The sequence below is a fragment of the Thioalkalivibrio sp. AKL7 genome, assembly GCF_000381705.1.
GTDB lineage: Bacteria > Pseudomonadota > Gammaproteobacteria > Ectothiorhodospirales > Ectothiorhodospiraceae > Thioalkalivibrio > Thioalkalivibrio versutus.
Window position 1 is genome coordinate 1 of record NZ_KB906956.1, and the last position, 56,034, is coordinate 56,034.

Here is a 56,034-nt window from a genome sequence, read left to right on the forward strand (position 1 = left end):
GCGGGCCGGGGTCGCGGCAGTCGGGCGTGTTTCTTGGGTACTTCTTTGCACGAGCAAAGAAGTACCTCGCGGTGCGCTCGCGAGAGAGCGCCTGGCAGTATGCGGACCGAAGCCACTGTAAACACCCAACGACGAACCGGGACCAGCCACAACAAGGCAGGCGGCAGCCCGGAGCCACCGTAAACACCGGATGACGAACCAGGGCCAGCCTGCACGGCAGACAGCCGGCCAACGGCATATCCCCCGGGCGGCCAGCGCGCCGCGCCGTTATAATGCGCGGCTTTCCCCACATTCCGACCCGAGCGCGCGCGCGATCATGGACAAGAGCTTCGACCCGAAAAGCATCGAACAGACCCAGTACGACCGCTGGGAGGGCGCGAACGTCTTCGCGCCGCCGGCGACGGGCGAGGCCAACTACTGCATCCTGCTGCCGCCACCGAACGTGACCGGCACCCTGCACATGGGGCATGCCTTCCAGCACACCCTGATGGACACACTCATCCGCTACCGGCGGATGCACGGCGACCGCACGCTGTGGCAGGGCGGCACCGACCACGCCGGGATCGCCACCCAGATGGTCGTCGAACGCCAGCTGGCCGCCGACGGCAAGGGCCGCCACGACCTCGGGCGCGAGAAATTCCTCGAGGCAGTCTGGGACTGGAAGGCCGAATCTGGCGGCACCATCACCCGCCAGATGCGCCGCCTGGGCGATTCCATGGACTGGTCGCGCGAGCGCTTCACCATGGACGACGGGCTGTCCGACGCGGTGCGCGAGGTCTTCGTGCGCCTGCATGAGGAGGGCCTGATCTATCGCGGCAAGCGCCTGGTCAACTGGGACCCGGTGCTGCACACCGCGCTGTCCGATCTCGAGGTGCTGTCGGAGGAAGAGGCCGGCCACCTGTGGCACTTCCGCTACCCGCTGGCCGACGGCTCCGGGCACCTGACCGTCGCGACCACCCGCCCGGAGACCATGCTCGGCGACACCGCCGTCGCGGTGCATCCGGAGGACGAGCGCTACCAGCACCTGATCGGCAAGACCATCCGGCTGCCGCTGGTCGGGCGCGAGATCCCGATCATCGCCGACGATTACGTCGAGGCCGAGTTCGGCTCCGGCTGCGTGAAGATCACCCCGGCGCACGACTTCAACGACTACGCGATGGGACAGCGCCACGACCTGCCGGTGATCAACATCCTGACCATCGACGCCTGCCTGAACGACAACGTGCCCGAGGCCTACCGGGGCCTTGACCGCTATGAGGCACGGCAAAAGGTCCTCGACGACCTGGATACGGAAGGACTGCTCGAAAAGATTGACGACCACAAGCTGATGGTCCCGCGCGGGGACCGTTCCGGCACCGTGGTCGAGCCCTACCTGACCGACCAGTGGTACGTGAAGGCCAGCCCGCTGGCCGAACCGGCGATCAAGGCGGTGGAAGACGGCCGCATCCGCTTCGTGCCGGAAAACTGGTCGAAGACCTACTTCGAATGGATGCGCAACATCGAGGACTGGTGCATCTCACGCCAGATCTGGTGGGGTCACCGCATCCCGGCCTGGTACGACGCGGATGGCAACGTGTATGTGGGCCGCGACGAGGCCGAAGTGCGCGAGAAGCACGGCCTGGGCACGGACGTGACCCTGGAACAGGACGAGGACGTTCTCGACACCTGGTTCAGCTCCGCGCTATGGCCGTTCTCCACGCTCGGCTGGCCGGAGCAGACGCAGGAACTGAAGGATTTCTACCCGACCAGCGTGCTGGTCACCGGCTTCGACATCATCTTTTTCTGGGTCGCCCGCATGATCATGATGGGCGAGCACTTCATGGGGGATGTGCCCTTCCGCGAGGTCTACGTCACCGGCCTGATCCGCGACTCGGAAGGCCAGAAGATGTCCAAGTCCAAGGGCAACGTGATCGACCCGATCGATCTCATTGACGGCATCAGCGCCGACGACCTGGTGGCCAAGCGCACGCGCGGCCTGATGCAGCCGCAGATGGCGAAGAAGATCGAGAAGGCCACGCGCAAGGCCTTCCCCGACGGCTTCCCCGCCTTCGGCACCGATGCCCTGCGCTTTACCCTGGCGGCACTCGCCACCACCGGGCGCGACATCAAGTTCGACCTCGGCCGCATCGAGGGCTACCGCAACTTCTGCAACAAGCTGTGGAACGCCTCGCGCTTCGTGCTGATGAACGTCGAGGGCCACGACTGCTCGGCCGCGGCCGATACCGCGGAGCACCGCACGCTGGCAGATCGCTGGATCCTCGACCGCCTGGCCGCCACCGCCGCGACCGCCACGCAGCAGCTCGATGCCTACCGCTTCGACCTCGCCGCGCAGACGCTCTACGAGTTCACCTGGCACGACTACTGCGACTGGTACCTGGAGCTGACCAAGCCGGTGCTGAACGACGACGCCACGCCGGAGGCGGTCAAGCGCGCCACGCGCAATACCCTGGTCACCGTGCTGGAGGCCCTGCTGCGCCTGCTGCACCCGGTGACCCCGTTCATCACCGAGGCCATCTGGACCAACGTGAAACCGCATGCCGGCATCACGGATGACATCGAATTCCTGGTGCAGCGCCCCTGGCCCGGCCGCGACGGCTTCCCGCGTGACGCGACCGCCACGGCCGAGCTCGACTGGGTGAAGGACTTCATCACCGGGCTGCGCCGCATCCGCGCGGAGATGGACATCGCCCCCGCCAAGCCGCTGCCGGTGCTGGTAAAGAACTGGACCAACGCCGACCAAGAGCGCTACACCCGCCACCGCGGCCTGCTGGAGTTCCTCGCCAAGCCCGAGAGCGTCACCTGGCTGGACACGGCCGACGAGGCCCCGGAATCGGCGATGGCCCTGGTCGACGACATGCAGCTGCTGATTCCGCTGGCCGGGCTGATCGACAAGGACGCCGAGCTCGCGCGCCTGGACAAGGAGATCGGCAAGCTCGACAAGAACCTCGAACAGAGCGAGCAGCGGCTTTCCAACGCGAGCTTCGTCGACCGCGCCCCAGCCGACGTGGTGCAGAAGGAGCGCGACCGCGTCGCCGAGATGCACGCCACCCGCGACCAGCTGGCCGCCCAGCGCGAACGGATCCGCACGATGTGAGGGCGCTGTTCACCACAAAGCACACGCAGAAGACCGGAAAAGCATTTACGGGAGACGGGAAGGGTCTTGGCTCGCGGGTCTAACAAGACGCTGATCGCTCTTGCCCGCCTTCGTGTCTTCGTGCGCTTCGCGCTTGAAGAACATCAGCTGATCCGTTCGAGCATGCCCCGGTGGCGGATCAGGCGCGCCAGGGTGCGGCCGGTGTGGTACCAGTGCAGCATCCAGCATTCGCGCGCCAGTCGCGCCGCCGATACGGTGGAGCCCGGCTCCGCCGGACAGGGGCAGACGCGCAATCCCATGCCGCGCGCGATGGCAACCGCCCGGGCGAGATGAAAGCGACTGGTCACCAGCACCAGGGGCGCATCACCGGCCGCCGGCGTCGCCGTCAGCAGATCGCGCGCATTGCGCAGATTCTCCAGCGTATGCCGCGAGGCGTCTTCGGTACGGATGCGCGTCGCCGCAATCCCGTGGTGTTGCAGAAAGGCCGCGCCCGCGGCGGCCTCGCTGGGAGCCCCGACGGAGGTCTGCCCGCCCAGCACCAGGATCCGGGCATCGGGGTTCCGGCGCGCCAGACGCACGGCGCGCAGCAGGCGCAGGCGGTAGCCCGGACTGGGCGCCCCCGACTCCAGCTGCTGCCCCAGCACCAGGATGCAGTCCCCGCGCCCGGGGCAGCGCCGCCGCCGCGACCAATGCACGGTGTAGAGCCACAGCGCCAGCCAGGACAAGCCGCCGGTGGCCAGGATGATCAGATTCGACAGCGCAAAGGTCGCCAGGCCGTCCGGCCCGATGCGACCCAGTCCGACGCGCACCTCGCCCACGGGAGCCTTCTCAGGCCTCGTCTTCGGGCGTGGTGCCGCCGGTGAAGTGCAGCCGCGCGTTGCGCCGGCGCCGCGCCCAGAAGGCCAGCGCCCGCGGCAGGTTCAGCGCCATCTGCACGTAGTACACCGTCTTGAAGGCACGCAGGGACCACTGCACACGGGTGTTGCGGTAGACATCGCCGGCCAGCAGCGAGATCACCGCCTGCTCCATGCCGAAGGTATTGCGCGGCCCCATGAACAGCTTGCGCATCACCGGGCTGTTGAAACGATAGATCAACCAGGAGAAACGGCGGACGCCACGGCGCACGTCGCGCTCAAAGGCACGCAGATAGCGTGCGGAGCGCGCCGGATGCTCCAGGCAGCGATCCACCGCATCGGCGGCGCGGAAGCCCCCCGACATCGCGATATAGACCCCGCTGGAGAACACCGGGTCGACAAAGGTGAACGCATCGCCGACCAGCAGATAACCCGGGCCGTGGGCCTGACTGGAGCGGTAGGAGAAATTGCCGGTGGCGTTGACCGGGCCGGCCAGCTCCGCGCCCTGCATGCGTTCGAAGGCCGGCGGGCAGAGCTTCAGCGTGTCCCACAGGAACGTCTCGGGCTTGGTCTTGCGCGTCTTCAGGTATTCGGGAAAACAAACCGCGCCCACGCTCATCGCCCCGTCGCGCAACGGGATCATCCAGATCCAGCCGTGCTGGAACCAGTAGATACTGATGTTGCCGGCATCGCGCCCGGCACGCCGCGGCACGTTGTTGAAGTGCCCGAAGATCGCGGCGCTGTTGTGTTCCGGGTTGCGCGCCTTCAGGTCCAGACGGCGCGCCAGGAAGGTATCGCGACCGGAGGCGTCGACCACGAAATCGGCCTCGAATTCCAGCGTGTTGCCGGATGCATCGCGCGCGGTGACCTGCTGGGTCCCGCCCTTGGCGGGATCGGCCAGGGCGACATCGAAGACGGTGACCTCTTCCAGCACCCGCACACCCAGGCGGGCGCTGTTTTCCAGCAGCAGGTGGTCGAACTCCGAACGCCGCACCTCGCATGCCGACGCGGGTGTGTCGTCATTCAGGGCACGCTCGAAGTAATAGGTTCGCGGCGCGTCGGGCGCCTCGGGGATGGTGAACTCGGCCCCGTGCTTGGGGATGCCGATTGCCGCGATGGCCTCGGCCACGCCCAGTTCCTCGAACAACGGCACATTCATCGGCAGCAGGGATTCGCCGATGTGGAAGCGTGGATGCCGGGCCTTTTCCAGCAGCACCACGTCGCGCCCCTTCTGCGCCAGTCGGGAGGCCACCGTGGAGCCGGCGGGGCCTCCTCCGATCACCACCACCTGGCAGCGCCCGTCGGTTACGGCTTCCTGTCCCGGTTGTCTCAAATCACGTCTCCGCTTGCCCGCCCGCAACCCCAGAAAGGCGACCCGGTCTGGTCGCGAGGGTACCACGGCCCCTCGGGTGTGGGTATCATCGGCGCCCACAGCAGGGTGACCCTCGCGCGAACGGCAAGTTCGGAGGCGATCACAAAATGCGCATAACACTGCACCGGGGGAACACGTGCCATCACAAACAGCGTTCGAACAGGAAGTCGCCCAACTGATCGTGGACAGCCTTAATCTGGAGGAGGTCGCGCCGGAGGAAATCGAGCCGGAAGATGCGCTGTTCCGTGAAGGACTGGGGCTGGATTCCATCGATGCCCTGGAGCTGGCCCTGGCCATCTCCCGCGCCTACGGCGTCCAGATCCGCTCGGACGACGAAAACAACCGCGAGATCTTCGCGTCCTTGCGGGCGCTGAGCGCCCATATCGAGGCCAACCGAGCCACGTCGTGAACACCCCACTCGCCGCCTGCGTGGCCCTGAGTTATCCGGTCGCGGTCGTCCTCGGCGTGACCCTCGAGATCCCGCTAGTGCCGCTGGCGATCCTGGCCACCCTGATCCTGGTGGCTGCATGGGCCTCGCTGGCCACCACCGGACGTGGCGTGCTGGCCGCGAGCCTGGCCGTGGGCATAAGCCTGTTGCTCCTCGGCGGGATGGCCACCTGGCTGCTGTATGCTTTGCCGGTGCTAATCATGGGGCTCTTGTCGCTTCTGTTCGCGCGTTCGCTACGCAGCGACTCCACCCCGCTGATCACGCGCTATGCCCTGGCCATGGGGGCCTCCGACACCCCCGCGGTGCACCGCTACACGCGCAACCTCACCATTACCTGGGCCCTGCTGTGTGCCGGACTGGCAATCGTGTCCGCCTGGCTGGCGCTGTTCGCCACCGCCACCACCTGGGCCCTGTTTGCCAACGGGATCAACTACCTTTTGCTGGCCGGCCTGTTCCTGCTGGAGTATCCGCTGCGCCGCTGGCTCCTGCGCGACGAGCCGCACAACGGCTTCCTGGCCTATCTGATGGAGCTGGCGCGGGTCGATCACCACCGGATGCTGAGGCACCCGTGACAGATACCCCGCAGGTCACTCGACCACTGATCGCCGACACGCCCGCCCCGCTGGCGCGCATCGGCGATCGGGCGATCTCGCGCGCCGCCTTCCTCGCCGACGCGCAGGCGCTGGCCGCACGCCTGCCGCAGGCGCAGGCGGCCTTCAACCTGTGCCAGGACCGCTACCACTTCGCGGTCGCCTTTGCCGCCATTCTGCTGCGCGGCCAGGTCAATCTGCTGCCCCCGAACCGCGGGAGCACCACCCTGGCCGAGATCGCTAGCCAATACCCGGACGCGCCTGCCCTGGTCGACGGCCCGGATGCCGAGATCGCAATCCCGATCCTGCGGGTGTCCGCCCGCGGCGAAGCAGGCGAGGCCACCGGGGCGATCCCCGAGATCCCCGCCGACCAGACCGCCGTTCTGGCCTTCTCCTCCGGCAGCACCGGCACCCCCACGGCCCATGCGCGGAGCTGGGAGGCCCTGCATGCTGTCACCTGGCAGGCGCTGGAATGCTTCGATCTGGTGGATGGCTCCGGACCGACCCTGATCGGCACGGTCCCACCGCAGCACATGTACGGCCTGGAGTCCACGCTCCTGTACGCCCTGCTGGGGCACGCCACCCTGCTCGCCGGACGCCCGTTCTACCCCGAGGACATCCGTGCCGCACTGGCGGACTGCACCCCGGCCGTTCTGGTCACCACACCTTTTCATCTGAGCGCCTGCCTGCGTGCGGGGCTGGAGTGGCCGACCCCGGAACGCATCCTCTGCGCGACCGCGCCCCTGGACCCGGAAACGGCCGGCCAGGCCGAACGGGTGTTCGGCTGCCGCCTGGACGAGATCTACGGTTGCACCGAGGCCGGCGCCATTGCGACCCGCCGCACCACCCGTGAATCCGACTGGACGGCCTACCCCGGGGTGCAACTGCACCGCAATGACGACGGCCTCGCGCGCGTCCAGGGACCCCAGCACCCCGAAGCGGTCCCGCTTCCGGACCACATCGAGGTCCGGGACGTCAGCCACTTCCGCATGGAGGGGCGCCTGGCCGATCAACTGAACATCGCCGGCAAACGCGCCTCCCTGGCCGATCTCAACCGCCGACTCAACGCAATCCCCGGGGTGCTCGACGGGGTGTTCATTCCGCCGGGCATCGATCAGGACACGCACGGCGTGACCCGGCTGGCCGCCCTGGTCGTGGCACCGGATCGCAGCGCGGCCGAAATCCAGGCCGCACTGGCCGAGTGCATGGACCCGCTGTTCCTGCCGCGCCCGCTGGTCCGCGTGGAGCACCTGCCGCGTTCGGCCACCGGCAAGCTGCCGCGCCAGATCCTGCTGGACCTGCTCGCCCACCACGGCCAGTGCGCCTGAGCCGCCCGCCCTGATGCAGACCCTCATCCAGTCCACCATTCGCCGCATCGGGGCCGGTCACCCATCCCTTCCCGGGCACTTCCCCGGTCACCCGGTGGTGCCCGGCGTGGTCATCCTCGACCAGGTCGCGGCGGTGGCCCACGCCCACGGTCTCGGGCCGGTAGAGGCCCTCCCCCAGGTCAAGTTCCTTGCACCCCTGGGACCCGAGACGGCATTCCGGGTCGAGATCGATCCGCCCGGACACGGCGGCCGTCAGGCCTTCCGCGTACTCGCGGCGGATGGCGAGGCCCCCGTCACCTTCTGTGCCGGCCAACTGATCACGACTCACGACACCGCGGACGCATGAGCCGCGGCTGGTTTCAGCAGGCGGAACGGGGCTCGCCCCTGGCCCTGCGCATCATCCTCTGGGTGGCCCTGAATCTCGGGCGCCGCGCCAGCCGCACCCTGCTCTACCCGATCACGGCCTACTTCCTGCTGTTCGCACCGCAGTCGCGCCGCCACAGTCGCAACTACCTGCGCCGCGTCCTGGGGCGCGAACCGCGCCTGGGCGATTTGGCACGACACCTGCACAGCTTTGCCGCAGTGATCCTGGACCGCGTCTTCCTGCTCGCCGGCAAGGACGCCTGCCTGGACATCCACGTACACAACCGCGAGACCTTCCTGGAACACGTGGACAGCGGCCAAGGCGCGATCCTGCTGGGCGCGCACCTGGGCAGCTTCGAGGCCCTGCGCGCACTGGCGGTGGGCAAGTACGATTTCCCGGTCAAGGTCCTGATGTACAACGACCACAACCAGAGCATCACCCAGGTCCTGGAGGCGCTGAATCCCGAGGTCGCCGCGTCGGTGATCCCGCTGGGGCGCACCGAGACCCTGATCCAGGCCCGCGAGTGCCTGGATCGCGGCGAGCTGATCGCGACGCTGGGCGACCGCGTCGCCGAGAGCGACAAGATGGTCGCCTGCAACTTCCTCGGCGACACTGCGCTGTTCCCGCAAGGCCCGCTGCTGCTGGCCGCGGTGCTCAAGGTCCCGGTGATCCTGTGCTTCGGGCTCTATCGCGGGGGCAACCGCTACGATATCTTCTTTGAACCCTTCGCCGAGACCATCGAGGCCCCGCGCGGGCAGCGCGATGCAGCCCTGGCACACTGGGTACAGCGCTACGCCGACCGCCTCGAGGCGCGGGTGCGCGAGGCCCCCTACAACTGGTTCAACTTCTATGATTTCTGGGACGATGCATCCAAATAGGCGAGCCCATGGCTTTGGCCCGCGTATCCGCCAGTCCGGCATTACGCTGATCCTGGCCTTGGGCCTGCTCGTCCCTGTTTCGGCCCTGGCCAACGACACCCTCGGCGCCTTGCTCGAAGCCCTGACCACCGAGCGCGCGGCGACCCTCGCGTTCGAGGAGCGCCGCGACGACCCGATGCTGGAATTCCCGGAGACCCGCTCGGGCTCCCTGGCCTTCGATCCCCCCGACACCCTCGTCCGGCAGGTCGACGGCCCGCGTGGCGAGACCGTGCACATCGAGGGCGACACCCTAACCCTGGAACGCCGCGGCACCAGCCGCGAGATCGACCTGAACGAACAGCCTGCCCTGGCCACCCTGGCCGGACTGTTCCGCGCCCTGCTGACCGGCGACCGCGAGACCCTGGAGAGCGACTTCGAGATCGACGTCACGGGGGACATCGACGCCTGGACCCTGGAGCTGGTCCCGCAGGATCGCGCCCTGCGCCGCATGGTCCCCGAACTGACCCTGAAAGGCGCCGACGGCGAACTGCACGAACTGGTCACCATCGAGGCTGGCGGCCACCACAGCCGCATGCGTTTCGAACCGCCACAGTACGCGGACTAGTCCTTGCTGCGCCGCCACCCCTCCCGCGTTGCCCTGACGCTCTGGCTGGCCGCCCTGCTCCTGGCCACGCTGACGCTGACCCTGCGCGGCGAACTGGTCACCGACCTGCAGGGCTTTGCCCCGGACCCGGTCAGCGCGGACGGGATCGCCCTGGACCCCGGGGCCGGCCCCGCCGGACGCATGCTGCTGCTGGCCATCGCCGGTGGCGAGGCCCGCGAGCGGGCGGCAGCCAGCGATGCACTGGTCGCGGCCCTGGAGGGTGCCCCCGATGTTGCCGGCATCCACAACGGCCGCCTCGACCCCGACGACCCAGCGCTGGATTTCCTGATCGAGCATCGCTACCTGCTAAGCCCCCGGGTCGATGCCGAACACTTCAGCCAGGACCGCCTGCGTGAACACCTGGAGGCCCGCCGCGACGACCTCGCCAGCGCCGTCCCGGAACTGCCGCGGGAACTGATCCCGCGTGACCCCACCGCACAGGCCCGGGTCGTCCTGGAGCAGCTCGCCGCCAGCGGTGGCCGGGCGACGACCGGCGCCGAAGGCGTCTGGGTCACCCCCGACCGGGGACGGGCCCTGCTGGTGCTGCGCAGCGCGGCCGACGGCATGGACCTGGATGCCCAGGCCGCCCTGATCGAACGCACGCACGCGGCCTTCAGCGACCTCGCCGAACCGAATCTGCAGCTGCAGATTGCCGGCCCGGCGGTGATCGCGGTGGACTCCCGCGCCACCATCCGCGGCGAGGTGACCTGGATCACCGCGGGGGCCAGCGTCGCGCTGGCCCTCCTGCTGCTGGCGGTGTTCCGCCATCCGCACCCGGTCTGGCTGGCGGCCGTGCCACTGGCCAGCGGCATCCTGATCGCCGCGGCCGTGGTTACGCTGGTCTTCGGACACCTGCACGGGATCGCGCTGGCCTTCGGCATCACCGTGCTGGGCATTGCCCTCGACTACCCGCTGCACCTGTTCGCCCATGCGCAACGAGGCGATGGTGAACCGTCCGGCGGCGAACGGGCCGACGGCGGGCGCCTCCCGCTGGTCGCGCGCGAGCTGTGGCCCGCCATTGCCCTGGGAGCCGGCAGCACGGTACTGGTGTATGCCCTGATGGCAATGACCGGGTTCTCCGGCATGGCCCAGCTCGGGCTGTTCGTATTGACTGGCGTGGCCGTGGCCGCCGTGGTCACCCGCTGGATCCTGCCCACGCTGGTCCCCGCCCGATTGCAGCGCGAGGGCCTGCCGCCGCTGCGCCTGCCCCTGCCCCTGCCCACGGGTCTCGCCCAGCCCCCCGCCATCGCGCGCTGGGGCCTCGCCCTGCTGGCCCTGGCCGCGATCGCCGTGGTCGCGAGTGCCGACCCCTTCCCCTGGGAGGATCGCCTGTCCGCCCTGCACCCGGTACCGGAGGACCAGGTTGCGCTCGACCAGGACCTGCGCAGCGCCCTGGGGCTGCCGGACGTCCGCCATGCCCTGCTGGTCAGCGGCGACACGCCGGAACAGACCCTGCGCGGCAGCGAGGCGCTGACGCCGGGCCTGGAGGCCCTGCGCGAGACCGGGGCCCTGGACGGCTTCAGCCATGCCGCGAACGTCCTGCCCAGCCGGGCACTGCAGCGCGAACGCCAGGCGGCGTTACCGGAACCCGATACCCTGCGCGAACGCCTGGAGGTGGCGAGCGCAGGGCTGGGGTTTCGCGACGGGGCCTTCGAGCCATTCGTGAACGACATCCAGACGGCCCGCCAGCAAGACCTGCTGGAACCCGAGGGCCTTCCCGACGGGCCTTTGCGCAATGCCCTGGAACCCCTGCTCCAGCCCCGCGATGACGGCACTGACTGGATCGCCTGGGTGCGCCTGCAGGGCGTCCATGACCCCGATGCCCTGACCCGCTGGGCCGAAGACGCGCCTCTGGCCAGCGTGCCGGAACTGGACGGGGTGGGCATCCGCCACATCGACTTCTTCCGCGCCTCCGAAGAACTGGTGATCGGCTTTCGCGTCGAGGCCCTGCAACGGCTCGCGCTGGGAATGGTCGCGGTGGCCCTCCTGCTGCTGGTCGTCACCCGGGCGCCGGGACGCAGCCTGCGTATCCTGACCGCGGTCGGCACCGGGTTGCTGCTGACCCTGGCCACACTGATCCTGCTGGGCATCCAGCTGTCGCTGTTCCACCTGATCGCGATGCTGCTGATCACCGGGCTGTGCCTGGATTACGCCGTGTTCTTCAGCCGCCCGCTGCGGGATGCCGCGGCGCGCCTGCGCAACCTGCGCTCGGTCAGCGTATGCGCACTGTCCACGCTGGTGGTGTTCGGTCTGTTGGCCCTTTCCAGTCTTCCGGTCTTGCAGGCCATGGGCCTCACGGTAGTGCTGGGCGTGGTATTTTCCTTCCTCGCAGCGGCCCTGCTGGCCCCCGAGGCCAGCCGCCGACAAACTGCCTGAAGCAACGCCGAACTGGCCCAATCCACCCGGAACGCCCTCCGGCCACAACCCGCAGATACGCCCGTCCATGGACCCCCTGGTCATCACTGCCCACACCCTGACGAGTGCCGCCGGCACCGGGATCGCCGCCAACGCCGAGGCCCTGCGCAGCGGCACCAGCGGACTGCGTGCCTGCGACCTGGAGCGCGTCAACCTGGACACCTACGTCGGCCGCGTGCCGGGTGTGGAAGCCATCGCCCTCGATGGCGCCCTGGCCCCGTTCCTGTGTCGCAACAACCAGCTGGCCGAACTGGGATTACGCCAGGACGGCTTCGCCGAGGCGGTGGCGGCTGCAGTGGAGCGCCACGGGGCCGATCGGGTGGCCGTACTGCTGGGCACCAGCACTTCCGGGATCGCCGCCACCGAGGCTGCATACCACCGGCGTGACCCGCAGACCGGGGCCCTGCCACCGGACTACGACTACCAGCACACCCAGAACATGTTCTCGCTGGCCGACTTCGTGGCCACCCGCCTCGGCCTGTCCGGCCCCGCCATGGTGGTCTCCACGGCCTGCTCGTCCAGCGCCAAGGTCTTTGCCGATGCCCGGCGCCACATCGCGGCGGGACTGTGCGACGCCGCCGTGGTCGGCGGCGTCGACAGCCTGTGCGGCATGACGCTGTACGGCTTCGACGCCCTGCAGCTGGTCGCCGCGCAGCCCTGCACCCCACTGGATCGCGACCGGGCCGGGATCTCCATCGGCGAGGCCGCCGGCTTCTTCCTGCTGGAGCGCCTCTCCGCGAATGCCCACGGCGCGCGGCTGACCGGTTACGGCGAATCCAGCGATGCCCACCACATGTCCGCCCCGCACCCGCAAGGCCTGGGGGCCGCGACCGCACTACAGCAGGCCCTGGACCGTGCGGGGCGGCAAGGCGACGAGATCGACTACGTGCTGATGCATGCCACTGCGACCCCGGCCAACGACCGTTCCGAGGCCCGCGCCCTGATCCACCGCCTGGGCCGCAACCCGCGCGCGGTGGGCAGCAAGGGCCTGACCGGGCACACCCTCGGGGCCGCGGGCGCGGTGGGGGTCGCGCAGGCGCTGGCCAGCCTGGCCGGCGGCTTCGTACCGGCCACCGCCGGGCTGCGACACCCGGACCCGGAACTGGGCCTGGATGCACGGGCAGAGACCGAGGAACGCCCGGTTCGGCGGGTCCTGGTCAACGCCTTCGGGTTCGGCGGAAACAACTGCAGCCTGCTGCTGGAGGCACCGCAATGAACACCATCGGTCTGCATGCGGTCGGACTGCTGGGCCCGGGACTGGACGACTTCGAGACCGCCCGCGCCATCCTCGCCGGCACGGCGCCTCTGACGGGTGATGCGATCAATATCCCACCCGTGCGGCTGCTCCCCGCCAACGAGCGTCGACGCACCACGACCACGATTCGCCTGGCCCTGAAGGTGGCGGAAGAGGCCACGACCGACAGCGATCGCAGCCAACTGCGCAGCGTGTTCGCCTCGTCCTCCGGCGACATGGACATCATCGATCGCATCTGCGACGCGCTCACCCAGCCGGAGCCGGTGGTCTCGCCGGTCCAGTTCCACAATTCGGTGCACAACGCCCCGGCCGGTAACTGGTCGATCGCCACCCGCAACCCCGCCCCGGCGACCGCCGTATCCGGCTACAACGCCACGGTGGCCGCCGGCTTGCTGGAGGCCGCGACGCTGCAACAGTGCGAGGGTGGCGAGGTGCTGCTCACCTGCTACGACGTACCGTCGATGGAGACATTCATCCGCGTGCGCCCGATCCACCATGCGTTCGCGGTCGCCCTGCGCCTGGGGCCGGTGGAGGGCGCCACCTGGCGGCTGCAGATGGACCTCAAGGGACCCGCCACCGCAGATCGCTGCGTGGCTGACGAGCTGGAGGCCCTGCGCGAGAGCAACCCGGCTGCACGTGCCCTGCCGCTGCTGGAGCAACTGGCCCGGGGCACGGCCGGCCATGTTACGCTTGCCGCCCCGTTGGGCCGGTCGCTGAGCATCCGCATCGAGCCCTGAACAATCGCCCGGATCAGGAAGATCCCGCGCATGCCATCGCGACCCGAAACCCTGGATCATGACGCCATCTGCCGGCTGCTGCCGCACGCCGGGGCGATGTGCCTGCTGGATTCGGTAGAGGCCTGGTCCGACGACGCCATCCACTGTCGTGCCGACAGCCACCGGGATACGGCCAACCCGCTGCGCGGGGAAGGCGGCCTGCATGCCCTGGGGGCACTGGAATACGGCGCCCAGGGCATGGCCGTGCACGGGGCGCTGCTGGCGGATGGCGGCCCGCCCCGGGCCGGCTACCTGGCGGCCGTGCGCAACCTGCAACTACGGGTCCAACGTCTCGACGGCCTCGACGACCCGCTCGAGATCCACGCCGAACGCATCCTGTCGGATACCCACAGCTCGATCTACGACCTGCGGGTCACCGCCGGTGACCGGCCGGTGCTGAGCGCCCGCGCGACGGTGATCCTGCAACCCGCCGACGAGGAAACGACCCCGTGACTGCACGCGCCCTGATTACCGGAGCCAGCGGAGCCATCGGCGCCGCCATCGTACAAGCCCTGGCCGCAGCTGGCCATGAGGTGGTCCTGCACGCCCATCGCAATGCCGACGCGGCCGAAGCAACAGCCGCGGCCATCCGCGCCGACGGCGGCCAGGCCCGCGTGCTGGTGTTCGACATCACCGACGAGGGGGCCTGCCGCGAGGCCCTGGAGCCCCTGGCGGCCGAACAACCGGTGCAGATCCTGGTGCATAACGCGGGCATCCACGACGATGCGCCGCTGGCCGGAATGCGCCGCGAGCAGTGGGACCGACCGATCGACGTCGGACTGAACGGGTTCTACAACGTCACCCAGCCACTGCTGCTGCCGATGATCACCACCCGCTGGGGCCGGGTCGTGGCGATCTCCTCCGTCGCCGGGCAGATCGGCAATCGCGGCCAGACCAACTATGCAGCGGCCAAGGCCGGGCTCCATGGCGCCATTCGCTCGCTGGCCCAGGAGGTCGCCTCGCGCGGGATTACCGCCAACGCGGTCGCCCCCGGCATCATCGAAAGCCCGATGAGCGATTCGAGCTTCGATGCCGACCGTATCCGCACCGTCGTACCCATGCGCCGCGCCGGCCAGCCCGCGGAGGTCGCGAGTGTGGTCGGCTTCCTCGCCAGCGAGGGCGCCAGCTACGTGTCCGGTCAGGTGATCGGCGTCAACGGCGCCCTCGCCTGACCCCGCCATGAGCCACGTCGTTGCCCTGATCCCGGCCCACAACGAGGCCGCCACCATCGAAGACGTCGTCGCCGGCGCCCGCGCCCACGTGGACCGGGTGATCGTGGTGGACGACGGCTCCGAGGATGCGACCGCAAGCCTGATCGAGGACCAGGCGGAGGTCCTTCGGCAGCCCGAGAATGGCGGCAAGGCGGCCGCGTTGTGGGCCGGGATGCAGCATGCCCTGGCCACCGGGGCCGATGCCGTGGTGACCCTGGACGCCGACGGCCAGCACGACACCACGGAGATCCCGGCCCTCATCGCCGCCTGGCGCGAGACCCCCGAGCGGCTGATCTTGGGGGCCCGACTCAAGGGCCGCGAACATACCCCGCCGCTGCGCCTGTTCGGCAACCGCATGGCGGACTTCTGGATTGCGTGGGCCTCGGGGCAACCGCTGCAGGATTCGCAGTCAGGGTTCCGCCTGTATCCCGCGGCGCTATTGCGACGCCTCGAGCTACGTCATCACCGGGCGCGCGGCTTCGTGTTCGAAAGCGAGGCCCTGATCGTCGCCGAGCGGCTGGGATTCCCGGTGCGGGTGGTCCCGGTACGCTGCATCTACCCGGAGAACCACCGCCCCAGCCATTACCGCGCGACCGCGGACACCCTGCGTATCATCGCCATGGTCGCCGGCCACCTGCTGCGCCGCGGGATGCGCCCGCTGGGGCTGTTGCGCTCGCGGGGCCTGTTGCGCTGAAGGCCCCGGCGTGCCGCTCCGGGCCGCGCCCTTGGAAACCACCGGCACGCGTGTCTACACTCTCGACGCACCCATCCCAGAAGGAAAACGCCATGAATACCAGGACGTTGCTGGTCATCCTGTTTGCCAGCCTGATCGCGCTGGCCGGCTGCCGCGGCACGGTCCCCGTGCACAACGTCAGCGATACGACGGTCACCGATGTTGCGGGTGAACGCCCCAGCGCCGAACAGATGGAACGCGCCATCCGCACCGCCGGAACGGCCCTAGGCTGGCGCATGGAAGAAGTGGAACCGGGGCTGCTCGAAGGGCGACTTGCGCTGCGCGACCACGTCGCCGAAGTGGAGATCCCCTATGCGGCGGGTGAATACAGCATTCGCTACAAGGACAGCACCAACCTGAACTACGCGGACGGCAATATCCACCCGAACTACAACAACTGGATCCAGAACCTGGACAACCAGATCCGGGCGCAGATCTCCGCCCTCTGAGCCCACCCCGCACCGCGTCGGGAACACCCCGGCGCGGTGCGCACGCTCCAGGGCAAAGGGCCTTTCATCACGAAGCGCACGAAGGCGGGGAGCTCGGAAGGAATGCGGTGACGGAAGCGTCTTGCGCCTCCGTTGCGGTCTTGCCCACCATCCAGTCTTTACACCCCAGTCTTTACACCTACCGGGTGATGCTTTTCAGGTTTTCTTCGTCCCTTCCTGTGCGTCGTGGTGATCCCAAACCGACTCCGCGGTCACGGGTCAGTCGGGGCGCGGGCGTTCGTCCGGCTTGCGTGCCTCGCCCTCGGAACTCTTGGGGGTCGGCTCGTCGTCCTGGGCGTCCGATTCGTTGGCGCCGCCGGCCGCCTCGCCGGGACCGGCACCGTAGTCACGGCGCGTCATGTGCGACAGCAACTGCCCGGCCCGGTCCTCGAGGCGATCACGGGTCGGCTTGTCCGCCAGTTCCTCCGCGCTCTGCGCCAGGTGGTGGTAGAGGTCGCGGTAGGAACCCGCCATGGTCGCGAACAGCGTGGCCGTGCGGTCGAAATGGTCGTTGACCTGGCTGCGGTAGCGGGTCAGTTCCTGCATGCGCCGGTCGAGTTCCTCTTCCAGCTCGCGGATCAGCTTGCGCTCGTCACTGGTGACGCGGCCCACCCAGAAACCCACGAGGGCGGCAACCACGATGGCCAGGATCCCGAGGGCCACCCACAGCCCCACTGCTGTCTGTTCTTCCACCACGACATCCTCTGTAAATGGAGCCGCCATTGTGCCGCAGGCCCTCGCCGAACGCACTGCCGGGCATGCTAACCTCGCCACAACAGGGACACCGGAACAACGCAGGAAGGCCCCCGGAAGCCGTTTCAATCCGCCGTACAACCAAGAGTCAGACCCACCATGATCGAACCACAACATGCCCAGCAGATCCGCCAGGCCCAGGCCGGCCTGATCAACCTGGTGGTGCAGGCCACCCAGAACCCGGAGACCCGCCGCGAACTGGAGCCAGTGCTGAACCAGGCCCACGAGGCCGGCTGGGGCGAGCTGATCCTGCGCATCCGCCGCGTGCTCGAAGGCGAACGCGACACGTCCCTGCTGCAGGGGCTGGACGACGAGGACACGGTGATCCTGACGGCGATCCTGGCCGGCCTGCAGGATCCCTCCACCCTGCCGGACCCCGAGCAAAGCGGCGATCCGGCGCAGGCAGCACCGGGGCTGGCCCAGATGATCCATGGCGCGGCCCACGGAGACGCCCAGTCGCTGCACTGGCTGTCGCAGATGGCCGAACAGATGAGCCGGGCCGGAGGCGACATGGCGCGCCTCGGTGGCATCACCAAGCGCCTGGTGGACGGCGAGCGTGACCCGGATGTGCTGTGCCGCGGCATGGACGCCCAGGGCGAGTCGCTGGTGCTCTCGATCCTCTCGGAGCTGGGCAAGCTCGAGCACCACTGACCAACCCGTGCGCCATTCCAGCATTTGCAGGCCGCGCAGCCGAGGCACGTTCCGCCTCGAGCATCTGATGCTGGCCGTAATCGCCCTGTGGCTCCTGCAAGGCTGCGCCGCAGTCACCTTGCAGCCGCCGGCCGAACCGGAAGACCCGGTCACTGTGGCACTCCTGGACCACGGCCATCACTCCAGTCTGGTCCTGCCGACCGCGACCGCGGACGCCTGGCTGCGCTATTCCTACGGCGACTGGTCGTTTTACGTCGAGCGGCGAATCAACCCCCTGCAGGGGCTGGCCGGGCTGTTCCTGCCCACACGGGCGGGCCTCGGCCGGCAATCCCTGACCGGCTCCGACCTGGAGGATGCGACGGCGACCCAGCTGCGCGTGCCGCTGGAAGAACTGCATCTGCTGACGGTCCCCGGGGCCAGGGTCACGGCACTGCGCGAGGCGCTGGAGGGAATCTGGCAGGCGGGCCACGATGACCGCGAGGTATCGACAGAATGGGACATGGCCTTTGTCGAACACCCCAAGGCCTACACCCTGCGCAACAACTCCAACCGCATGGTCGCGCACTGGCTGACGGCCCTGGAGGTCGATGTCTCGCGCCTCCCGATCATGTCCAACTGGAAGCTCGACTCACCCTGAGGTCAATCCGGGCCCTCTGACCACGAAGCGCGCGAACATAACCCTTCGTGCGCGCTTCGTGGTGGATAAACGCCGGGCGTCAAAGGCGGTGGGCCCACTCCAGGACGGCATCCTGCAGGTTCCGGCCGAGGCCCTGATGCGCGCGGGGGTCGTTGACCAGCACCACCACGGCCAGGTCGTCCCCGCCTTGCGTGCGCACGTAGCCGGCGACCGCAGAGACCTCGTTGAGGTGACCGGTCTTCAGGTGCATCTGCCCGCGCAGGTCGCGCTGGCTGCCGTTGCGGAAGCGATTGCGCAGGGTCCCGTCCAGCCCGGCCAGGGCCAGGGAGGACTGGAATTCCGGACGGTGCGAGTGCTGCCATCCGCCCTCGAGGATCTGGCCCAGCTGGCGCGCGGTCATGCGGGTCTCGCGGCTGAGCCCCGACCCGTTGTCGACCACCATGCCACCCACCTCGACCCCCAGGCCGCGCAGCGACTCCAGCAGGGCCTGCTGACCCTTCTCCAGCGTGGCCGGCGGGGTAAAGTGACGCGCCCCCAGGGTCAGCAGCAGGTGGCGGGTCATCACGTTGGAGCTCCACTTGTTGGAGACCCGGATCAGATCCGCCAGCGGCCGCGAGGTATGGCGCAGGATCGGTTCGTCGTACAGCACCGGCAGCACGCCGGGGCGAATGTCGCCGGTCAGCTCGCCGCCCCACTGCGACCAGTGCAGACGGAACATCTCGGCGTGATTGGCCTCCGGTGTCAGGACCGTACGCAGCAGTTCGTAGTCCCCGCAGTTAACCGGATACTCGCCGGCCAGGATCACGCGCTGTGCCTCGGGGTCGGCGTCAAAGCGAATTCCCCGCTGCCAGGCCCCGCAGCTGCCACGCGACGGCTGCAGGCGATTCTCGATCGTCAGCCCCGGAAGCGGCGGATCCACGGTCACGTCGATCCCGTTCCCATGCCGCTCCGGCCGCACACGAAAGCGCTGGGCATTGGCGTTTACGTGCAAGGCATAGGGCGGCTGGTTGTAGGCCCGCAGCGGCTGGTCGTTGAATGCGGACGGGTCGCCCGGAGGCAGTTCGAAATGCGAGGCGTCGAGGATGACGTTGCCCTCGATGCGCCGCAGCCCGGTCTGACGCAACTGCCCCAGCATGCGCCAGTGCTCCTCGCTGACCATGCCGGGGTCCCCGGTCCCGCGGATCACCAGATCGCCGCGCAATACACCGTCGCGCACCGGACGCGTAGCCCACACCTCGGTGGTCCAGGTGTACTCCGGCCCCAACTCGTGCAAGGCCGCCAGCGAGGTGGCCAGCTTGATGGTGGAGGCAGGGTTGTACGGCTGATCGGCATTCAGGCGCGCGAGGACCGCGCCATCGGACATCCGCTGCACCCACAGGCCCACATTTGCCGGCGGCAGACGCTGGCTCTCGATCGCCCGCTGCAGCGGTCCCGGGAGATGCTCGAACTGGGCCTGTGCGGCCAGCGGTGCCAGCCACAACAACAGGGTCAGAGCGACGGATACGAAACACCAGGAAGGTCCGGACCGGGGCCCGGGGCGACGCGAAAAACGACAAGGGGACATTGAGACCAGCCATCCTGCATGAGAGCCTTCGGCAACGGCCCCTATAGTGTGCCGCCATCCCGGCCGCGACAAGCCCTCCGGGTGGGCTTCGTCACGCCCAGGGGAAATCGATCACCTGATCGATACGCGACACCCCCAACAGACGCATCAACAGCCGGTCCACGCCCAGGGCCACGCCGGCGCAGTCCGGCAGACCCGACTCCAGCGCCGCCTCCAGGTGATCGTCCACGGGCGGAAGGGGCTGGCCGCGCGCGCGGCGCTGAGCGATGTCCCGCTCGCGGCGCTGGCGAAACACTGCGGGGTCGGTCAGCTCGTGATAGCCGTTGGCCAGCTCCAGGTCGCCCCAGTACAGCTCGAAACGGGCGGCATAGCCCGGCCGGTCCGCGCAGGGGCGCGCGAGCACGGCCTGGCTCTCGGGGTAGTCGAACAGGATTGTCAGCCGGTCCGGCGGGAAGCCCGGCGCGATCACCAGGCTGATCAGGGCATCCAGCCAGCCATCCCGATCCAGCCCGCCGCGGATGACCAGCCCGTGGTCCCCCGCGACCCGTTCCAGCTCCGCGGCATTCGTCTCCGCCGGGTCCACCCCCAAAGTCGAGCGAAACAGATCGGCATAGGCGATCGCCTCGCACCCCCGGGGCGCGTGCCAGTCGGGAGACTGCGCGGCCTGATCCGCGATCAGGGCCACCACCTCGCGCGCCAGTGCATGGTGATCCAGGCCCAGACGATACCACTCCAGCAGAGTGAATTCGGGGTTGTGCCGCGGCCCGGATTCACCCCCGCGGAACACCCGTGCGATCTGGTAGATATCCGGGGCGCCGTCCGCCAGCAGGCGCTTCATCGGGTACTCCGGCGAGGTCTGCAGGTAGCCGCGCTCGCCGCCGGGGGCCTGCGCCTCCCAGCTCTCCAGCATTGGATCTTGCGGCGCGCCCCGGCTCAGGATCGGGGTCTCGACCTCGAGCACCCCGCGGGCCGCGAAGAACGCCCGCAACCCGGCCAGGAGGCGGGCGCGCGCCGCGCGGGCCGGCGCCGCACCCGGACGCCAGTCGGTCATGTCGCAGGGCCTGCCGGGGTCCGGCTCACACGCGCGAGACGTACTCGCCGTTGCGGGTATCCACCTTCACCGTCTCGCCCTCTTCGACGAACAACGGGACCTTGACCACCGCGCCGCTCTCCAGCGTGGCCGGCTTGGTGCCGCCCTGCGCGGTGTCACCGCGCAGGCCCGGATCGCACTGGGTGATCTTCAGCTCGGTGAAGGACGGCGGCACCACCGACAGCGGCTCGCCGTTCCACAGGGTCACCGTGCAAATATCCTGTTCCTTCAGCCACTGCCCGGAATCACCCAGTGCGGCCTCGCCGACGGCATACTGCTCGAAGGTGTCCGGCACCATGAAGTGCCAGAACTCGCCATCGTTGTAGAGATACTGCATCTCGGTATCCATCACGTCGGCGGCCTCCACCGACTCGCCGGACTTGAAGGTCTTCTCCAGCACCCGGCCGGTACGCAGATTGCGCAGCTTGACCCGGCTGAAGGCCTGGCCCTTGCCCGGCTTGACGAACTCGTTCTCCACGATGGCCTGCGGGTCACCATCCAGCAGGAGCTTGAGACCGGCCTTGAATTCGTTGGTACTGTAGGTTGCCATTGCGCGCTGTCCCTCGATGATGCGTGGCGCGGACATGCCGCCCCGTCCGGAAACGATTCATGCCCACAAAGCCCGTCATGATAACGCGCAAGGCGCGCGGAACCCAGCCAGCCGAACCGGCATCCACACCGGCCTGGCAGCAGGCGCTGGCGCGCGCGATCGCCGATCCCGAGACCCTGGCCGCACGCCTGGGACTGCCGCCCGAGTCCCTGCCGGGCATGCAGGCCGGGCACCGGCTGTTTCGCACCCGCATCCCGGAGAGCTACCTGGCCCGCATCCGCCCCGGCGACCCACGGGATCCCCTGCTGTTGCAGGCCCTGCCGGACGCGCGCGAGGCCCTCGAGTCCCCGGGGTTCGTCAGTGACCCGGTCGGCGACCACGACGCGCTGGCCGCCCCCGGCGTGGTGCACAAGTACCACGGCCGCGCCCTGCTGCTGACCACCGGGGCCTGCGCCATCCACTGCCGTTACTGCTTTCGCCGCGAGTTCGGCTATGCCGACCACAATCCGGCCCGGGACGACTGGGAACCCGCGCTGAACTACATCGCGGCGCATCCGGACATCCGCGAGGTCATCCTCAGCGGCGGCGACCCGCTGAGCCTGTCGGATACCCGCCTGGAACGGCTGACGGACCGGCTCGGAAACATCCCGCACCTCGAGCGCCTGCGCATCCATACACGCCTGCCGGTGGTGCTGCCGGAACGGGTCGACGACCGCCTGCTGGCCTGGCTCGGCAAGGGCCGTCTGCAGCACATCCTGGTGCTGCACGCGAATCACCCGCGCGAGTTCGCCGCACCGGCCGATGCCGCGATCGATCGCCTGCGCGCCGCCGGGGTCACGCTGCTCAACCAGGCGGTACTGCTGGCCGGCATCAACGACGACACCGAGACCCTGATTGAACTCCAGGAGGCCGGCTTCCGCCTGGGCGTGCTGCCCTACTACCTGCACCAGCTCGACCGCACCCGCGGCACGGCCCACTTCGAGGTACCAGACGCCCGCGCGCGCGAACTCTACCGCGCCCTGCACGCCCGCCTGCCGGGCTACCTGGTCCCGCGACTGGCGCGCGAGATCGCCGGAGAACCCGGCAAGACCCTGCAGACACCGTTTCCCGCGCATGAATGAGCCCCACCGGCACCCACACCGATTGCGCGGTTTGCTGCTAAAGTAGCGCCAGAATCCTGCAACCGGCCCAGCAACCACTGGACACGCCCATGCTGCATGCCCTGCCCGAGCTGCCCATCCAACCGGCCGGTCCCGACAGCTTCCCCCACCAGACCCCGCAAGCACTGGACGCCTGGTGTGCGGAGCTGCCCGGCAGCGAGCCGGAGCTCGGCATCCAGCGCATCCGCGAGGCCCTCGACGGGCTGAACGCGATCGTACTTCGCCCCGGAACCCGAGCCACGCTGGTCGCAATACTGGAAGATCATCTCCTGCCGCTGCTCCCGGCCATGGAGCGACTGCTGCGCCAGCGGCCCCTGCCGCTGGGCAACCGCAGCCGCAAGCGCGCCGATGTTTACAGCGCCGCCGTGCGCGCCCTCCTCACCGCGGAGCTGCTGGTGGTCCGCGAACGCGCGGACGCGCACGACAACCGCCACGCGAAACGCCTGACGGCACCCCTGCAGTCCGCAGTCGCACTGCTGGGGGCCCTGAGCATGCACCACTGGCGGCTGTACCAGTCCGTGCCGCCGGGCCACTGGCAGCGGCTGTTCGATGTGCTGCGCCTGGCGCGTGAGCAGGGAATCGCCGACGAGCGGCCCGCCACCGACAAGCGCTTCGGCCCGCTGGAGGTGGACCGCATCGAAGCCATGAGCGCACGGCTGATGATACTGGGCAGCACCGATCCCAATGCGCTGAAGATGGGCGAAATGGACTTGCTGGCTCGCTGGGCCAACACGTTGCCCCTCGCCTGCACCGCCGCCCCCGACCCGGCACAGCACCCCGATCTTCCCGTACTGCGCTGCAATCTCGACCGCGACCACGCCCCGGGCCTGGTCCTGCGCGGGACACCGGCCACCGAACCCGCCTGCTTCATTGAGCTGACGCCGGCGCTGGACGCCCTTCGTGAACGCCCCGACGACCTGGAACCGCGCCGCCGCGGCGAGGGACAGCCACTGGCCGAACACTTGTTGCGCCTGTGGTCGAACCTGCCAACCCGCCGTCACAGTCGCGAGAGCGCCAGCGACCTGCAGCGGATCTGCGTGATGGGCCTGGAACGTATCCATGATTTCCTGCTGATGGAAATGGACAGCCGACGCGCGCCCGAGACCGAGACCACCGGGGCAGCGGAAGCGCCGGAGACCAGCCTGAAACCCCTGCAAGAACACGACCACGGCGTCAGCGTGTTCGAAATGTCGAAGGCCGCGCTGCGCGGCTCGGATCTCGCCCTGGTAGACAGCCCGCACCGTTCCGACCGCGAGCGTGACCTGCAACCACTGGCGGACGACACGCCGAATACTGCCGCGACCGCCTGGGAAGATGTCGGGCGCGGACTCGAGATCGCCGCCCGCGATGAATCCACGGGACCGATCACCAAGCGTCACCCTCCGGAACACTGGCAGGTGGACGACATCGGCGCCGGCGGCGTGCGTCTGCGCCTGGACAACCCCCAACAGCCCTTGCTGATCGGGGACCTGGTCGGCTTGCGTGCCGTGGATGGCCATCGCTGGACCATCGGGGTCCTGCGCTGGATTCGCTTCGACGACCAGGCCGGCAGTCTGATCAGCATCGGCGTGGAATTTCTCGCCGATCGCTGCCTGCCCATGCAGATTCAGGATTTCCGCAATGGCATCGCGGCGGGGGTCCCGCAATCAGGACTGTTCGCCCCGCAGCGCACCGATGCCGACGGGGCGGTACTGTTCCTGCCGGCGCAGGTATTCGATCATGAACAACGCGTCGTCTGCTGGCTGAACAGGCGCGCCCGTGTTCTGGAACTGGACAGCGAGCGCACGGGCACTACTCTGTTTACCGAGGTCGGGTGCCGCATGACCGGCCTGGAGGTCCACCAACCGGCCGGCGAGACGCCCGACATCGCCGACGGACCGGCCATCGCGGATGACGACGGACCGCCATTCACTACCCGCAACCGCGACGACTAGCCCCATGAACGAAACGATTCGCACGCTCTTCGTGACCAGCAACCCGAACCGGGCTGAAGAGGTCATCAGCAGTATCCGGACCCGCGGCAGCGCGATCCGGCCGGAGCAGGTATCCGGCAGCGACGCCCTGGCCGAGGCGCTGGAGGGCCGGCGCTTCGACGTGATCGTCCTGATCGAACCCGGCCTGGCCCTGACCCGGGAACACGTCGACGCGGCGCTGCACGCATCCGGTCGACGTACCCCGCTGGTCATCATGACCGAGCGCCCCGAACCCGCACGCATAGACGACTACGAGGCCGGCGCCTATGCCGTCGTCGATCACGAACTGCACGAACTGGCCGGCATCCTTGCGGTGCGCGCTGCCGAGCAGTTCCAGCTGCGCCAGCGGATGGGGCGCATGGACGCATCGCTGCAGGAGTCCGAACGCCGCTGCCAACTGTTGCTGGACAACTCGCGCGACGCCATCGCCTACGTCCACGAGGGCATGCACATCTATGCCAACGCGTCCTGGCGCGAGCGCTTCGGGATTGCCGATCCGGAGGAAGTGGAAGGCCTGCCGCTGATGGACCTGATCGCCCCGGAGAGCCGCGACGAACTGAAGGGCCTGCTGCGCCGCTTCCAGAGTGGCGAGGAAGGTGACCAGACCCATCAGGCCTTCCAGCTGCAGGCGTTTGACGGCACGCCGTTCGAGGCCAACCTGCGTCTGTCCACCGCCAGCGTCGAGGGGGAGGCCTGCACCCAGGTGCTGCTGGACTCGGCCCAGGAGGACCCGGAGCTGGCCGAGAAGATCGACTACCTCTCGCAGCGTGACCTGGTCACCGGGCTCTACAACCGCCAGCACTTCTCCGGGATGATCGAGACCGCGCAGAGCCAGGCCGCGCAATCGGAAAAGCCCTTCGCCCTGGTCACCCTTGCGGTCGACCGTTTCCCCGAGATCCGGGCCAACGTCGGCATGTCCGCCAGCGATCTGCTGCTTGCCGATATTGGCAAGCTGATCGAGGATCACTTTCCCGACCCGGCCATCGCCGCACGCCTGGAGGCCGAGCACTTCGGGATCGTGGTCCCCGACACCCGGCGCAACGAGGTGGAGGCCCGCATCCACGGTCTGATGGAAGCGGTCACCGGACGTGTCTTCGAGCTCGGCAACGCCTCGACCAACTGTAGCCTGTCGGCCGGCATCGTGATCGCCGACGAGACGGCGGTGGATACCGAAGAACTGCTGACCCACGCCGACCGCGCCCTGCAAGAGGCCGTGGAGGCTGGGGGCGGAAACCACCGCTTCTTCCGCCCCGCAGAGGGCGAGATGACCCAGGCGCAGAACGACCAGCAGTGGAAGCTGCGCATTCAGGACGCCCTGGAACACGATCGCCTGGAACTGCTGTATCAGCCGATCGTGAACCTGCACGGTGCCGATCGCCCGCGCTACTCGGTCTTCGTGCGCCTGCGTGACGCCGAGGGGCATATCCACGAGCCCGATGCCTTCCTGCCCAGTGCCGAGCGCACCGAGATGGCGGCACCCATCGACCGCTGGGTCCTGAAGACTGCGCTGCAGATGCTGACGGAACAGCTAAAGAAAGACCCGACCACCCAGTTCTTCCTCAAACTGACCAACGGCTCACTAGGCGACCCCTCCGTGGTCAGCTGGCTGCACAACGACCTGCACGGCATGCGCATCCCCGCCGACAACGTGGTCGTCGAACTGAAGGAACCCACCGTGGTTACCCACCTGAAGCCGGCGATCCACGTCGCCCGCGGGCTGCAGGAAATGCACGGCCATCTGTGCATCGACGACTTCGGCAGCGGGCTGAACCCGTTCCAGCTCCTGCAGCACCTGGAGGCGGATCACATCAAGCTGGACCCGTCCTACGTGAAGAACCTGGCCGAGAGCGAGGAGAACCAGCAGTTGATCCGCGAACATACCGATGCCGCGCATGCCAAGGGCAAGCAGGTCATCGTGCCCTATGTCGAGGACGCCAGCGTGCTCGCCGTGCTCTACAGCCTGAACGTGAACCTCGTTCAGGGCTACTTCCTGCAGGCACCGATGCCCGCCCCCACCTTCGATTTCGCCTCGACCTGAGCCCCCCACCTCGCGGACTCCGGCTTCTCCCACAGAACGCGCAGAGAACACGGCGCCGGGCAGGTCAAGGGCGATTCACAGCTAGACCCTGGGGTGTGAGGAACCGGGCTCGCGACCGCGCAGGGAAGCCCGGCTGCGGCGGCGAGTATGCGGCCGCCCATCCCGTCTTCCTGCACAGCGTTTTCCTCCGTGAACTCCGTGTTGGCTGGCACGAAAGTCGAGTCCGCAGAGCGAGGGACTTTATGGAGGGCTGAGCACGCCCCCAACGCAACAGGCCCCGGTGAATACCGGGGCCTGTGCGAACCATGGTCCTTGCCCTGCGGGACTACCTGGACCAGAAGTTAAGGTCCTCGAAAAACCCCTTAACGCCGTCCAGCCAGGAGTGAGCCTGCGGGCTGTGCTTGGTACCGCCAGCCTGGGTGGACTCCTCGAACTGGCGCAGGAGCTGCTTCTGCTCCTTGGTCAGGTTGATCGGCGTCTCTACCACCACGCGGCAGATCAGGTCACCGACCCCGCCGCCATGCACGGACTTCACGCCCTTGCCACCGACCCGGAACTGCTTGCCGGTCTGGGTCTCCGCGGGGACCTTCAGCTTGACCCGGCCATCCAGCGACGGCACTTCCAAATCGCCGCCCAGAGCGGCCGTGGCGAACGACACCGGCACCTCGCAGTGCAGATCCGAGCCCTCGCGCCGGAACAACTTGTGCGGCTTGACCCGCACCTGCACGTAGAGATCACCCGGCGGGCCGCCGTTCATGCCGGCCTCGCCCTGGCCTCCCAGGCGGATGCGGTCACCGCTGTCCACCCCGGCCGGGATCTTCACGTCCAGGGTGTTCTGCTCCTGCACTCGACCCTTGCCGTGGCAGGACTTGCAGGGGCTCGAGACGACCTTGCCCGCACCCTCGCAACGCGGGCAGGTCTGCTGCACCGAGAAGAAACCCTGCTGGATGCGCACCTGGCCGACCCCATTACAGGTCGGGCAGGTCTCCGGCGAGGTCCCCGGCTCGGCGCCCGAGCCATCACAGGCCTCGCAGCTGACGGTGGTCGGGATACGGACCTTCACCTCGGTGCCGAACACGGCCTCTTCCAGGGTCAGGTCCAGGTTGTACTGCAGGTCGGAGCCACGATAGGCCCGCTGCCCGCGGCCGCCCCCGCCACCTCCGAAGATATCGCCAAAGATGTCCTCGAAGATGTCACTGAAGTTGGAGGCCCCGGCGCCCCCGCCAAAACCCCCGGCCGAGCCGTCCACGCCGGCATGGCCGTAACGGTCGTAGGCGGCGCGCTTCTGGTCGTCGCTGAGGACGTCATAGGCGGCGCGCGCCTCCTTGAACTTGGCCTCAGCCTCCGCATCCCCGGGGTTGCGGTCGGGGTGGTGCTTCATCGCCAGGCGGCGAAAGGCCTTCTTGATATCGGCGGCCGAGGCGTCCTTGGAGACGCCCAGCACCTCGTAATAGTCGCGTTGTGACATGGTCATTCCCTGCTGATTCGTGCGCGCGAACGCGGAATGCCTTCACGCAAACGCCCGGAGTCACGAGTACCCCGGGCGCGGCGTTCAAACAGTTCCGGCGGGACGCCATAGCGTCCCGCCGGCTGCGGCATCAGCCCTGCTTTTTCTGGTCGTCGTCGACTTCCTCGAACTCGGCGTCCACGACATCGTCGCCCTGCGGGCCACCCTCGGCCTGCTCGGCCCCGGCCTCGCCCGCGGCGTCCGCGCCCTGGGCATAGGCCTTCTCGGCCAGCTTGCCGGAGACCTCGGCCAGCTTCTGCGCGGCCTGCTCGATCACCTCGGGGTCGTCGCCTTCCATCGCGGTCTTGGTCTCGGCCACCGCCGACTCGATCGCGGTGCGCTCGTCGTCGGAGACCTGATCTGCCAGATCCTTCAGGGACTTCTCGGCCGAATGCACCAGGCCATCGGCCTGGTTGCGCGCCTGGACCAGCTGCTGGAACTTCTTGTCGTCCTCGGCGTGGGCCTCGGCGTCCTTGACCATCTGTTCGACTTCCTCGTCGGACAGGCCGGAGGAGGCCTTGATGACGATCTTGTTCTCCTTGCCGGTCGCCTTGTCCTTGGCCGAGACGTTCAGGATGCCGTTGGAGTCGATGTCGAAGGTGACCTCGATCTGCGGCACACCACGCGGCGCGGCCGGGATGTCCTGCAGGTCGAAGCGACCCAGCGACTTGTTGGCGCTGGCCATGTCGCGCTCGCCCTGCAGCACGTGCACGGTCACCGCCGTCTGGTTGTCCTCGGCGGTGGAGAACACCTGATTGGCCCGGGTCGGGATCGTGGTGTTCTTCTCGATCAGCTTGGTCATCACGCCACCCATCGTCTCGATCCCGAGCGACAGCGGGGTCACGTCCAGCAGCAGCACGTCCTTGACGTCGCCACCCAGCACGCCGGCCTGCACCGCGGCACCGACCGCAACGGCCTCGTCCGGGTTCACGTCCTTGCGCGGCTCCTTGCCGAAGAACGCCTGCACCGCTTCCTGCACCTTGGGCATGCGGGTCTGGCCACCGACCAGGATCACGTCGTCCACCTCAGAGGCGGACAGACCGGCATCCTTCAGCGCGACCTTGCACGGCTCGATGGAGCGCTTGACCAGGTCATCGACCAGGCTTTCCAGCTTGGCGCGGGTGATCTTCAGCGCCAGGTGCTTGGGGCCGGTGTTGTCGGCGGTGATGTACGGCAGGTTCACCTCGGTCTGCTGGCTGGAGGACAGCTCGATCTTGGCCTTCTCGGCGGCCTCCTTCACGCGCTGCATCGCCAGCGGATCGCCCTTGATGTCGATGCCCTGGTCCTTCTTGAACTCGTCGACCAGGTAGTCGATCAGGCGATTGTCGAAGTCCTCGCCACCGAGGAAGGTGTCGCCGTTGGTCGCCAGCACCTCGAACTGGTGCTCGCCATCCACCTCGGCGATCTCGATGATCGAGACGTCGAAGGTACCGCCACCCAGGTCGTACACGGCGATCTTGCGATCCCCGCGCTGCTTGTCCATGCCATAGGCGAGCGCGGCCGCGGTCGGCTCGTTGATGATGCGCTTGACCTCGAGCCCGGCGATCTTGCCAGCGTCCTTGGTCGCCTGACGCTGGGAGTCGTTGAAGTACGCCGGGACGGTGATGACTGCCTCGGTGACCTCTTCGCCGAGATAGTCCTCGGCGGTCTTCTTCATCTTCTGCAGCACGCGGGCGGAGATCTCCGGCGGGGCCATCTTCTTGCCCTGCACCTCGATCCAGGCGTCACCGTTGTCGGCCTTCACGATGTTGTAGGAGACGAGCTTGATGTCCTTCTGGACCTCGTCTTCCTGGAACTTGCGACCGATCAGACGCTTGGAAGCGAACACGGTGTTCTGGGGGTTGGTGACCGCCTGGCGCTTCGCGGACTGGCCAACCAGCACCTCGCCGTCGTCACTGAACGCGACGATGGACGGGGTGGTGCGGGTGCCTTCCGCGTTCTCGATGACCTTGGCCTGGTCGCCTTCCATTACGGCGACGCAGGAGTTGGTGGTCCCGAGGTCAATACCAATGATCTTGCCCATGACTGAAATCTCCTGATGCGAAAAATTTTGCGCTGCAGAGAGCGTTTCTCTGCCAACTTGTACGGGAATCTGGGGCCCCGGGCCGGGTTTTCAAGGGGCCGCGTGTCCGATACCCCGAAAACCGGCCCGAAAAGACGGTGTCAGGCGCTCTCGTCGATGCTCGGCGAGGTTGGCGCCTTGGAGACCACCACCATCGCCGGGCGCAGCACGCGGTCCTGCAACCGGTACCCCTTCTGCATGGTGGCCACCACGGTGTTCGGCGGGTTCTCCGGGTCTTCCTGCATGGACATCGCCTGGTGACGCTCCGGATCGAAGCGCTGGCCGGTCGGGTCCTCGGACTGGATGCCGAACTTCTCGAACACCCGGGTCAGGTTCTTCAGGGTCAGCTCGGCGCCCTCGATGATGCGCTCGACATCCTTGGACTCGCGCGCCGCCTGCAGCCCCAGTTCCAGCGAGTCGCCCACCTCCAGCATTTCGGCAGCGAACTTCTCCATTGCGTACTTGTGCGCGTTCTCCAGCTCGCGCTCGAAGCGGCGGCGCTGGTTCTCCAGCTCGGCCTGGGCTCGCAGGGCCTGGTCGCGGCGCTCTTCGGCCAGGGCCTCGAGCTCCTGCAGCCGATCATCCGTGCCACCCTCGGCCTCGGGGGCCTCGTCGTTCCGGGTCTCGAGTTCTTCCGGCTGTTCCTGGGATTCCCGCTGTTCGGACATGCTGGCCTCGCAAATCAATGAAAAACAAAATCGCCCGCCGCGCCGATCACCGGCGGACAGGGTGGATTGGGTTGTCTATCTGGATGCTGGGGGCATTCCCCCCGGTTTCAAGGGGCCGCTACTTCGAATCATCCACCGGGTGATCGCCCAGCGCCGAGCCCAGCAGGCGGGCCGTCACGTCCACGATCGGGATCACCCGGTCGTAGGACATCCGCGTGGGACCGATCACCCCGAGCACGCCCACCACCTCGCCGTCGACACTGTAGGGCGCAGTCACCACCGAACAGTTCTCGAACCAGTCGAGCCCCGATTCGCGGCCGATGAAGATCTGCACCCGGTCGCCGCGGATGCACTGGTCGAGGATGCCGAGAATCTCCTGCTTCTCGTTGAAGGCCTCCAGCAACTGGCGCAGGCGAGCCATGTCCGCCAGCTCCTCGTAGCCGAGCAGGTGGGTCTGGCCGGCCACGACCACATCGTCCGGGTCCTCGTCGCCCACCGCCTTCTCGCCCAGGTCGATGGCCGCCAGCATCATTGCGTCCAGGTCGTCGCGCACGTCACGCATCTCGCGCAACAGCTCGGCGCGCACCGCATGCAGGCTCTTGCCGGCCAGATGGGCATTCAGGTAGTTCGCCATGCGCTGCAGTTCGTCCTGGCTGAAGTCACGGTCCAGTTCCAGTACCCGGTTCTGCACCTCCTTGCCATCGATCACCAGGATCGCAAGGATGCGGCCCTCGCCCAGGCGCAGGAACTCGATCTGACTGAGCGCCACGTTGCGATGCCGCGGCAGGCGCACCATCCCCGCCATGCGCGTGACCCGCGACAGCAGGTTGCTGGTGGCGTCCATCAGGTCCTGGGTGCTGGCACTCGGATCGAACCCCGACTGGATCGCACGGATATCCTCCGGCGAGGGATTGCGCACCTCCAGCAGGCTGTCGACGAACAGCCGGTAACCGGCCGGGGTCGGGATGCGTCCGGCCGAGGTATGCGGCGAGTGGATCAGCCCCATATCCTCGAGATCCGCCATCACGTTGCGCACGGTGGCCGCGCTCACACTGAGGCCAGAGGTCCGGGCCAGGGTGCGCGAACCGACGGGCTGGCCATCCCGGATATAGCTCTCGATCAGGGTCCGCAACAGGGTGCGGGCCCTGGCGTCCAGATTGATCGTTGCGTTTTCCATGGATCGTCAGCGCTCCACTCGGTCGAGTGCTTAAAGGGTTCAGTCTTGGATCGTGCAGGAATCAGGTCAAGAAACCCCGGGTGCAGTCGCGGTCCCTTTTCCGGATAATGCCGGCATGATGCCAGACTTCAACAAGGTCGGACTGGTCGGCAAGTCCAGCGACTCGCGTACCGCGCCCCTGGTCGCGACCCTGGTGGGTCTGCTGCAGGAGCGCGGCCGCCAGGTCTTCATGGAACAGGAGATCGACGGCTTCGAGCGGCCGGACAGCGTCGGGCTCCTGCCGCTGGACGAGCTGGCCCACGCGGTAGACCTTCTCATCGTGATCGGCGGCGACGGGACACTGCTGGCCACGGCCCGCGTCACCGCGGATGCCGACACCCCGCTGCTGGGGATCAACCTCGGCCGGCTCGGCTTCCTGGTGGATGTCTCCCCCGACACCGCCCCGGAGGAACTGGGCGAGGTCCTGGATGGCGCCTTCGAGCGCGAACCCCGGGCCATGCTCGAGGCCGAGCTGATCCGCGACGGCGTCACCATCCACCGCGGGATCGCCCTGAATGACGTCGTCCTCCACGTGCTGAGCGTGGTGCGCATTATCGAATTCGACACCGCGATCGACGGCATGGACGTCGGACGCCTGCGGGCCGACGGCCTCGTGATCGCGACCCCCACCGGTTCCACCGCCTACGCGCTGTCCGCCGGCGGGCCGATCCTGACCCCGCAGCTGGACGCGATGGTGCTGGTGCCGGTCTGCCCGCACAGCCTGAATCACCGCCCGCTGGTCGTCAGCGGCCGCTCCACCATCGAGATCCGCCTGTCCAGCGGCAGCCGCTCGCCAGCCCAGGTCGCACTGGATGGCCAGGAGAACGTGGACTTCGCCCCCGGCGACCTGCTGCGCATCCATCGCCGCGAACAGGCCCTGACCCTGATCCACCCCCGCGAACACCACTTCCTGCGCGTGCTCCGCACCAAGCTGCGCTGGGGCGAGCAGCCCTGATCCCATGTTGCATCTGATCAGCATCCGCGACTTCGCGATCATCGACCGGCTGGAACTGGAGCTGGACACCGGCCTGAGCGCCCTGACCGGCGAGACCGGGGCCGGCAAGTCCATCCTGATCGACGTGATCGGCCAGCTACTGGGCGACCGCGCGGATGCCGGCATGGTGCGCGAGGGTGCCGAACAGGCCGATCTGTCGGCCGAGTTCGCCCTGCCCGCCAAGGGCCCGGCCAGCGCCTGGCTGGCCGAACAGGACCTGGCCGAGGCGGACGACGAAAGCGTCCTGCTGCGCCGCGTGCTGACCCGCCAGGGAAAGAGCCGCGCCTGGATCAACGGGCGCCCGGTCGCGGTGGGTCAGCTGCGCACCCTGGGCGAATGGCTGGTGGACATCCACGGCCAGCACGCGCATCAGCAGCTCTTGCAGCGCGATACCCAGCGCCACTGGCTGGACGGCTTCCTCGACGGCAACCCGACGCGCGATGTCCGCGAGGCCTACCGCGCCTGGCGCGCTGCGGCGAGCGCTCTGGACCAGGCACGCGAGGCCCAGGCCGACACCTCCGACCGCCTCGACCTGCTGCGCTTCCAGAGCGGAGAACTGGCCGAGCTGGCCCCGGTACAGGACGAATACCCCCGACTGCTGACCGAACAGAACCAGCTCGCCCACGGCACCGAGGTACTCACCGCCCTCCAGACCGCCAGCCAGCAGATCGAGGAGGACAGCGGGCTGGACACGCAGCTGGGCCAGGTCCTGCACGCCCTGCAGGACGCCGCGCAACACGACGAACGGGTCAGTCCGGCGGTCGAGCTGCTGGAATCCGCCCGCATCCAGATCGATGAGGCCGGCGACCACCTGCGCCGCCTGGCCGACGGCATCGAGCTGGACCCGGAACGCCTCGCCGAGCTGGATACTCGCGTCAGCGAATACCTGCGCCTGGCGCGCAAGCACCGGATCGACCCCGAGGCCCTGCCGGGCCTGTTCGATGAACTGCAAACGGAACTGGATGCCCTGGAAAACGGCGATCAGACCGTTGAGGCCCTGGAGGCGCGCGAACAGCAGACCCGCGCGGCCTTCGATACCGCTGCCACGAAACTCACTCAGGCCCGCCGGAAGGCCGCCAGCCGCATCGGACAGTCGGTCACCGAGACCATGCAGGAACTGGGCATGGCTGGCGGCCACTTCGAGATCGGGGTCGAGCCCGCCGACAAGCCGCAGGCCCACGGCGTGGACCACATTGAATTCCGCGTGGCCGCGAACCCCGGTGCTGCGCCGCAGCCGATGGCCAAGGTCGCTTCCGGCGGCGAGCTCTCGCGCATCGGGCTGGCGCTACAGGTACTGGCCAGCGAGCAGCAGACGGTGCCCACGCTGATCTTCGACGAGGTCGACAGCGGCATCAGTGGCGCGGTCGCCGAGGTGGTCGGGCGCAAGCTGCGCAGCCTGGGCGAGCGCCATCAGGTCCTGTGCGTGACCCACCTGGCCCAGGTCGCCGCCCAGGCGCACCACCAGCTGGAGGTACAAAAGAGCCACGCCAAGGACGGCACCCGCACCGCGATCCAGCCGCTGGACGACGAACGCCGCGTGGAGGCCCTGGCCCGCCTGATCGGCGGCACCCAGCTCACCGAGACCACCCGCACCCACGCCCGCGAACTCCTCGCCTCCGCCGGCTAGGGAGACGCTGATTTAATCGCACGTCCGCGCTCGAGTCGCTTTTGCGTGCGAACAAGGCGCGGTGACTGCCGTGCAGTCATTCTGCACAAGGGAGCCGCAACGCAGTGCGCGCGCAAAAGCGGCCGAGCCCTCACTTTCAATGGCTTGCGGGGTTGGTGCCCCCTGTTCCCCGATCCTGCGTTGCGCCGCTTGCGGGTAGAACCACTACCCGCTGCACGACGCGCCTTGTCTCGGAAAACAGGGGGCACCAACGCGGACGTGCGATTAAATCAGCGTCTCCCTAGCGCCTCCCCGGAACCACGAAATACCAGGGAAACCGTAGGATGCGATGAGCGCAGCGAATCGCATCGTTCAAGACGTGGCACTCACCCCATGCTCCACCCGATGCGATCCGCTGCGCTCATCGGCATCCTACCGCTCACGGACCGTGCCCCCGGCGTCCCAGGACTGCGTAATGAGCACGCCGTACGGATCAAGTCCTCGCCGGCCAGGCCCCATCCGGCAGGTAGCGCGCATCGGGCGGCAATTGCGGCATCCAGTACACCCACAAGGCCCGCGGACCCTCCTGCGTTCGGGCGGGAACCAGCGCGCGGCGATACTCTCCGCGGCCGTCCGCGCGCACACCTTCGAGGGCATCGATCAGTGGCAGGGTCCGCGCGGGGTCCGGGAGGCGGATCCATTCCCCATGGACTTGTTCGCGGACGGCCCCGGCCGGTCCGGCTGACGCGGGCGTGCGGACGAGCCTCTGGCGGCCCGCATCGCGCACGGGGTCGGCACCCGCCTCCAGAAGGATGCTTGCGCCCGGGAGCTGCACCGCCGGATAGCCCACGGGCAGATCAAAGATCGCTCCGGCGATCGATGCGGTGCGTATCTTGATCGCGCGCTCGCAGAATGCACGGTGGTTGGCAAAACCCCGCTTGAGCCTCCCGTAGACGAACAGGTCCACCACCGCCGGCATGGCTACTCCCGCGGCAGACGGACCACCGGGCGCCACAGGCGCGCGGACTCGGGCACCTCGCCGGGCCAGTCCACCACGTAGTCGATCAGTGGCAGGTCCGGGGCGTCCTGCTCGCGGATCACGCGCCCGGCCACTGACACGCGGGCGCGGCGGACCGTCTCCGGATCGCCGCTCAGCAGCGGATGCCAGGCTGGCAGAGGGTGGCCCTCGAAGCGCAGCCGGTAGGCGCAGGTCGGTGGCAGCCAGTGATAGTGCGGCAGGTCCTTCCGGGTCAGCTGGATGCAGTCCGGCACGAAGTCGCGGCGGTTCGCGTAGTCGGAGCAGTAGCCGGTCTCGCAGTCGAGCAGATCGCAGGCCAGCCAGGTAAAGGCCAGCTCGCCCGAGTCCTCGTCTTCCAGCTTGTGCAGGCAGCAGCGCCCGCAGCCATCGCACAGGGCCTCCCACTCGGCATGGGTCAGGCTCTCGAGCGGGCGCTCCCAGAACGGGCGGTCATCCGTCGGGTTCGACTCACTCATGATCCCCGTGATCCTCGCCCAAGCGGCGCCGCCCCTCGTCGCGCAGGCGCTCCACCGTCTGCCCCCAGCGGTCCTGGGTGACGTAATGCATCAGCACGCGGCCGCGCCGCGGGACCAGGATGGCCAACCCCTCCTCGGGGTAGAGCCAGTAACTGTGATCGGAGTCGATACGCAGCCGCTCGCGCGGCTCGCCGAAGCGCTCGGTGATCAGGTCCTCGGTCCATTGCGCGCGGGGGATGTAGCTCATCTCGACGATCGGCACGTTGCCCAGCGAGGTCAGGGCATTGTCGCTCAGCCCGTAGCGCCGGGCGCCACTGGGCATCGGGCGCTCGGAGGTGACTTCGGACTGAATCCGGTCCAGCGCGGCCTCGTCCAGATCCGGGCGCAGGATCAGGTTGGCCTCGAACGGCGGGATGCGCGCGTTCACGTAATAGGCCTCCAGCGAACGCGAGCCGTCCGCGTCCACGAACAGGCGGATGTCCGGCACCGGAAGACGGTGCATCAGATCCGCCATGGTGGTCTCGCCCAGCACGACCCCCAGCACCCGGGTGCGCTGACGGTCCCCCACCTCGATCTGCCAGGGCAGATCGGAGAACTGCTGGCTGCGCATCCCGCCGGGGTTGGAATAGACCCACATGGCCAGGGCCAGGATGACCCCCATCACCACCAGCCCGATGATCCAGCGTATGCCCATTCCGCGATTCCCCTCGAGACAACGTGTAGCCCGCCCGTGGCGGGCGCTGTGCGGCGCCTCGTATAATGCGGCGCTCGCCCGACGACCGGATAACAGCCCACCATGTTCGCACGTTTGTCTGCCTGGATCACCGCCCGCTCCGTCCCCGGCGAAAGCAGCGGGCGCATCCTGGTCCTGGCCCCGCGGGCCACTCTGGAGACCGCCGCCGACTGGCTGCAGGAGCTGGCCGGGTCCGTCGGCCCCATCGCCCTCGGCGTCACCGACTGTGGCCAGGACCGCGAGGCCGAGGACCTGATCGACGGCCTCCCGGCCCTGGCGATGCGCCCCGAACTGGCCGCCACACGTCTGGCGCGCCTGCAACCGCGCGCCATCGTGGTCATCGGCCCCCTGCACGCTGGCGATCTGGACCTGGGACCCGCCCTCGGCGCGGTCCACGTGCCACGCATCTGGATCAATGCCGAGGGTGACGGCGCGGCAGGCGTCGGATGGAATGCGGTCTTCGCTGCACGCGAGGCCGCTACCCCCTCCGGCCCGATCGAGGTGATCGGCGATCCGATCGCCGGCGCGGTGGAACTGCCGCCCGCGCCATCCGGAGATGACGGGTTCTGCGAGCGTTTTCGCGAGTACCACGAGAAGGGTCACCCGATCCTGCTGGCACCCAATACTGGCCCGGGCGAGGAGGCCTTCGCCTTCGCCGTGTTGTTCGCGGTCCTGCGCAAGAGCGCCGCCATCCTGCTGCTGGCCCCGGCCGACCCGGCACGCCACGAGCCGGTCTATCGCGACGCGATCAAGTACTCCCTGCCGATCATCCGCCACAACCGCTTCATGACGTCCTTCGTGCCGCGCAAGAACCGGGTCTACTACATCGAGGACCCGGAGACCCTGCACGCCGCCTACACCTGCGCCGACGTGACCCTGCCGGGTGGCACCCTGGCCGCCAGCGAGACCCCTCCGGACCTGGGTCTGCCACTGGCCTGTGGCAGCGCGGTGATCTGCGGCCCCGCGCAGCACGAGCGCCATCCGGACGCCGCCACCCGGCTGCGCATCGCGGCCGAACACACCGGCCTGGTCGCCCGCGGCGAGGACCCCGAACAGGTGGCCGAAGAGGTGCTTGCCCGCCTGGCGGAAGGGATTGATCGGCAGGCTCGCCGCGAGCATCTGGCGGCATGGCAGGCGCGACAGGCCGGCGCCCGCGAGGCTGTTCAAGCCCGCCTGCAAGGCTTGCTCGGCACCTCCTGACGCCTTCCTGGATGGGCTTCCGGTGGAGTGCAACTAATTGATCTATAATTCGGTCGTAGGGTTGCAACCGAAAACCATAACGAGTTCGAAACGATGATCGACGGCAGCACCTCCCTCGCGGGCATTCAGAAGGGCATGACCAGCATGCGCCAGCAGGCACATACGGTGGCCACCGAGAATGCGGGCAGTCGCGAGGGCATGGGCGCCCAGGTCGGCATGATCGCCAGCCAGAATCAGATCGAGGCCTCGGTGAAGACCCTGCAGGCCGAAGATCGAATGATCGGCTCACTGCTGGATGTGCGCGCCTGAATCCAGGCGACAAGACCACGTAACGATCAGAGGGCTCGACGAGTCACACGATGGAAGTCCCAGTCTCCAACCCCTCAGCTGCAGTACCGATCGGCACACGCCCGACCGGAAGCGACCGGCTGGGCCTGGGCCAACTCTCCACCCCGGCGGATTTCGAACGCCCGCTGAACGATCCGGAGGCCGGCGCGGCCCGCCGGCCGCTCGAAGACCGCCCGGAACAGGACGACAACCGGCGCGGTGATGCCGAGCAGGATCAGGGGCTGGCCTTCCCGCGATCGGACCAGGAGATGGCCTCCCGCGCCCGCGTGGCGGCCCAGATCGAGGCGTTCCGCAGCGGCAATGATTCCGCCGAGGCCATGCCGGCGGACGGCGGCCCGCTGAGCGGTGGTGGTGTCGAGGCCCTGCGCCGTCGCGTGGAACTCGCGGTCAGCCTGGCCGGCCCGGCCGAAGAGCCGCGCCGCGAACTGAACGTAGTGATCTAGCCCAACACCAACCGCAACGCCCTGCCCCTTTCTCAGTCTCAGGGACACCCCAGCGCGAGCGCCCGACCGACCCGCTATTGCAGACGGGGCGACGAATGGCCCTGCAACCACTCCTGCGCACGCTCACCGGCGTGCAGGCGCTGCTCCGGACTCAGCTCGCGAGCGACCCGCTCGCGGTGCCGCGCGGCGCTCGCAACCCCCATCTCCGCCGCAATCGCATACCACTTGAACGCCGACACGTCGGACCGCTCCACGCCCTCGCCCATCGCGAACAGACGCGCGAGATTGGCCGCCCCACGCCCCTCACCGGCCTCGGCCGCGAGCAGGTACCACTGTGCCGCCTGTTCCGGGTCCTGCGGCAGGCCCCGGCCCTCGTCGAACTTGAGCCCCAGATTGAACATGGCCTGGGCGTTCCCGCGCTCGGCGGCAATATGGAACCAGCGCGCGGCCTCGTTGGGATTCGCCTCCGGCCCATCACCCTGCTCGAACAGCACCGCCAGGTTGAAGGCCGCATCCGGAAAGCCGGCTTCGGCTGAGCGCTGGTACCACTGCGCGGCCTCGAGCGGATCCCGGGGCAGGTACTGCCCCTCATCCAGCAGCACGCCAAGATTAAACGCGCACTGCGGATCACCCGCCTCGGCACCCTGGCGCCAAAGGGTCATCGCAGCGTCATGTTCGCCCCGGGCCCAGGCCGAGCGGGCCTGATCGAGGAGGGGGTCGGGTTGGGAGGATTGCGCCATCACTACGGTCCGTGAATTGCCTGGGCGTCACTGTAGCGGTGGGTTCGTGATGCGTCGACAAACCGCACGGGGATACGTGATGAGCGCCACGATCGCCTCACCGAAACGGTGGAGTGTGATGAACTTCTCGCAACATATGAGGGGGTATTCCGGTCAACTGGATTGAACGTCATTTTTCCGTTCACATTCACCCCGGATACACAGGAGTTTCCATGAAACATTCCACCAAGATCCTGGCCGCCATGGCCATCGCACCCCTCGTCTTCCTGATGGGCTGCTCCGACGGCGACATGGGCATGGACGAGTTCGAAGAGCAACAGATGCAGGAACAGCCCGAGACCGGTGAAGGCGGCATGCAGAGCGCCCCGCCACCCCAAGACGGCATGCAGCAACAGCAGCCGCCGGAAGGCGAGATGCAGCAGCCCCCGATGGATGACGGCATGGACGAGCAGGGCGGCTCCCTGGAACCCGAGGGTGACGACCGCCTCTGATCCTGCCCCGGATCCATCACCCAGGCGACCAGCTGGCGCTGGTCCGCCACAAAAAAGCCCCGACACGCTGCGCGTGCCGGGGCTTTCACGTACTGCAGGGCAGGAAATCAGTTGCTGAAGGTGTCTTCCATCTCGTCGCCGGCATCCTCCATCGAATCGCCCGCATCGTCCATGGCGTCATCGATGTTCTCGCCGGCCTCTTCCGCCGGGCCCTGATTGTCACACCCCGCGAGGGTGGCACTGCCCAGCGCCATCATCAGGGCAAGCATCAGGATCGTCAGTCGCGATTTCCACATGGTGTTCTCCTTTACCGTAAGGGTCCTTTCTCGCTTCGCCCCCAGTACCCGACAGTTACCCGTCGAACCGGGGACACTCGGGGCGTTCGACCGGGAAGCCCAACATACGATCCGTCTTGCCGGAAACCCGCCCTCCAGAATGTGACGGGCTGCCGATTCCGGTTCCCCCATACAAGAAGACCGCACCCGAGAGAGGTGCGGTCTGCGTTTCAAGAGACACCGACTCAGAACCGGTGCGTCAACCCCACCGAGAACGTACGCGGTTCGTTGGGCCGGGCACCGTCCGGGGAGCGGGAGATGATTTGTTGCTCATCCAGCACATTGCTCACCCGGGCATAGAGGTCGGTGTTCCTGCCCAGGGGATACTGGCTCACCAGGTCGATCGTGGTCAGCGACTCGGTGCGGTCGAATGCGCCCGTGCTCCGGTTACAGCCATCGCTATTGCAGGTCGCGTCGATGTACTTCACGACCGCGTAGTGGTTCCAGCCACTCGCGTGCTCGAGGCCCCCTCGCAGGCTGAACTGGTAGCGCGGGACCCCCTGCAAGCGATCGCCCTCTTGCTGCCCCGAGGCCGGGTTGTCCGCGCTGGCCTTGGCGCTGGTGTAGGTGTAGCTGGCCTCCAGGGGCGCGTGGAAGGATCCCAGGTCCATCCCCGTGGAGGCCCGCAACTCCAGTCCGGAGATGACCGCCTCCCCGGTCGTGAAGGTCCCGGAGGTGGAACCGTCCGAGCAGGGCGTCGCCACCGAGCAGTTCTGCACGAAGTCGGAGAAATCGCTGTAGAAACCAATCGCCTCGACAAACGCATGGTCGCCCTGATACCGGGCGCCCAGTTCCCAGTTCGTGCTGGTTTCCGGGTCCTGGTCTTCGGTCGCACCGCCCCCCAGGGGAGCAAACCCACGGTGAACCCCCGCCAGGAGTTGCCAGCGGTCCGTGAAGTCGTAGGTTAGCGAGGCCCCGGGCAGCCAGACGCTGCTCGAATTGGAGCGCCGCGAATCCACGACGTTTCGCTGCGTATCGGCATACTGGGTCCGCGAGGTCTCGACATCCTCGTAGCGCAGCAGCAGGTTCGCGGTCAGCCGGTCACTCACGTACCACTCGTCGGCGAGCCAGAAGCTCCAGGCCTGCGCATCCTCGAAGCGGTTGTTGCTGCCCGTCGGCTGGATGGTCTCCTGATAGACGAGGGAACCGTTCACCTGATCGTAGATGTCGTCCGGCTGGAAGCGGTCCATCTCGTCCTGGTGATAGCGGACACCCGCACGCAACCAGTGCTCCCCGAGGTCCATGCCCAGTTCGGTCTGGATACCCTCGGAGACATATTCGCGGTTGTTGTTGCGGTAGGTCAGCCCCGCCACATCGTCCTCGCCCCGGAGGATTCGTTGCGCGGTCGCATCGCCCCGATTGGCGTCGTCAATGAACGCGCCACCCCCGCCCAGCTTGAACCAGTTTCGGGCGAATTCGTTGCGGTACAACGTGGTGGCCATGCGCACGCGCTCGGACCAGTCGATGTCGTGCGTGACGCTCAGACCGAGGTGGTCGTTCTCCATCTGATCGACCCCGGACAGGCCATAGCGCCGATTGGGATCACGCGCGAAATCCGCGTCGGTCAGGCCAAGATAGGTCTCGTTGGACGTTTCCTCCGAGTACTGGACCTTGGCCTCGATGCTCTGGCGCTCGCCATCCCAGCGCAGCTTGCCGACATAGTCCTGGATGTCGTAGCCGGTATCGCGGTGGCTGCGATCGATATCCTTGAAGCCGGCCCCGTTGCGCTGGACGGTCTCGACCATGTAGCTCCAGTCACCGGAGCGATCCCCGAACATCGCGTGCACGTCGGTGCCGCCCCGATCGTTCACCACCGTCTCGATGGAACCTCCGCGTTCCCGGGGGATGGGCGTGGACACCAGATTGATCACACCCCCGGTGGTCTGCGGCCCGTGGCGCAACAGCGGGGCCCCCTTGAGCACTTCGATCTCGTTGATCCGCATCGTGGTCGGGAAATAATAGGCCGCCGGGTTGGAATACGGTGCCGGGGCAATCAGCACGTTGTCCTCCATCAGGGTCACCTTGCTGCTGCGCCCCGGAGGCGCCGCACGGATCCCGATATTGGGGCGCAGACCCGCCCCGTCTTCCTCCTGCACATACACGCCAGGCACGGTCTTGAGCGCCTGGTGGATGTCCGTGGTCCCTTCGGTTTCCAGCTGTTCGCGACCCACCACGGCCGCCGAGCCGGGCAGCCGCTGCGTCGCGGTCACGTCTCCGAGGATTTGCACCGGCGCCAGCCGGGCCTCGGTTCCGGATTCGGCTGTCGGGGCAGCCTCGTCGGCATGGAGCGTGGGAATCCCCACGGCCCCGGCAATTGCGAGTACGACGGCACGTCGCCTCCATACCCCGGAGTTGCGCGAGTGGTCGGCGGGTCGTGCGATTCGGCGGCTTGCCAGATGGTTTCGAGCCATGGTTGTCTCCCTTGAGTTGACCAGCATCAACACCGCCACGGACGCCGGGGCGCCGCGGATCGGTGGCGGATTGGAGGCTGGCTGAGGGAGGGACTCCCCTGGCTGGCAGGTGCCACGGTGTGGACCGCGGCCGGTGTTTCACGGGGTTTACTTGGTCAGGATCAGCTTGTCGTTGGCGGTCCGGCGCAGGGTGTACCACTCGCCGCGGTGGCAGATGCGGATCTTCCGCGCGGGGCCCAGCAGCTGCTCGCTGGCAATCTCGCACGGACCCGGACCCTGGCGGACAGCCGGCTTGCCGGGTGGATGCGTTCCGGAATTCATTGTTCCCCCTCCGGTTCGGAGACGAAGGCCATGCGGCTCACCCCGGACTGGCGCACCTCGGCCATCACCCGGGCCAGGCGTTCGTAACGCGTGTCACGATCCGCGCGCAGATAGATCGCGATGTCCGGTTGTGTCTCCAGCGCCTCGCGCAGGCGCGCCGGGAGACGCTCCAGCGAGACCGACTCGTTGTTCCAGTACAGGTCGCCGCTTCCGTCCAGGGACAGCGTCACGCTGTCCGGCAGCTCGTCCACCGGCTCGCTGGTGGCCTGAGGAAGATCCAGATCCACCGAGTGGGTAATCACCGGTGCCGTGATGATGAAGATCACCAGCAGCACCAGCATCACATCCACCAGCGGGATCACGTTCATGTCCGACATTGGTTCGCTGGTGTCGCCCATGCGTCCGAAGGCCATGGCTTAGCCCTCCTGGTGCAGGCCGTCGTCCGGCAGTGCATGCGGATCGGTGCGACGGTCACGCGCCTCGCGAGCATTGCCGGGCTTCAGGTCAGAGTGCATCAGCAGCGCATGCACATCGTGTGCAAAGGCCTCGAAGTCCTGATGCAACAGGCGCTGGGAGCGATTGAAGATGTTGAAGAAGGCCACCGCCGGGATCGCCGCGGCCAGGCCGGCGGCGGTCGCCACCAGGGCCTCGCCGAGCGGACCCGCCACCAGATCCATGGACACCGACGACTCCTGTGAGATGTCGATCAGGGCGCCATGGATACCCCAGACGGTACCGAGGAGTCCGACAAAGGGCGCCAGCGCCCCGACCGAGGCGAACACGATATTGCCGGCCTGCATGCGCAGCAGCTGCCGGTCCATGGCCTGGCGAATCCGTCGCACCACGTGGTCGTCCAGGCGCTGCTCGGCCTTGTCCGAGCCATCGCGCACACCGCGGTAGTCGTCGAACGCGGCAAACGCCTCCTGACCGATCACCGCCAGCGGGCCGCGCTGGTCGTGGATCGCGTCGTGGAAGGCCGGCGCCGTCTGGCTGGCATCGAAGGCCGCCAACGCGGCGCGGTTGTCGCGACGCACGCCAATCAGCGTCAGCAGCTTGCTCGCGGCAATCGCCCAGGTCGCCACGGACATCAGCAGCAGGATCGCGAAGACCGCGACCAGCACCGGGTCACCATGGCGAAACACGTAGAAGACATCGAACTCGTTCATGCAATCATCCCCGGCTGCGCAGCGCTTCATGCGCCGGCCTTGTCATCGAATCGAAAAATCCATCGGTACGAGCACCACGCCCTCCACCGCGCGTCCCCCACGGCGGGCAGGCTCGAACTCCCAATGCTCGATCGCCGCCTCGGCGGCATCGTCCAGGCGCCGGTGGCCGCTGCTCTCCTCCACCGACCAGTCCAGCGGCTGCCCCTGCGCGGAGACCCGGACTCGCAGCAGGACGGTACCCTCCTCCCCTCGGCGCAACGAGATTCGCGGATAGTCCGGCGGCGGGTTATTCAGGTACTCCGCCCCGAACCCCGGCTCCTCGAAGGGCTCGTCCTCTTGGCCCACCGGACCACCAGGGGCCGCCTCCGTCGCCGGCTCCTGGTCTTCGGCCGGCCCGGACGCGCCCGAACGACTCGGTTCTGGCTCCGGTTCTGGCTCCGGTTCTGGCTCCGGTTCTGGCTCCGGTTCTGGCTCCGGTTCTGGCTCCGGTTCTGGCTCCGGTTCTGGCTCCGGTTCTGGCTCCGGTTCTGGCTCCGGTTCTGGCTCTGGCTCTGGCTCTGGTTCCGGCTCTGGTTCCGGCTCTGGTTCCGGCTCTGGTTCCGGCTCTGGTTCCGGCTCTGGTTCCGGCTCTGGTTCTGGTTCTGGTTCCGGTTCTGGTTCCGGTTCCGGTTCCGGTTCCGGTTCCGGTTCCGGTTCCGGTTCCGGTTCCGGTTCCGGTTCCGGTTCCGGTTCCGGTTCCGGTTCCGGTTCCTCAAGTGTCCCGGTCACGGCGTCGGGTTCAACGACCGCCGTTTCTTGCCCGGTCGGGTCAGGCAACACTGCGTCCAGTTCGACCCAGTGTGCCTCCATGCCCCCGCCCCGGGTGCCAGCCAACTCCGGTGCGGCATCACGCATCACCCATAGCGCGCCCAGTATCCCGCCGTGCAGCGCGAAGCTCACGGCCACGCCCAGCGCCAACGCACGACGACTGCCGGAAGGGGATATGGAAAAACGGTGGGTCATGGATGAGCTAGCTCGCCGCAGGACACGAATGTATAGACGCCTTGACCGAAGAGAAGTTAACCCGCTCGCACATCGGCGCGTATGGGTCACGCATCTCCCGGAATCCGACTATCGCGGCTGGTCGGCGGATTGCCAAGTCACTGCCCACGAACAGAGCGCACCCTACCCTTAATGCGAATGGTTTGCAATACCAGTCGCATATGGCGTCATTCGCTCGGGATCGATACGCGGCAGCGCGGGTCAACTTTCCTCGGGTCCAAAACGATAAAACCCGCCCCGGCAACACCGGGGCGGGTCGAAAAAGGCGGCTAGGCCGGCGGTATCGCCGGCCAGGCGCGATCAGTGCTGGTGACCGCCCTCGCCGTGGGCGTGGCCGTGCTCCAGCTCTTCGGCCGAGGCCTCGCGGACTTCGACGATCTCGACGTCGAAGTTCAGGGTCTCGCCGGCCAGCGGATGGTTGCCATCGACCGTGGCGGTGTCGCCCTCGACCTTGGTCACGGTGACCGTCAGCGGGCCGTTCTCGGTCTGCGCCTGGAACTGCATCCCCGGCTCGACGGATTCGACGCCCTGGAAGGCCTCCATCGGGATCTCCTGAACCATGGCGTCGATCTTCTCGCCATAGCCTTCTTCCGGGGAGACCTTCGCCTGGACCTTGTCACCGGCGGCCTTGCCTTCCAGCTCCTTTTCCAGGCCCGGGACAATCTGGCCTTGTCCGTGCAGGTAGGCCAGCGGCTCGCGGCCTTCGGAGCTGTCGATCTTCTCGCCAGCATCGTTGGTCAGGGTGTAGTGGATGGCCACCACGGCGTTCTGCGCGACTTGCATGGGCTTTGCCCTCTTAATACATGAACTTTTAAGGGTAACGCGGAATATCGCTCCACGTCAGGTCCACCCGCCGGACACGCGGTTTCCGGCGGGTGGGTGTCCGCCAGGTCAGGCGGCCTTCTGCAATAGCAGTCGGTTCAACCGGGCGACGAACCCGCTCGGGTCCTCCAGCTGCCCGCCCTCGGCCAGCAGGGACTGCTCGAACAGCAAGGAGGCCAGGTCGTTGAAGTCGTCGCCTTCCGCGGCCTTGAGGCGTGCGACCAGCGGATGGCCCGGGTTGACCTCCAGCACCGGTTTGCCGGAGAAGGTCTCCTGGCCGGCCTGCTTGAGCAATTCCTGCAGGTACAGGGCCATCTCGTGCTCGCCGAGCACGATACAGGCCGGAGACTCCACCAACCGCCGCGAGGGCCGCACGCTCTCCACGCGTTCGCCCAGGGCCTGCTGCAGTCGTTCCGGCAGATCGCCCAGGTCGCCCTCCGCGGCTTGTTCGCCGGTCTCGTCCTTCTGCTCGACGTCCTCGCCGATGATCTTGTCCAGGTCCAGGTCACCCTTGGCAACATTCTTGATGGGCTTGCCGTCGAACTCGCGCAGGTGGGACAGCAGCCACTCGTCGACCCGGTCCGACAGCAACAGGACCTCGATCCCGTGCTTGCGGAAGATCTCCAGGTGCGGGCTGTTGCGCGCGGCGGAGGCATTGTCGGCAGTGATCACGTAGATCGCCTCCTGGCCCTCCTTCATGCGCTCGAGGTAATCCGCCAGCGCGACGTTCTGGGTGTCGTCGCTGTTATGGGTGCTGGCAAAGCGCAGCAACTTGGCGATCGCCTCCAGGTTGGCGAAGTCCTCGCCCGGGCCCTCCTTCAGCACCCGCCCGAAGTTCTGCCAGATCTCGGCGTACGCCTCGGGCTCGTTCTTGGCGATGCTTTCCAGCAGCCCCAGGATCTTCTTCACCGAACCGGAGCGGATCGAGTCCACCAGGCGGTTGTCCTGCAGGATCTCGCGCGAGACGTTCAGCGGCAGGTCCGCCGAGTCCACCACCCCGCGCACGAAGCGCAGGTAGTTGGGCAGCAGCTTGTCCGCGTCGTCCATGATGAACACCCGCTTCACGTAGAGCTTTACACCGTGGCGGGCATCGCGATCCCAAAGGTCGAACGGCGCGCGCTTCGGGATGTAGAACAGCGTGGTGTATTCCTGCCGGCCCTCCACGTGGTTGTGGGTCCAGGCGGCCGGATCCTCGAAGTCGTGCGCGACGTGCTTGTAGAACTCCCGGTATTCCTCGTCGCTGATCTCGCTCTTCGAGCGAGTCCACAGCGCGCTGGCACGGTTCACGGTCTCCCAGTCGTCGGTAGGGTTGCCCTCCTCGTCCTGCTTGCGCATGCGGATCGGGAACGCCACATGGTCCGAGTAGCGCCCGATGATGTGGCGCAGACGCACGGGCTCGAGAAACTCGCCGGAGTCTTCCTTCAGGGTCAGGGTGATCTCGGTCCCGGCCTCGGTGCGCTCGCATGGGGTAATGGTGTATTCACCGTCGCCACGCGACTCCCAGCGGGTACCCGCATCCTGTTCGCTGCCGGCGCGGCGCGTCTCCAGGCGCACGTGGTCGGCGACGATGAACGACGAGTAGAAACCCACACCGAACTGACCAATCAGCTGGGAATCTTTTTTCTGGTCGCCAGTCAGCTTCTCGAGAAACGCCTTGGTACCCGAGCGTGCGATGGTGCCGATATGTTCGACCACCTCGTCCCGCGACATGCCGATGCCGTTGTCGCGCACCGTAACGGTCCGCGCCTCCGCATCCACCTCGACGTCAATCACCAGCTCCGCCGGCTGCGGGATCGCGTCCGGCTGGGCCAGGGCCTCGAAACGCAGCTTGTCACAGGCATCGGCGCCGTTGGAGATCAACTCACGCAGGAAGATCTCGCGATTGGAATAAAGCGAGTGGATCATCAGCTGCAGAAGCTGGCTGACCTCGGTCTCGAAGCGGCGAGTTTCGGTGCTGGGTTCGGTCTGGGTTTCGGTCATGGCGTGCGTGTCCCTTGATTGTTCTCGACACGTCGTAAGGTAGGGTCGCCTGTCCCGTTTTCAAGAACCGCGGCCTGGTAAAGTCCGCCCGCCCCTTCCGGATCCAGCAGTGCCCAGACCGGCGCGAGCAGCTCCGGAAGCTGCTCCTCCAGCTGCCACGGCGGACGCAGCACCAGCATCCCGGAGCCCGCCAGCCCGAGGTGGCGCTCCGGGTCGGCGGCGATACGCAACTCGCTGACCAGCCAGGGATCGTCGAGCTCGGCGCGTAACTGTTCGCGCAGCGGGTGATCCGGCCGGCCTGCGAGAATGGGGTACCAGACCAGGATGATCCCGGTGTTCCAGCGCCGACGGATGGTGGTCACCATCTCCGCCACCTCGCGGTACTCCGACTTGCGCTCGTAGGACGGGTCCAGCAGGACCAGACCGCGGCGTGGCTCCGGCGGAAACAGCGCTCGCGCGGCCTCGCGCGCGTCACGCTTGTGCACATGGCAGCGTGAATCGCCGGCGAGGCGCGTCTGCAGCCGATCATAGGCCTCCGGATGGAGTTCGCACGCGATCAGGCGATCGCGTTCGCGCAACCGCGCCTGAATCAGCAACGGGGACCCCGGATATTCGGTAAGGCGCGGGGGCTTCGGCTGCATCCCCCGCAACGTCTGCAGGAACGTCCGGCCCGCAGATGGCCAGACCGGATCCGCAGACCACAGGCGTGCGATACCGGAGGTGGCCTCGTCGGTCTTGCGTGCCCGCGCGCTGGTCAGGTCGTAACCCCCGGCGCCGGCGTGCAAGTCCACGGCCACGAAGGGTTTCTCGCGCCCGCGCAGCGATTCCAGAACCTGCCAAAGGACCAGGTGCTTGTGGACGTCGGCAAAATTGCCGGCGTGGTAGTCATGTTGGTAGCTGAGCATGCGTCCCTCAAACAAAAAGCCACCGCGAGGGTACCCGCGGTGGCTCAAGAAGGGCAGCCCGGAAGGACCGCCCTCGACCGTGTGAACGGCTTACTGGTTGACCGGCGAGTCCGGATCCAGAAGATACGCCATGACGTGCGCAATCTGTTCCTCGCTGAGGAAGTTGTTGCGTCCGAACCGCGGCATCTTGGTGCACGGGAAGTACTGGTGGGGGTTGGATACCACCTGGTGCACGTAATTCACCACCGAACTGTCATTACCGCGGGTGGCCCCATAACCGGCCAGGCTCGGGCCCAGGGTGCCGTAAAGCTCCTCGGCCGGATCCATCTGATGGCAGGCGTAACAATTACCGCCTGCCTCGCGGGTGCCATGGTCATCGTTTCGATGACCGATACGGTAGCCATACCCGGAGCGCGCCAACTCGGCGCCACGGCGCCAGTTGCCCAGGCGCGGACCACCCGGCGGCTCCTCGTAGCTTTCGCGGGCCATGGCGATCACCTCGCCTGCGGTCCCGGAATCCGGATCGCCCTCGATCGAACAGGCGGCCTGAATGCCATCCTGCACCATGCGATCACGGGCCGACCCACCTTCCTGCGCCTCCTGCTCGAAACGATAACTGTCCGTTTCCAGCACGAGGTAATCTGCCAATTCGTCGGCGCTCATCGCCGTAATGTCGACCTCGCCACTGGTCTCGCCCATCCAGCCATCGCAACCCGCGATCAGCACCGTGGACGCCAGAACGGCCAAGCCCGCCCCAACTGTCTTGTTCCTAAGCATCCCTGATGTCTCCTCTTGCGTCGGCTATTGCCGCTTCTTGCCGATCATCGTGCCGGCGTCTTCCAGGCGTAGGCCCGGCTGCCTCCAGGCCCGATGGAGAACAGGTCCCGGATCAACGGCCCATGGCCGCAAAGTAGATAGACCCATGCGCGGGTCCGTCAGGAAAAACCACCGCGAGCCCTCCCGCGGTGGTTCCAAAAAAGGGCAGCCCCGGAAGGCTGCCCTAGAACCAGCGTGTGGCTTACTGGTTGTTGACCGGCGACTCCGGATCCAGCAGGTAAGCCATGATATGGCTGATCTGCTCGTCGCTCAGGAGCTGGTGACGGTCGGAGTTGAACCGCGGCATCTCGGTGCACGGGAAGTACTGGTGAGGATTGGAAATCACCTCGTGCACGTAGTTCAGCACCGCTTCGCTGGTACCACGGTTGGCACCGTAGTTCTGCAGGCTCGGGCCGATGGTCCCCTGCTCGGAAACCCGCGGGTCGAACACGTGGCAGTTGTAGCAGTTGCCACCCGCCTCGCGCTGACCGTGGTTGTCCGTGTTGTGACCCTGGCGGTAGCCATAACCGGAGTTCGCCAGTTCGGCACCCTTGCGCCAGTCACCCAGCTCCACGCCGCCTTCCGGACGCTCGTAGCCGGCACGCGCCATGGCCACGACGCGGCCGGCGGTTTCGCCATCCGGATCGCCTTCCATGGAGCAGGCCTTCTGCAGCTCGTCCTGGGTCATGCGATCACGCCAGGAACCGCCTTCCTGCATCTCCTGGTCACGGAAGCTGTCCGTTTCGAAGATGAGATGCTCGGCCAGCTCGTCAGCGCTCATCGCGGTGATGTCGACATCCGAACCCTTGCTTCCATCGGCAACGGCGCAACCAGCGGCGAGGGCGACGGATGCGAACGCGGCCATGCCGGCCGCAACAGCATTCTTTTTAAACATACTTGGTGTCTCCTATTGCGTCCGTAGATTACCGCTTCAGGTCGGGCAGGATGGCCGGTTCGCCACGCGCCGCATCGTTCCAGAACGAGATCAGGGCGGTGTTGACCGGGGTATCGTGCTTGATACCTGCGTGGCGCATCTGCCACACGCAACCACGGATACGGTGGTTCTGGCTACGCACGTTGTCGTGGCCGGCGCGATGGGCGGGCCAGGAAACAGCCTTGGTCCATTCCTGCCCATTGCGCATCTCGGGCAGCACGGAGGCACGGATCTGCTTGCCGGAATCGCCATGGCAGCTGGCGCAGTTGAAGTCCATCGCGCCACCGCGGCGGAAGAACAGCTTCTCGCCCGCATCGCGCATGGCCTGCTCTTCCGGGTGATCCAGCGGCGGATTCCACGCCATGCCGGAGGACTGGTGGGCAATGTAGGTGGTCAGCTTCATGATGTCGGAGCCGTTGCCGTGGCGCTGGCCAACGGCGGCGTCATCGCTGGTGAAGCCCTGCAGTTCCTTCATGCAGTGCACCAGGCGCATTTCGAAGTCCATCACCTTGCCGGTGTCTTCGAAGTAGCGCGGCAGCTCGACATAGGCGCCGTCCAGCTCGCCCGGCCCCTTGCCGAAGTCGCAGCCTTCCAGGGAGACGTTGTTCGGGCCGCGCTGGGCGTAGAACAGGTCCTCGCCTTCCTCGACCAGCCACAGGGCCGGGTTGTCCGGCATCATCATGATGTTCATTTCACTCTGATGCAGGTAGGCGGAATCGGGGTTGTTCTGCAGCAGGTTCTGCAGGACATCATTGGGGTCTTGCCATTCGCCGGCCTGAGCCGCAGCCCCAACAGCCATTGCTACGGGCAACGCAAGCAATGCTTTCTTGAACATGGAAACCTCCATCACACGGGTTTTTTTCGATTGAGCCCGGGACTGATCTGGCCCGGACCTGTGTAGCAGAGTGCTGAACCCGAGTCCGCGCTGTCAACACAAAAGACTATATTAGCGTTTCCTAAAAGTCTGTTTTTCAACGATTCTTGGGGATCAACACCAAGGGGCAGACGATGATTACCCCTTTATTATTCCCGCCTTTCCAGAATTTTTTCAGGCGCCGTTCAGGCGCGCCCCGAGCGACAAACACCTGATGTCGCAGGCGAATACCCGGGGGCCATGACCAGCCCGAGCACGGCGGGCTAACGCGGCCTCCACGGAATAGCGGGCCAGAACGAGAAAAGCACCCGACGCAGGTACGAGTACGGGGAGGGATCGGCGAGCCGCGAACCAGCCGCCGCGGGGTCAATCGCGACCCAGAACACCCTCATGGACCAGCAGCAGGCGTTTCACCTGGGCCAGCTCGCCAACCTGATCGCCGGCGTAACCGCCCACATCGCTGGAGGTACGAAAACGCGAGGACACCACGCGGTGGCAGGGGATGAACAAGGGCCAGGGGTTGGCACGGCAGGCCTGCCCCACCGCACGGGGCGCCGAACCCACGCGGGTCGCGATCTCGGAGTAAGTGCGCACCTCGCCCACCGGGATCTCCGACAAGGCGGCCCACACCCGGCGCGCATGGGCGCTACCGGGGGGTACAGCCGACGTCGGGCGCCAGGCCGTGGCGTCACGACCGTAGCGGTCCGGGTCAAAGCGCGGCGCCTGGAGATCCGCGCTCGGGATATCCACCAACGGCACCAGATCCTGGGGATCGTCCGGATCCTGCCAGTCGCAGGCCAGGACTTCGCCATCGGCGGATTCCAGCCACACAAAAGCCAGCGCGACTCCGGGGAGGAGGCAGCGCTGGCTGCGGGTCATCGGACCTGCCGACATCGAATAGTGAAACGCCAGGGGTGGCAGGGGTTCGGCCATGCGCCGAACCCCCTCCGGTCGCGTTACTTCGCGGCCTTGACGTCTTCCTTGATGCGGGCGGCCTTGCCGGTCCGGTCGCGCAGGTAGTACAGCTTGGAACGACGCACCTTGCCGCGGCGCTTCACCTTGATCTCGGCGATCTGCGGGCTGTGGGTCTGGAAGGTACGCTCCACGCCGTTGCCGTAGGAGACCTTGCGCAGGGTGAAGGCGGAGTTGAGGCCGCGGTTGCGCACGGCGATCACCGCGCCCTCGAAGGCCTGCAGACGCTCGCGGTCGCCTTCGCGAACCTTGACCTGCACCACCAAGGTATCGCCGGGCCCGAAGGCGGGCACATCCGACTTCATCTGCTCGGCTTCCAGTTCCTGAATGACGTTATTCATTGCTCGACCTCAATCATCGCTTTCGGTGCGCGAGCCGCCGGTATGGCCACTCGCACGGTATTCGTCCAACAGGGCCGCATCTTCGGCCCCGAGTTCCAGCCGGGCCAGCAGGTCCGGCCGCCGGGCCCAGGTCCTGCCCAGTGCCTCGCGGCGGCGCCAGCGCCGGATCGCGCCATGATCGCCCCCCTTCAGGACCGGCGGCACGGTACGCCCGGCGACCGTCTCCGGGCGCGTGTAGTGCGGGCAATCCAGAAGCCCCGCACTGAACGAGTCCTGCTCGGCCGAGTCCGCATGCCCCAGAACCCCCGGCAGCAGGCGGGCACAGCCATCGATCACCGCCATCGCCACAAGTTCGCCGCCCGAGAGCACGAAGTCGCCCAGCGACCACTCCGCGTCGACCTGCGCCTCGATAAAGCGCTCGTCGATACCCTCGTAGCGCCCGCAGACCAGGGCGACCCGCGGCCGCCCGGCCAGTTCACGCAGCATCGCCTGCCGGATCGGTTGCCCCTGCGGGGTCAGTGCGATCACGTGCGGCGTGGCCTCGGCATCCGCCCGCGCCGCATTCAGCGCGGACGCCAGCGGCGCGTACTGCATCACCATGCCCGGACCCCCGCCATATGGCCGGTCGTCCACTGCCTGGTGAACACCGGCGCCCCAGGCACGCGGATTCCAGTATCTCAGTTCCAGCTGACCGCGCTCCACGGCCCGCCCGGTCACTCCGGATTCGCCAACCGCTGCGACCAGCTCCGGAAACAGCGAGATGACGTCGAAACGCATCCGCGCCGCTTCAGAATTCCGGGTCCCAGTCGACCCGCACGCGGCGGGCCTCCAGATCCACGTCCAGCACGTACTGGTCGCGAACCCAGGGGATCAGGCGTTCCCGATCCCCCTGGACTACCAGCACGTCGTTGGCACCGGTCTCGATAAAACCCGAGATGGTTCCCAACACCGCGCCGTCCTTGTTCTCGACCGCCATGCCCAGAAGATCGGCCCAGTAGTAAGCGCCATCCTCAGCCGGTGGCAACCAGGCCCGCTCGATCGCGAGTTCGGCACCAATCAACCGGTGCGCCCCATCGCGATCCGCGGCTTCGCGAAACTTCATCACGACGCCTTGGCCATGGCCGCGGCCGCCCTCGATGTCAACCAGGCGCCAATCACTCCCGTGCTGCATCCACAGCTGCGGGAATTCGGTGATCGCGGCGCGCGGCGCGGTCTCGGAAAAGACCCGCACCCAACCCTTGACACCATAGACCCCGGACACACGCCCGACGCGGATACGCTCATCCGCCTCATTCATGACCGCAGCCAAGCGTCAGTGCAACGGCCGGGCGCCCTCAGGCCGCCGCGGACTGCTGCTGCTTGCGGTAACCCTTGACCAGGTGATTCACACGCTCGGACATGCCGGCGCCGTGACCCAGCCAGTGGTCCACGCGCTCCAGATCGATGCGCAGCGGTTCTTCCTGACCGCGGGCCACCGGGTTGAAGAAACCGATCTGCTCCTTGTAGCCGCTATCGCGACGAGCGCGGGAATCGGTAACCACGATCGAATAAAACGGGCGCTTCTTGGCGCCGCGGCGTAGCAGGCGAATCGTAACCATGTAGTGTTGAACCCCGTGAGTCCGTTTTCTCGAGAAAACGCGCGATTATAACGAATTCGACCGACAACACAAGGGAGAGCTCAGGTCTCCCTTGTTCGCCAGGCCGCCGCTCGCGCGTGCTTTAGGTAGTTTCTGCTAGCGAAACGGCATCCCGCCGCCGGGGCCACCCATGCCCCCCATGCCGCCCATCTTGCCCCCCAGGGCCCGCATCATCTTCGATGCACCGCCCTTGGAGAATTTCTTCATCGCCTTGCTCATTTGGGTGTGTTGCTTGAGCAGACGATTCACATCCTGAATCTGGGTGCCGGAACCGGCGGCAATACGGCGCTTGCGCGAGCCCTTGATCACCTCCGGGTGACGGCGCTCGCGCTCGGTCATCGACGAGATCACCGCCATCATGCGACCGATCTCCTTGTCGTTGGCCTGATTCTTCACCGCATCCGGCAGCTTGCCGCCGCCGGGGAGCTTCTCGAGCATGGAGCTCATGCCGCCCATCTTCTGCATCTGGCCCAGCTGGTCGCGCAGGTCGTTCAGGTCGAAGCCGCGACCCTTCTTCAGCTTGCGGGTCAGCTTCTCGGCCTGATCCTGGTCGACCTGGCGACTGGCCTCCTCGACCAGCGACAGCACGTCGCCCTTGCCGAGGATGCGCGAGGCGATGCGCTCGGGGTGGAACGGCTCCAGGGCATCCGGGCGTTCGCCCATGCCAATGAACTTGATCGGCACGCCGGTGATCTGGCGCACCGAGAGGGCCGCACCCCCACGGGCATCGCCGTCCGCCTTGGTGAGCACCACGCCGGTCAGCGGCAACGCCTCGCCGAAGGCTCGGGCGGTAGTCGCCGCATCCTGCCCGGTCATGGAGTCGACCACGAACAGGGTCTCGATCGGGTCGATCGCCTGATGCAGAGCCTGGACCTCGGCCATCATGTCCTCGTCGACATGCAGGCGGCCCGCGGTATCCACCAGCAGGACCTCGATGCCCTCGCGGCGGGCGCGGGCGACCGCATCCCTGGCGATCGCCTCGGGCTTCTGGCTGGTGTCACTGGGATAGAACGTGACTTCGACCTGGCCGGCCAGGGTTTCCAACTGCTGGATTGCCGCCGGGCGATAGACGTCACAGCTGACCACTGCGACCTTTTTCTTCTCGCGCTCGC

57 protein-coding genes (1 of these 57 only partly in view) are annotated in these 56,034 nt (G+C 67.4%); 25 read left to right on the top strand and 32 right to left on the bottom strand.

Going from position 1 to position 56,034, the window contains the following annotated elements:
• The first annotated feature begins 316 nt into the window (after positions 1–316).
• Positions 317–3,094 carry a valine--tRNA ligase gene (locus tag G315_RS0112075; protein WP_019612589.1) on the top strand — a complete coding sequence of 926 codons (2,778 nt, stop codon included), beginning with the start codon at positions 317–319 and terminating at the stop codon, positions 3,092–3,094.
• A gap of 143 nt (positions 3,095–3,237) precedes the next feature.
• Here the strand turns inward: G315_RS0112075 and G315_RS0112085 are convergent, their stop codons facing one another.
• Together G315_RS0112085 and G315_RS0112090 are read right to left on the bottom strand one after the other, a co-directional pair.
• The gene (locus G315_RS0112085; protein ID WP_019612590.1) at positions 3,238–3,912 is read right to left on the bottom strand and encodes a YdcF family protein; all 675 of its coding nucleotides are present in this window, start codon (positions 3,910–3,912) and stop codon (positions 3,238–3,240) included.
• A 10-nt stretch (positions 3,913–3,922) separates the two neighbouring features.
• Complete coding sequence (locus tag G315_RS0112090) at positions 3,923–5,236, bottom strand: NAD(P)/FAD-dependent oxidoreductase (RefSeq protein WP_019612591.1); 1,314 nt, start codon at positions 5,234–5,236, stop codon at positions 3,923–3,925.
• Positions 5,237–5,456: 220 nt separating this feature from the next.
• Between G315_RS0112090 and G315_RS0112095 the strand changes: the two genes are divergently transcribed.
• From G315_RS0112095 to G315_RS0112155, 13 genes are all read left to right on the top strand, one after another.
• Positions 5,457–5,729, top strand: a complete 273-nt coding sequence (locus G315_RS0112095; RefSeq protein ID WP_026182088.1) for a phosphopantetheine-binding protein — start codon at positions 5,457–5,459, stop codon at positions 5,727–5,729.
• Positions 5,726–6,340: a hypothetical protein gene (locus G315_RS0112100; protein ID WP_018145366.1), complete on the top strand. Its 615-nt coding sequence runs from the start codon at positions 5,726–5,728 to the stop codon at positions 6,338–6,340. Before G315_RS0112095 ends, G315_RS0112100 begins: the two co-directional genes overlap by 4 nt.
• On the top strand, positions 6,337–7,686 hold the full coding sequence (locus G315_RS0112105; protein ID WP_019612592.1) for an AMP-binding protein: 1,350 nt from the start codon (positions 6,337–6,339) through the stop codon (positions 7,684–7,686). Before G315_RS0112100 ends, G315_RS0112105 begins: the two co-directional genes overlap by 4 nt.
• A 13-nt stretch (positions 7,687–7,699) precedes the next feature.
• The gene (locus G315_RS0112110; protein WP_018145364.1) at positions 7,700–8,032 is read left to right on the top strand and encodes a hypothetical protein; all 333 of its coding nucleotides are present in this window, start codon (positions 7,700–7,702) and stop codon (positions 8,030–8,032) included.
• A complete protein-coding gene (locus G315_RS0112115; RefSeq protein ID WP_018145363.1) occupies positions 8,029–8,928 on the top strand; it encodes a lipid A biosynthesis acyltransferase in 900 nt (299 codons plus the stop codon). The genes G315_RS0112110 and G315_RS0112115 overlap by 4 nt, the downstream gene beginning before the upstream one ends.
• Positions 8,929–8,986: 58 nt before the next feature.
• Positions 8,987–9,532: a LolA-related protein gene (locus tag G315_RS0112120; RefSeq protein WP_018145362.1), complete on the top strand. Its 546-nt coding sequence runs from the start codon at positions 8,987–8,989 to the stop codon at positions 9,530–9,532.
• A 3-nt stretch (positions 9,533–9,535) separates the two neighbouring features.
• Positions 9,536–11,947: an MMPL family transporter gene (locus G315_RS0112125; protein ID WP_019612593.1), complete on the top strand. Its 2,412-nt coding sequence runs from the start codon at positions 9,536–9,538 to the stop codon at positions 11,945–11,947.
• Positions 11,948–12,014: 67 nt separating this feature from the next.
• A complete protein-coding gene (locus tag G315_RS0112130) occupies positions 12,015–13,202 on the top strand; it encodes a beta-ketoacyl-ACP synthase (RefSeq protein ID WP_019612594.1) in 1,188 nt (395 codons plus the stop codon).
• A complete protein-coding gene (locus G315_RS0112135) occupies positions 13,199–13,978 on the top strand; it encodes a beta-ketoacyl synthase chain length factor (protein WP_018145359.1) in 780 nt (259 codons plus the stop codon). Before G315_RS0112130 ends, G315_RS0112135 begins: the two co-directional genes overlap by 4 nt.
• Positions 13,979–14,008: 30 nt before the next feature.
• Positions 14,009–14,470 carry a hypothetical protein gene (locus G315_RS0112140; RefSeq protein WP_019612595.1) on the top strand — a complete coding sequence of 154 codons (462 nt, stop codon included), beginning with the start codon at positions 14,009–14,011 and terminating at the stop codon, positions 14,468–14,470.
• A complete protein-coding gene (fabG, locus tag G315_RS0112145) occupies positions 14,467–15,189 on the top strand; it encodes a 3-oxoacyl-ACP reductase FabG (protein ID WP_018145357.1) in 723 nt (240 codons plus the stop codon). The genes G315_RS0112140 and fabG overlap by 4 nt, the downstream gene beginning before the upstream one ends.
• A 7-nt stretch (positions 15,190–15,196) precedes the next feature.
• A complete protein-coding gene (locus G315_RS0112150) occupies positions 15,197–15,922 on the top strand; it encodes a glycosyltransferase family 2 protein (protein ID WP_019612596.1) in 726 nt (241 codons plus the stop codon).
• A 92-nt stretch (positions 15,923–16,014) separates the two neighbouring features.
• The gene (locus G315_RS0112155) at positions 16,015–16,410 is read left to right on the top strand and encodes a hypothetical protein (RefSeq protein ID WP_018145355.1); all 396 of its coding nucleotides are present in this window, start codon (positions 16,015–16,017) and stop codon (positions 16,408–16,410) included.
• A 258-nt stretch (positions 16,411–16,668) separates the two neighbouring features.
• Here G315_RS0112155 and G315_RS0112160 read toward each other — a convergent pair whose 3' ends face one another.
• Complete coding sequence (locus G315_RS0112160) at positions 16,669–17,142, bottom strand: YhcB family protein (protein ID WP_018145354.1); 474 nt, start codon at positions 17,140–17,142, stop codon at positions 16,669–16,671.
• A 159-nt stretch (positions 17,143–17,301) separates the two neighbouring features.
• On the opposite strand from G315_RS0112160, the gene G315_RS0112165 reads away from it, so the two are divergent.
• Both G315_RS0112165 and G315_RS0112170 read left to right on the top strand, forming a co-directional pair.
• Positions 17,302–17,853, top strand: a complete 552-nt coding sequence (locus G315_RS0112165; RefSeq protein WP_018145353.1) for a hypothetical protein — start codon at positions 17,302–17,304, stop codon at positions 17,851–17,853.
• A gap of 67 nt (positions 17,854–17,920) precedes the next feature.
• Positions 17,921–18,490, top strand: a complete 570-nt coding sequence (locus G315_RS0112170; protein WP_018145352.1) for a hypothetical protein — start codon at positions 17,921–17,923, stop codon at positions 18,488–18,490.
• A gap of 79 nt (positions 18,491–18,569) precedes the next feature.
• Here G315_RS0112170 and dacB read toward each other — a convergent pair whose 3' ends face one another.
• The 3 genes from dacB to efp form a co-directional block, all read right to left on the bottom strand.
• Entirely contained in the window at positions 18,570–19,970 is a 1,401-nt protein-coding gene (gene dacB, locus G315_RS0112175) for a D-alanyl-D-alanine carboxypeptidase/D-alanyl-D-alanine-endopeptidase (protein WP_019612597.1), read from the bottom strand.
• Between the two features lie 175 nt (positions 19,971–20,145).
• Positions 20,146–21,105: an EF-P lysine aminoacylase EpmA gene (gene epmA, locus G315_RS0112180; protein ID WP_018175849.1), complete on the bottom strand. Its 960-nt coding sequence runs from the start codon at positions 21,103–21,105 to the stop codon at positions 20,146–20,148.
• Between the two features lie 25 nt (positions 21,106–21,130).
• On the bottom strand, positions 21,131–21,694 hold the full coding sequence (gene efp, locus G315_RS0112185; RefSeq protein ID WP_026182087.1) for an elongation factor P: 564 nt from the start codon (positions 21,692–21,694) through the stop codon (positions 21,131–21,133).
• Between the two features lie 77 nt (positions 21,695–21,771).
• Between efp and epmB the strand changes: the two genes are divergently transcribed.
• From epmB to G315_RS0112200, 3 genes are all read left to right on the top strand, one after another.
• Entirely contained in the window at positions 21,772–22,815 is a 1,044-nt protein-coding gene (gene epmB / locus G315_RS0112190; protein ID WP_019612598.1) for an EF-P beta-lysylation protein EpmB, read from the top strand.
• A gap of 89 nt (positions 22,816–22,904) precedes the next feature.
• Positions 22,905–24,788 (top strand): hypothetical protein, encoded by a 1,884-nt coding sequence (locus tag G315_RS0112195; RefSeq protein WP_019612599.1) that lies wholly within the window; start codon positions 22,905–22,907, stop codon positions 24,786–24,788.
• A gap of 4 nt (positions 24,789–24,792) precedes the next feature.
• On the top strand, positions 24,793–26,865 hold the full coding sequence (locus G315_RS0112200) for an EAL domain-containing protein (protein WP_018169151.1): 2,073 nt from the start codon (positions 24,793–24,795) through the stop codon (positions 26,863–26,865).
• 325 nt (positions 26,866–27,190) lie between these two features.
• Here G315_RS0112200 and dnaJ read toward each other — a convergent pair whose 3' ends face one another.
• The 4 genes from dnaJ to hrcA all read right to left on the bottom strand — a co-directional run bounded on the left by dnaJ (position 27,191) and on the right by hrcA (position 32,279).
• Entirely contained in the window at positions 27,191–28,339 is a 1,149-nt protein-coding gene (gene dnaJ, locus G315_RS0112205) for a molecular chaperone DnaJ (RefSeq protein WP_018169152.1), read from the bottom strand.
• A 124-nt stretch (positions 28,340–28,463) separates the two neighbouring features.
• Positions 28,464–30,395, bottom strand: coding sequence for a molecular chaperone DnaK (gene dnaK / locus G315_RS0112210; protein WP_018145344.1), 1,932 nt, complete (start codon positions 30,393–30,395; stop codon positions 28,464–28,466).
• Positions 30,396–30,535: 140 nt separating this feature from the next.
• Entirely contained in the window at positions 30,536–31,102 is a 567-nt protein-coding gene (grpE, locus tag G315_RS0112215) for a nucleotide exchange factor GrpE (protein ID WP_019612600.1), read from the bottom strand.
• Positions 31,103–31,220: 118 nt separating this feature from the next.
• Positions 31,221–32,279 (bottom strand): heat-inducible transcriptional repressor HrcA, encoded by a 1,059-nt coding sequence (gene hrcA, locus G315_RS0112220; RefSeq protein WP_018145342.1) that lies wholly within the window; start codon positions 32,277–32,279, stop codon positions 31,221–31,223.
• Between the two features lie 115 nt (positions 32,280–32,394).
• Here hrcA and G315_RS0112225 point away from each other — a divergent pair, with 115 nt between their 5' ends.
• Both G315_RS0112225 and recN read left to right on the top strand, forming a co-directional pair.
• A complete protein-coding gene (locus G315_RS0112225) occupies positions 32,395–33,273 on the top strand; it encodes an NAD(+) kinase (protein WP_018169154.1) in 879 nt (292 codons plus the stop codon).
• A 4-nt stretch (positions 33,274–33,277) separates the two neighbouring features.
• The gene (recN, locus tag G315_RS0112230; RefSeq protein ID WP_019612601.1) at positions 33,278–34,939 is read left to right on the top strand and encodes a DNA repair protein RecN; all 1,662 of its coding nucleotides are present in this window, start codon (positions 33,278–33,280) and stop codon (positions 34,937–34,939) included.
• 472 nt (positions 34,940–35,411) lie between these two features.
• Here recN and G315_RS0112235 read toward each other — a convergent pair whose 3' ends face one another.
• The 3 genes from G315_RS0112235 to G315_RS0112245 are packed head-to-tail and all read right to left on the bottom strand — an operon-like array spanning position 35,412 to position 37,106.
• On the bottom strand, positions 35,412–35,897 hold the full coding sequence (locus G315_RS0112235; protein WP_019612602.1) for a gamma-glutamylcyclotransferase: 486 nt from the start codon (positions 35,895–35,897) through the stop codon (positions 35,412–35,414).
• Positions 35,898–35,899: 2 nt separating this feature from the next.
• Positions 35,900–36,412, bottom strand: coding sequence for a YcgN family cysteine cluster protein (locus G315_RS0112240; protein ID WP_018145338.1), 513 nt, complete (start codon positions 36,410–36,412; stop codon positions 35,900–35,902).
• Positions 36,405–37,106, bottom strand: coding sequence for a hypothetical protein (locus G315_RS0112245; protein ID WP_018145337.1), 702 nt, complete (start codon positions 37,104–37,106; stop codon positions 36,405–36,407). Before G315_RS0112245 ends, G315_RS0112240 begins: the two co-directional genes overlap by 8 nt.
• Positions 37,107–37,208: 102 nt before the next feature.
• Between G315_RS0112245 and G315_RS0112250 the strand changes: the two genes are divergently transcribed.
• From G315_RS0112250 to G315_RS0112260, 3 genes are all read left to right on the top strand, one after another.
• Entirely contained in the window at positions 37,209–38,345 is a 1,137-nt protein-coding gene (locus G315_RS0112250; RefSeq protein ID WP_019612603.1) for a hypothetical protein, read from the top strand.
• Positions 38,346–38,438: 93 nt separating this feature from the next.
• Entirely contained in the window at positions 38,439–38,654 is a 216-nt protein-coding gene (locus G315_RS0112255; RefSeq protein WP_018145335.1) for a hypothetical protein, read from the top strand.
• Positions 38,655–38,704: 50 nt separating this feature from the next.
• The gene (locus tag G315_RS0112260; RefSeq protein WP_018175859.1) at positions 38,705–39,136 is read left to right on the top strand and encodes a hypothetical protein; all 432 of its coding nucleotides are present in this window, start codon (positions 38,705–38,707) and stop codon (positions 39,134–39,136) included.
• 74 nt (positions 39,137–39,210) lie between these two features.
• On the opposite strand, the gene G315_RS0112265 is transcribed toward G315_RS0112260, so the two are convergent.
• On the bottom strand, positions 39,211–39,876 hold the full coding sequence (locus tag G315_RS0112265) for a tetratricopeptide repeat protein (protein ID WP_018175860.1): 666 nt from the start codon (positions 39,874–39,876) through the stop codon (positions 39,211–39,213).
• Between the two features lie 212 nt (positions 39,877–40,088).
• On the opposite strand from G315_RS0112265, the gene G315_RS0112270 reads away from it, so the two are divergent.
• Positions 40,089–40,367: a hypothetical protein gene (locus G315_RS0112270; protein ID WP_019612604.1), complete on the top strand. Its 279-nt coding sequence runs from the start codon at positions 40,089–40,091 to the stop codon at positions 40,365–40,367.
• A gap of 107 nt (positions 40,368–40,474) precedes the next feature.
• On the opposite strand, the gene G315_RS0112275 is transcribed toward G315_RS0112270, so the two are convergent.
• The 18 genes from G315_RS0112275 to ffh form a co-directional block, all read right to left on the bottom strand.
• On the bottom strand, positions 40,475–40,663 hold the full coding sequence (locus G315_RS0112275) for a hypothetical protein (RefSeq protein ID WP_018145331.1): 189 nt from the start codon (positions 40,661–40,663) through the stop codon (positions 40,475–40,477).
• A gap of 224 nt (positions 40,664–40,887) precedes the next feature.
• Positions 40,888–43,005: a TonB-dependent receptor domain-containing protein gene (locus tag G315_RS0112280; RefSeq protein ID WP_019612605.1), complete on the bottom strand. Its 2,118-nt coding sequence runs from the start codon at positions 43,003–43,005 to the stop codon at positions 40,888–40,890.
• Positions 43,006–43,260: 255 nt separating this feature from the next.
• Positions 43,261–43,434, bottom strand: coding sequence for a hemin uptake protein HemP (gene hemP / locus G315_RS14405; RefSeq protein ID WP_019612606.1), 174 nt, complete (start codon positions 43,432–43,434; stop codon positions 43,261–43,263).
• Positions 43,431–43,847: a biopolymer transporter ExbD gene (locus G315_RS0112290; protein WP_018145328.1), complete on the bottom strand. Its 417-nt coding sequence runs from the start codon at positions 43,845–43,847 to the stop codon at positions 43,431–43,433. Before G315_RS0112290 ends, hemP begins: the two co-directional genes overlap by 4 nt.
• Before the next feature lie 3 nt (positions 43,848–43,850).
• Positions 43,851–44,600 carry a MotA/TolQ/ExbB proton channel family protein gene (locus G315_RS0112295; RefSeq protein ID WP_018169164.1) on the bottom strand — a complete coding sequence of 250 codons (750 nt, stop codon included), beginning with the start codon at positions 44,598–44,600 and terminating at the stop codon, positions 43,851–43,853.
• 42 nt (positions 44,601–44,642) lie between these two features.
• Positions 44,643–45,449, bottom strand: coding sequence for an energy transducer TonB (locus tag G315_RS14410; RefSeq protein WP_231370717.1), 807 nt, complete (start codon positions 45,447–45,449; stop codon positions 44,643–44,645).
• Positions 45,450–45,941: 492 nt separating this feature from the next.
• On the bottom strand, positions 45,942–46,424 hold the full coding sequence (locus G315_RS0112310) for a peptidylprolyl isomerase (protein WP_018169167.1): 483 nt from the start codon (positions 46,422–46,424) through the stop codon (positions 45,942–45,944).
• A 108-nt stretch (positions 46,425–46,532) separates the two neighbouring features.
• Positions 46,533–48,443 carry a molecular chaperone HtpG gene (gene htpG, locus G315_RS0112315; RefSeq protein WP_019612608.1) on the bottom strand — a complete coding sequence of 637 codons (1,911 nt, stop codon included), beginning with the start codon at positions 48,441–48,443 and terminating at the stop codon, positions 46,533–46,535.
• On the bottom strand, positions 48,440–49,348 hold the full coding sequence (locus G315_RS0112320) for a 23S rRNA (adenine(2030)-N(6))-methyltransferase RlmJ (RefSeq protein ID WP_019612609.1): 909 nt from the start codon (positions 49,346–49,348) through the stop codon (positions 48,440–48,442). The genes htpG and G315_RS0112320 overlap by 4 nt, the downstream gene beginning before the upstream one ends.
• Before the next feature lie 90 nt (positions 49,349–49,438).
• The gene (soxX, locus tag G315_RS0112325; RefSeq protein WP_026182086.1) at positions 49,439–50,125 is read right to left on the bottom strand and encodes a sulfur oxidation c-type cytochrome SoxX; all 687 of its coding nucleotides are present in this window, start codon (positions 50,123–50,125) and stop codon (positions 49,439–49,441) included.
• A gap of 241 nt (positions 50,126–50,366) precedes the next feature.
• Positions 50,367–51,059, bottom strand: coding sequence for a sulfur oxidation c-type cytochrome SoxX (gene soxX, locus G315_RS0112330; RefSeq protein WP_019612610.1), 693 nt, complete (start codon positions 51,057–51,059; stop codon positions 50,367–50,369).
• Between the two features lie 28 nt (positions 51,060–51,087).
• Positions 51,088–51,897 (bottom strand): sulfur oxidation c-type cytochrome SoxA, encoded by an 810-nt coding sequence (gene soxA, locus G315_RS0112335; RefSeq protein WP_018169171.1) that lies wholly within the window; start codon positions 51,895–51,897, stop codon positions 51,088–51,090.
• A gap of 441 nt (positions 51,898–52,338) precedes the next feature.
• A complete protein-coding gene (locus G315_RS0112340; protein WP_019612611.1) occupies positions 52,339–52,905 on the bottom strand; it encodes a methylated-DNA--[protein]-cysteine S-methyltransferase in 567 nt (188 codons plus the stop codon).
• A gap of 23 nt (positions 52,906–52,928) precedes the next feature.
• Positions 52,929–53,285 carry a 50S ribosomal protein L19 gene (gene rplS / locus G315_RS0112345; RefSeq protein WP_018145318.1) on the bottom strand — a complete coding sequence of 119 codons (357 nt, stop codon included), beginning with the start codon at positions 53,283–53,285 and terminating at the stop codon, positions 52,929–52,931.
• 9 nt (positions 53,286–53,294) lie between these two features.
• Positions 53,295–54,062: a tRNA (guanosine(37)-N1)-methyltransferase TrmD gene (gene trmD / locus G315_RS0112350; protein WP_019612612.1), complete on the bottom strand. Its 768-nt coding sequence runs from the start codon at positions 54,060–54,062 to the stop codon at positions 53,295–53,297.
• 10 nt (positions 54,063–54,072) lie between these two features.
• On the bottom strand, positions 54,073–54,582 hold the full coding sequence (gene rimM, locus G315_RS0112355) for a ribosome maturation factor RimM (protein ID WP_019612613.1): 510 nt from the start codon (positions 54,580–54,582) through the stop codon (positions 54,073–54,075).
• 37 nt (positions 54,583–54,619) lie between these two features.
• The gene (gene rpsP / locus G315_RS0112360; RefSeq protein WP_018145315.1) at positions 54,620–54,883 is read right to left on the bottom strand and encodes a 30S ribosomal protein S16; all 264 of its coding nucleotides are present in this window, start codon (positions 54,881–54,883) and stop codon (positions 54,620–54,622) included.
• Positions 54,884–55,018: 135 nt separating this feature from the next.
• Positions 55,019–56,034: the 3' portion of a signal recognition particle protein gene (gene ffh / locus G315_RS0112365; protein ID WP_019612614.1), read on the bottom strand. It continues 373 nt past the right edge of the window; 1,016 of the gene's 1,389 nt are visible here — the last part of the coding sequence; the start codon falls outside the window, past its right edge; its stop codon occupies positions 55,019–55,021.

Coding starts and splice junctions, on each gene's coding strand:
- trmD (WP_019612612.1), bottom strand. CDS start 54,062: ATGCGTTTCGACGTCATCTCGCTGTTTCCGGAGCTGGTCGCAGCGGTT.
- G315_RS0112235 (WP_019612602.1), bottom strand. CDS start 35,897: ATGCCGGCGGTGGTGGACCTGTTCGTCTACGGGAGGCTCAAGCGGGGT.
- htpG (WP_019612608.1), bottom strand. CDS start 48,443: ATGACCGAAACCCAGACCGAACCCAGCACCGAAACTCGCCGCTTCGAG.
- G315_RS0112310 (WP_018169167.1), bottom strand. CDS start 46,424: ATGCAAGTCGCGCAGAACGCCGTGGTGGCCATCCACTACACCCTGACC.
- G315_RS0112130 (WP_019612594.1), top strand. CDS start 12,015: ATGGACCCCCTGGTCATCACTGCCCACACCCTGACGAGTGCCGCCGGC.
- G315_RS0112195 (WP_019612599.1), top strand. CDS start 22,905: ATGCTGCATGCCCTGCCCGAGCTGCCCATCCAACCGGCCGGTCCCGAC.
- soxX (WP_019612610.1), bottom strand. CDS start 51,059: ATGTTTAAAAAGAATGCTGTTGCGGCCGGCATGGCCGCGTTCGCATCC.
- G315_RS0112270 (WP_019612604.1), top strand. CDS start 40,089: ATGAAACATTCCACCAAGATCCTGGCCGCCATGGCCATCGCACCCCTC.
- recN (WP_019612601.1), top strand. CDS start 33,278: ATGTTGCATCTGATCAGCATCCGCGACTTCGCGATCATCGACCGGCTG.
- G315_RS0112135 (WP_018145359.1), top strand. CDS start 13,199: ATGAACACCATCGGTCTGCATGCGGTCGGACTGCTGGGCCCGGGACTG.
- G315_RS0112155 (WP_018145355.1), top strand. CDS start 16,015: ATGAATACCAGGACGTTGCTGGTCATCCTGTTTGCCAGCCTGATCGCG.
- hrcA (WP_018145342.1), bottom strand. CDS start 32,279: ATGGAAAACGCAACGATCAATCTGGACGCCAGGGCCCGCACCCTGTTG.
- G315_RS14410 (WP_231370717.1), bottom strand. CDS start 45,449: ATGGAGGCACACTGGGTCGAACTGGACGCAGTGTTGCCTGACCCGACC.
- G315_RS0112110 (WP_018145364.1), top strand. CDS start 7,700: ATGCAGACCCTCATCCAGTCCACCATTCGCCGCATCGGGGCCGGTCAC.
- G315_RS0112275 (WP_018145331.1), bottom strand. CDS start 40,663: ATGTGGAAATCGCGACTGACGATCCTGATGCTTGCCCTGATGATGGCG.
- hemP (WP_019612606.1), bottom strand. CDS start 43,434: ATGAATTCCGGAACGCATCCACCCGGCAAGCCGGCTGTCCGCCAGGGT.
- G315_RS0112240 (WP_018145338.1), bottom strand. CDS start 36,412: ATGAGTGAGTCGAACCCGACGGATGACCGCCCGTTCTGGGAGCGCCCG.
- G315_RS0112340 (WP_019612611.1), bottom strand. CDS start 52,905: ATGGCCGAACCCCTGCCACCCCTGGCGTTTCACTATTCGATGTCGGCA.
- rpsP (WP_018145315.1), bottom strand. CDS start 54,883: ATGGTTACGATTCGCCTGCTACGCCGCGGCGCCAAGAAGCGCCCGTTT.
- G315_RS0112150 (WP_019612596.1), top strand. CDS start 15,197: ATGAGCCACGTCGTTGCCCTGATCCCGGCCCACAACGAGGCCGCCACC.
- epmA (WP_018175849.1), bottom strand. CDS start 21,105: ATGACCGACTGGCGTCCGGGTGCGGCGCCGGCCCGCGCGGCGCGCGCC.
- rplS (WP_018145318.1), bottom strand. CDS start 53,285: ATGAATAACGTCATTCAGGAACTGGAAGCCGAGCAGATGAAGTCGGAT.
- G315_RS0112170 (WP_018145352.1), top strand. CDS start 17,921: ATGCTGGCCGTAATCGCCCTGTGGCTCCTGCAAGGCTGCGCCGCAGTC.
- soxA (WP_018169171.1), bottom strand. CDS start 51,897: ATGGCTGTTGGGGCTGCGGCTCAGGCCGGCGAATGGCAAGACCCCAAT.
- G315_RS0112250 (WP_019612603.1), top strand. CDS start 37,209: ATGTTCGCACGTTTGTCTGCCTGGATCACCGCCCGCTCCGTCCCCGGC.
- grpE (WP_019612600.1), bottom strand. CDS start 31,102: ATGTCCGAACAGCGGGAATCCCAGGAACAGCCGGAAGAACTCGAGACC.
- epmB (WP_019612598.1), top strand. CDS start 21,772: ATGATAACGCGCAAGGCGCGCGGAACCCAGCCAGCCGAACCGGCATCC.
- G315_RS0112295 (WP_018169164.1), bottom strand. CDS start 44,600: ATGAACGAGTTCGATGTCTTCTACGTGTTTCGCCATGGTGACCCGGTG.
- G315_RS0112225 (WP_018169154.1), top strand. CDS start 32,395: ATGATGCCAGACTTCAACAAGGTCGGACTGGTCGGCAAGTCCAGCGAC.
- G315_RS0112075 (WP_019612589.1), top strand. CDS start 317: ATGGACAAGAGCTTCGACCCGAAAAGCATCGAACAGACCCAGTACGAC.
- efp (WP_026182087.1), bottom strand. CDS start 21,694: ATGGCAACCTACAGTACCAACGAATTCAAGGCCGGTCTCAAGCTCCTG.
- G315_RS0112255 (WP_018145335.1), top strand. CDS start 38,439: ATGATCGACGGCAGCACCTCCCTCGCGGGCATTCAGAAGGGCATGACC.
- G315_RS0112115 (WP_018145363.1), top strand. CDS start 8,029: ATGAGCCGCGGCTGGTTTCAGCAGGCGGAACGGGGCTCGCCCCTGGCC.
- soxX (WP_026182086.1), bottom strand. CDS start 50,125: ATGCTTAGGAACAAGACAGTTGGGGCGGGCTTGGCCGTTCTGGCGTCC.
- dnaK (WP_018145344.1), bottom strand. CDS start 30,395: ATGGGCAAGATCATTGGTATTGACCTCGGGACCACCAACTCCTGCGTC.
- dnaJ (WP_018169152.1), bottom strand. CDS start 28,339: ATGACCATGTCACAACGCGACTATTACGAGGTGCTGGGCGTCTCCAAG.
- rimM (WP_019612613.1), bottom strand. CDS start 54,582: ATGAATGAGGCGGATGAGCGTATCCGCGTCGGGCGTGTGTCCGGGGTC.
- G315_RS0112140 (WP_019612595.1), top strand. CDS start 14,009: ATGCCATCGCGACCCGAAACCCTGGATCATGACGCCATCTGCCGGCTG.
- G315_RS0112200 (WP_018169151.1), top strand. CDS start 24,793: ATGAACGAAACGATTCGCACGCTCTTCGTGACCAGCAACCCGAACCGG.
- G315_RS0112265 (WP_018175860.1), bottom strand. CDS start 39,876: ATGGCGCAATCCTCCCAACCCGACCCCCTCCTCGATCAGGCCCGCTCG.
- G315_RS0112320 (WP_019612609.1), bottom strand. CDS start 49,348: ATGCTCAGCTACCAACATGACTACCACGCCGGCAATTTTGCCGACGTC.
- G315_RS0112165 (WP_018145353.1), top strand. CDS start 17,302: ATGATCGAACCACAACATGCCCAGCAGATCCGCCAGGCCCAGGCCGGC.
- G315_RS0112260 (WP_018175859.1), top strand. CDS start 38,705: ATGGAAGTCCCAGTCTCCAACCCCTCAGCTGCAGTACCGATCGGCACA.
- G315_RS0112290 (WP_018145328.1), bottom strand. CDS start 43,847: ATGGCCTTCGGACGCATGGGCGACACCAGCGAACCAATGTCGGACATG.
- G315_RS0112245 (WP_018145337.1), bottom strand. CDS start 37,106: ATGGGCATACGCTGGATCATCGGGCTGGTGGTGATGGGGGTCATCCTG.